Here is a 57,671-nt window from a genome sequence, read left to right on the forward strand (position 1 = left end):
CGATCAGCAGCAGCAGGGTGCAGCTGCTGATCAGCAGGTAGTACGACGACAGGGGTCTGGCCAGCAGCCCGTGCACCGCGGGCAGCAGCTGCCGGCTCAGTGACGGGCGGGCCGCTTTCTGGGTACGGTCGTCCGCCATACCCCCATCTTCGTCCGATGTCCACATTCCGCCGCGTCACGTCGATGGCGTGTCGCGGGGGAGATCTATCCCATGACCGCCAGGTGGTCGCTGTAGAACAGGCCCAGACCGATGGCGGCGCAGATGCCCGCGATGATCCAGAACCGGACCACGATGTTGACCTCGCTCCAGCCGGCCAGCTCGAAGTGGTGCTGCAACGGCGACATCCGGAAGACCCGCTTGCCGGTGGTCTTGAACGAGATGATCTGGATGACCACGGACATCGTGATGATCACGAACAGACCGCCGATGATGACCGACAGCAGGGTGGTCCGGGTGGCCACCGCGAGGCCGCCGATCAGGCCGCCCAGCGCCAGCGCGCCGGTGTCACCCATGAAGATCCGGGCCGGGTTGGTGTTCCACCAGAGGAAGCCGACACAGGCCGCCGCGGCCGCCGCGGCGATCATCGCGATCTCGAGTGGGTCCCGGACCTGATAACAGTGCTGCGCGGTGAGCGAGCCCGCCTGACCGACGTAGTCGTTGTCACCGCACCAGTGCCGGTACTGCCAGAACCCGATCAGCGAGTACGCGCCGAGCACCAGGATCGAGGCGCCGGTGGCCAGGCCGTCGAGGCCGTCGGTGAGGTTCACGCCGTTCGACATCGCCATGATGACGAAGACGAACACCATGACCGAGCCGACCTTGCCGACGTCCAGCCAGCTCACGTCGCGGATGAAGGAGATCCGCTCGCTGGCCACGGTCTGCCCGTTGGTGCTCGGGAAGTACAGGGCCGCGATGCCGAAGCCGGTGCCGATCAGCAGCTGGCCGAGCAGCTTGCCCTTGGCGCTGAGACCGTCCGAGTTGCGCTTGCGGACCTTGAGGAAGTCGTCCATGAAGCCGACCGCGCCACAGAAGACGAAGACGCCGAGCAGGACCAGCGCGGTCATGGTCGGCTTCTCCTGGGCGATCTGCCGCTCCGGGAGTGTGGTCAGGGCCACGTGCCCGGCGACGTACGCCAGGACGGTGGCGAGGATGAACGCCACGCCGCCCATCGTCGGGGTGCCCCGCTTGCCCAGGTGGGTCTGCGGGCCGATGGTGCGGATCGGCTGACCGGCCTTGAGCGCCGAGAAGACCCGGATCGCGATCGGGGTGCCGAAGAGCGAGATGAGAAAGGCGACCGCGGCCGCGACGATGACTGCCCTCACGTGGGCTGAACCTCCTCGGGGCGCCGCAGCCAGTCGGCGACGTCCCATGTGCGGTACCGGGAACCCTTGACCAGCACGACGTCGTCGGCGTGCAGGTCCTGGCGCAGAATCTCGATCGCGGCGGCCTGGTCGGCGGCGAAGAGCCCCGTGCCCCGCCACCCGGCCACGCCGGCCGTGCCGTCCAGAATCGGACGGGCCTCGCCGGCTACCGCGATCAACCGGTCCACGCCCAGTTCGGCGGCGAGCCGCCCGACCTCGGCGTGCCCGGACACCTCGAACTCGCCGAGCTCGGCCATGTAGCCGAGCACGGCGGTGGTGCGCTTACCGGAACCCATCGACGCCAGCGCCCGCAGCGCGGCCGCGGTCGACGAGGGGTTCGCGTTGTAGGAGTCGTCGATGACGACGATCCCGTCCGGCCGGGTGAAGACGTCCATCCGGCGGCCGGAGACGATCCCGACCTCGCCGAGCGCCGCCACCAGGTCACCGAACTCCATTCCGGCGGCCAGCGCCACGGCGCCCGCCGCGAGCGTGTTGGCCACCTGGTGCTCTCCCGCCACGGAAAGCCGGACATCGCCGATTCGAGAGCCATCGGAGAGCTGGTAGGTGGCGCGGCCGGCGGAGTCGAGCGAAATATCCGAAGCTGTCAAGCCGCCCCGGGACCCGACCAGCACCACGGTGGCCGAGGTACGCGACGCCATCCCCGCCACCAGCGGATCGTCCGCGTTCAGGATCGCGGTGCCGGACGACGGCAGCGCCTCGACCAGCTCGCCCTTGGCCCGGGCGGTGCCCTCCACGGAGCCGAACTCGCCGATGTGCGCGGCGCCCACGTTCAGCACCACACCGATCGACGGCTGGGCGATCTCGGTCAGGTAGCGGATGTGCCCGATCCCCCGGGCGCCCATCTCCAGCACCAGGAACCGGGTCTCCTCGGTCGCCTGCAACACCGTGTACGGAAAACCCAGCTCGTTGTTGAGCGACCCGGCCGGCGCCACGGTCGGCCCCAGCCGGGACAGCAGCTGGCCGATGTAGTCCTTGGTGGTGGTCTTGCCGGACGACCCGGTCAGGCCCACCACGGTCAGCTTGTCCAGCCGGGCGACCACCACCCGGGCCAGGGCGGCCAGGGCGGCCAGCGGGTCCTCGACCACGACGCCGGGCACTCCGGTGTCCCGGGAGCCCAGGACCGCGGCGGCGCCCCGCTCGATCGCGACGCCCGCGAAGTCGTGGCCGTCCACCTTCTCCCCCGCGAACGCCACGAACAGGCCGCCCGGGCCGATCTTGCGGGAGTCGTACTCGACCGGGCCGGTCACGACCACCGACGGGTCGCCGCCGGTCACCCGGCCACCGGTGATCTCGGCGATCTCGCCGAGCGGGAGCGCGATCATGCGTGAGCCTCCAGCGCCTGGGCGAGCTCGATCCGGTCGTCGAACGGCAGCACCTGACCGTTCACCTCCTGGCCCTGTTCGTTGCCCTTGCCGAGCACCGCGATCACGTCACCGGCGACGGCCTGCCGGACCGCCTCCTCGATCGCGGCCCGCCGTCCGGCGACCTCGATGACCTTCGCGGCCGTCGGCGCCTCCTCCGCGCCCGCGCGCACCGCGTGGCGTACGGATGCCGGGTCTTCGGTCCTGGGGTTGTCATCGGTGATGATCACCAGGTCGGCGCCCTGCGCCGCGGCCGCGCCCATCAACGGCCGCTTGCCCTTGTCCCGGTCGCCGCCGGCGCCGATCACGCAGACCAGCCGCCCACCGCGCGCCGTGGCCAGCTCGCGCAGCGCGGCCAGCGCCGCCACGATGGCGTTCGGCTTGTGCGCGTAGTCGACCACGCCGAGGACCTCACCGGGCGCCTCGACCTGCTCCAGACGGCCGGGCACGCCCCGGCAGGCCGCGATGCCCTCGCCCGCGACCGCCGGGTCGATGCCGACGGCGACCAGCAGGGCCAGCGCGAGCAGCGCGTTCGCCACGTTGTGCAGGCCGGGCAGCGCCACCCCGGTCGCGACGGTCAGGCCGTCCGGGCCGTGTGCCGTGAACCGCTGACCGAATTCGGACGGCCGCACGTCGGAGGCCCACCAGGTGGCCGCCGTGTCCCCGGCCGCCGAGTAGGTGATGGTCCCGTCGCGGAACAGGCCCATCACGGCCGGGTCGTCGTGGTTGAGCACCGCCACCGCGGACCGGCCGTCGAAGAGCCGTGCCTTGGCCGCGAAATACTCCTCCGAGGTCGGGTGGAAGTCCAGGTGGTCCTGGCCGAAGTTGGTGTACCCGGCGGCGGCGAACCGGATCCCGTCGGCCCGGCCCATCACCAGCGCGTGGCTGGAGACCTCCATGACCACGGCCTGGACGCCGCGCTCCAGGGAGGCGGCGAGGACCGCCTGCAGGTCGGTGGCCTCCGGGGTGGTGCGGACGCTCTTGACCACCAGGTCGCCGAGACGGGTCTCCACCGTGCCGACCAGGCCGGTCACCAGACCGGCGGCCCGCAGGCCCGACTCGACCAGGTACGACGTGGAGGTCTTCCCGGCCGTGCCGGTCACGCCGATCATGGTGAGCCCGCGGGACGGCTCCCCGTAGATCGCCGCCGACGCGGCGCCGAGCACCGCCCGCGGGTCGGCGGCGACGAGCGCGGGGAGCCCCTCGGCGAGCGCGGCGGGCAACCCGGCCGGGTCGGTCAGGACGGCCACCGCGCCGGACCGGGCGGCGTCCGCGATGAACTCCGCGCCGTGCCGGTTGGCGCCGGGCAGGGCCGCGTAGAGATCGCCCGGACGAACCGCGCCGCTACTGTGGGTGATACCGGTGACCGGGACGTCACCGCCGGTCAACTCTGCCGGTATCAGCTCCGCCAGCCGCGTCATCAGGCACGGCGTGACGGTCTCGGGACGTGGAATGCCGGACACGGCGTCAGACCCTACCCCGTACCCGGGGACTTGCTGTCAACGCCATGCGACCCGCTTCACTCCTTGATCTTGAACTTCGGCACCTTGCTACCGGACGGTGGCACATGGTTATGAAGAAGGGTGTAGTTCATCATCTCGCTGAACGCCGGGGCCGCCACGTCACCGCCGCCACCCTCCCGTACGTCCATCGATACGCCGATCACGTACCGCGGATTGTCGGCCGGCGCCATGCCGATGAAGGAGCTGGCGTTGTGGCTGGTGTACTGGCCGTCGATGAGCATCTTGCCGGTGCCGGTCTTGCCCGCCACCCGGTAGCCCTGGACCGCGGCAGCGCCACCGGTGCCGCCGTCGACGTCCACGACCGCCTCCATGATCAGGCGCAGCTGACGGGCCACGTCGGTGTCCAGCACCCGGTGCGTCTCCGGCGCGGCGGCGGGGGTCACCTCGCCGTCCTCGCCGGAGATGGTCGCCTTGATCAGGTGCGGCTGGATGTAGACACCGTCGTTCGCGATGGCCGCGAACCCGGCCGCCATCTGGATCAGGGTCGCCGAGACGCTGTGGCCGATCGGCACCGAGCCGTACGAGGAGCCGCTCCAGTCCTCCGGCTTGAGCAGATCGCCCTCGGCCTCGCCGGGCATCCCCTCGCCGGTGGCCTTCCCCAGCCCGAACTTCTGCTGGTACTCGTAGACCTTCTCCTTGCCGAGCCGGTCGGCGATCAGGATGGTGCCGACGTTCGACGAGTAGGCCATCAGCCCCGGCAGGGTCATCCGGGTGCCGGTGTCCTGCGGATGGGTGTCCTCGAACCTGGTGTCGCCCTTCTTGATCGCCGGACCGATCTCGATGAGCTCGTCCGGCTTGATCAGGCCCTCCTGGAGGGCCGCGCCGAAGATGAACGCCTTGTGACTCGACCCCGGGTCGGTCACGATGCTGCTGGCCGCGTCGATCCGCTCGTCGGAGTCGTACTTCTCCGCGTCCGCGGCGTTGTAGGGCGGGTAACTGGCCTGGGCCAGCACCTCGCCGGTCTTGATGTCCAGCACCACCGCGCTGCCCACCGTCGCGTTCTGCTTGCGGCCGGCCGTGTTGAGCACCCGCTGCACCTGGTACTGGAGGTCCTGGTCGATGGTGAGCTGGAGCGAGCTGCCCGGCTGGGCCGGGGTCTCCTGCTGGAATCCGCTCGGGATCGGCAGGTTCAGCTTCTTGCCGGTGCCGACCTCGAAGACCCGCTTGCCGTCGGTGCCGTGCAGCAGGTCGTCGTAGCGAGCCTCCAGCCCTTCGAGACCGTGATGGTCGTCGCCGGTGAAGCCGATCAGGTTCGCCGCGAGGTCCCGGCCGGGCACGTCACGCCGCTCGTCGGAGTGCGTGTAGATGCCGGGCAGGCCCAGCTCCTCGATCTCGTCGGCCACCGCGACCGGCACACCACGGGCCAGGTAGCGGAACTTCAGCCACTTGCCGAGCACCTGCTTGCGCCGCATGTCCTCGAGCAGCTCGGACTGCCGGATGCCGAGCAGCGGGGCCAGTTTGGCCGCCGTGCCGGCCACGTCCCTGCGCAGCTCCTCGTTCTCCGGATCGACGTAGACGTAGCGCGCCTCCACGCTGTGCGCGAGCACGTGGCGGTCCCGGTCCAGGATGCTGCCACGCGGCGCCGGCAGCGCCACCGTGCTGAGCCGGTTCTCCCGCAGCTTGAGCAGGCTCTCCGCCTCCTCCGGGGAGGTAGCCACCTGGAGCACCACGAGACGGACCCCGATGGTGACGAACAACGACAGCGCGAGCACGGTGCCGAGCCGCAGCCGGCGGGTGCTGTTGGCGAGCTTCGGCGGCTCCGCCGGGACCGGCTTCGGCCGGCTGGTCACGGTCTGTCGTGGTCCGGCTCCCGCTTTTCCGGTACGGGCATTCCTGGTACGTGTTGACGACTCGCGTTCACGCCGCTCCGGTTGCCGTTCCCGGGGTTTGTCCGCGGCCCGGGGTTTGTCGGCCCTGCTCCCCCGGGGCTTGTCGGGCTTGCTCTCCCGGGGCTTGTCGGCCTTGCTCTCCCGGGGAGCGGGCGGCTGCTCGGCCGGGCGGCCGCGACCACGGGTCCGCTGGCCGCTCTCGCCCCCGTCGAGCACCTGCAGCGCCGGCCGGAACGGGTCGGCGTTGCGGCCCCCGGTACGTGGCAGACGCCCCCGCTCGGCCACGGTCCGGCCGCGCGGGGTGTACGCCCGCGCCTCCCCGATGCTGGAGAACCCGCGCCGGCCCTCCCGGGGGTCGTCGGGCTGCTCGTCGCCCGGCAGGTCACGTGACGAACCGCGCCGGGGCTGTTTGCCCCGGCGCGGTGCCTCGTCCTCGTCTCGCGGCGTCATGCCGGCCTACTCCCCGGCGCCCGCGGACGGCGTGCCCGCCCGGCTCAGGTCATCCGGCGCGGTCAGGGGCCGGTCGCCCTTGCCCGGCACCGGCGTCCGGACGATGGTGCCCTCCGGCAGCCAGATCACCGCGGGCGAGTCGGCCGGCACCAGACCGAGCCGGCGGGCCGCCGCGGCCAGGCTGCCCGGACCGGACTTCTCGACCAACTGCCGGTCCAGCTCCTGCTGCTGCTTGTCGAGCGCCACCTTCTCCTTGCGGAGCGCGTCGAGCCGGAAGGACCGTTCCACGGTCTTGGTGTTGATCAGCAGGATGCCGACCACACCGACCAGGACCACGGCGATCACAGCGGCCGCGAAGGTGGCCCGTGGCGCGCGGATCGGCAGCGGCGGCGCGACCCACAGCCGGGCACGGCCCGTGACCGGCGGCGCGTCGCCGGTCACCTCGATGTTCAGCGCGGTGGCTCCGTCGACCGACGCGGTCGGCCTGCCCGCGCTCCGGCCCCGGATCCCTGACCGGCGCGTGTCGGAACTCCCGGACGACCGGCGTGCCCCCCGCACACCATTACGCCCGGTCTCGGCATCGCGGCTCACCCCGGCGTTGTCGCGCGGTTGCGCCGATCGGCCCCCCGGCCGCGGCGCTTCGGATCGCTCGCTCATGCTCGTCCCTCCCCCTCTTCCTCGTTCGCCCCCGGGCGTAACCGCCCTCGTCCCCCGCGAGTTGTAGACATCCGGGGCCGTTCGCGGACCGCCCCGACTGCCTGGTTGTGCTTCCGGCTCTGCTCCTGCTCGTCGATCCGTTCCACGGCGCGCAGCTTCACCGAGGCCGCCCTCGGGTTCTCCGCCACCTCCGCCTCGCTGGGCGGCTCGGACCCACGGGTCAGCAGCCGCAGACTGGGACCGGTCCCGGGCAGCTCGACCGGAAGGTCGACCGGCCCGGTACTGCGCGACCTCGCGGTGAGTGCGCGCTTGACGATCCTGTCCTCCAACGATTGATAACTCATCACCACAAGACGCCCCTTGGGCGCCAACACGTCCAAGGCAGCAGGAACCGCTCGCTCGAGCACTTCCAGCTCGCCGTTCACCTCAATGCGTAGTGCCTGAAAAGTTCTTTTTGCCGGATTTCCACCCGTTCGCCGCGCGGCGGCCGGGATGGCGTCCTTGACCAGCTCGGCCAGACGGGCGGTCGACGTGATCCGGCCCTTCGCCCGCTCGCGCACGATCGACGAGACGACCCGCGGCGCGAACTTCTCCTCGCCGTACTGCCGCAGGATGCGCACCAGCTCACCCGGCGCGTACTCGTTGACGATCTCCTCGGCGGTCACCCCGCGGGACTGGTCCATCCGCATGTCCAGTGGGGCGTCCTGCGCGTACGCGAACCCGCGGTCCGCCTCGTCCAGCTGCAACGAGGACACCCCGAGGTCGAACAGTCCGCTGTGGATCGCCGGGATCTCCAGCTCCGCGAGAACCCGGGGCAGTTCGTCGTAGACGGCGTGCACCAGACGAGTCCGGTCGCCGAACCGGATGAGGCGGTGCCGTGCGTGCGCCAGCGCCTCGGTGTCCCGGTCGAGTCCGACCAGGACCACGTCCGGAAACCGCTCCAGGACCGCTTCGGCGTGCCCGCCCAGACCCAGCGTGAAATCGACGTGGACGGCGCCCGGCAACTCCAGAGCGGGAGCGAGCAGTTCAATGCAGCGCTCGAGCAGCACCGGCACGTGTGTGCCCCGCGGCTCCCCCATGTCGCCCCCCAAGTTGCCTTACCCGTCCGCGTCTCACCCGGTTGTTCAGTTACTGCCGTTCCGGCCCGGCCCACCTTCCGTACCGCCAGATCCCCATCCGCTCTGTCCTACGCCGGCGAACCGGCTCCGGACACACGCCTGGCGCCGGGGAAGAGGCGCCAGGAGCGGAGCGGCTGGAGATCTCGCAGTACGGCGGCAGTGGCGATCCGGGCCGAACCAGCGGCCCACCGAGTGCCACGCCCTACAGTCCGCCGGGCAGCACCCCCTCCTCGATGCCGGCGAACTCTTCCTCGCTCGCCGAGAGGTAGTCATCCCAGGACTGCTTGTCCCAGATCTCGACCCGGGTGCTCGCGCCGATCACCACCAGATCGCGACCAAGACTGGCATACTCCCGCAAATGGGCAGGAATGGTCACTCTGCCTTGCCTGTCGGGCACCTCGTCATGCGCGCTGGCGAAGAACACCCGGCTGTATGCCCGGGCCGCCTTGTTCGTCACCGGCGCCTCACGGAGCTGGCCGGCGATGCGCTGGAACTCCGGCATCGGGAACACGTAAAGACAGCGTTCCTGCCCCTTCGTGATCACGACACCTCCCGCCAGCTCATCACGGAACTTCGCCGGGAGGATCAGCCGGCCCTTCTCGTCGAGGCGCGGAGTGTGCGTGCCGAGAAACATCGGCCCCCACCCCTTTGCCGTGGCGCCCGCTCCTTCGCGGAGGGAGTGGACCGCCTGTCAACTCGGGCCGGCAGGTCCGGCTGCGCTCCTCCGCCCCTGCCACTGCGCCCCACTCTACTCCACTTCCCTCCACCTGCAACCCGAAAGCGATCGCTCGCGAGGCCTTTTCGCGGACGAAACCCCTGTTCACAGGTGGTGGAGCGGAGTGGAGGGCCAAGCGCATGATCAACCCCGTCCGGTTTCCGACATCGGGCGCTCCGGGTACGAAAACACCCGCCCCGGGAGCCCTGGGGGCGGGTGTGTGGAGGAATGTGGAGACGTCTGTGGGGTGTGCCCCGAACCGGGCCACACCCCACAGCGCTGTTCCTTACTACTATGGGCCCTACGCGACGAGGCGCCGTACCACGTAGTTCTTGTTCCAGATCTTGTGCTTGCCGACCCGGGCCCCACTGTGCGGCGAGTCGTAGACGTAGCCGTTCCCGGCGTAGATCCCGGCGTGGTAGCCGTACGACCCGTTGCGGAAGATGATCAGGTCGCCGACCCGCTTGTTGCTCTTCGAGACGGACTTGCCGTACTTCTGCTGTGAGTTCGCCTTGTGCGGCAGGCTCTTGCCGGCCGCCTTCTTGTAGACGTACTTGGTGAAGCCCGAGCAGTCGAAGCGCTTCGGGCCGGCCGCACCGAACAGGTACAGCGCGCCCTTGTGCTTCTTGGCCTCGGCCAGGACCTTGGCGCCACTGGCGCGGACCGTGACCTTCATCTTGTTGGTGGCCCGCTGGTTGTACCCCGTCCCGGAGAACAGGGTCCGGACCCACACCGTCTTCGTCGGCTTCGCGGTCAGCGTGACCGCGCCACCCTTGACGGTGTCGGTGTCCCAGGTCCGCCAGGCGCCGTTGCTCCAGCCCTGGAGACGGACCGTGCCCTTGGCGACCTGGCCGGTGGCCGGGTCGATCACCTTGGCGGTGATCTTGAGGGTGGAGCCCCAGGCCAGGCTACGGGTGCTGGCCTTCGTGGCGATCTGGGGCGTGATCTTCGCGGCTGCCGCACTCGCGGTGACCGGGGTGACGGTGGCGGTCGCGGCCGCCGCCGGTGATGCGGCGACCAACTGGCCGGCGCAGAGGCAGAGCCCCAGGGACAGTGCGACGGTACCGGTGCCGACGGACGTGCGACGACGCCGGCGCGAACTGTGTTCGTGCACGGTAGAGAGATCCTTCCGGCACGCCTGCGAGGTTAGCTGTCGGGTTCGGGCGGGAAGGCATGCCCGGCCGCGGATGGATGCGGCTTCACCCCGAGGTCGCTCCCGGATCCGTCACCCGTGGAAGCCGGGTGGCGCGGGAGAGACCAGAAATGGGTCCCCCGTCCCTGCCCCCGATTGCCTTGTCGTGGTCTGGCCAACTGCGGTGTCGCACCGTCCGGTCCGGGGCAGGGCTCGGCGTGAACCGGTCCGGTGCGGCCGGCGGGCGGTGTGCCGCCGGCGAATCTTTGCTACCTGATTTCGGCAATGATCGTCAGCGCCATATTGATCACTCTCCGTGTTTGGCATATTTGTCGCTGTCCAATTTGTTACCTCCGCGAGACAAATGCCGTCACGCGAGGTGTTCAAGCAGTGACGATCGGTCGAGAGTTACGGGTGAATCAGGACACAGAAAAAGTCCGTCACCCTGTTGGGAGTACGTCCGAATCGTCCGGACCTCGGAAAAGCCGAAGTGGTCGGTGATCTTGACCGTCTGGCAACGCGACGTAACCTTCGCGTCCGGTACCCTCGCTGGCGTGACGGACGGAATGCCTCTCATCGCCAAGGTCGCGACCTCCGTGTCGAAGACCGCGGCCGCGCTCTCCAGGGCCGCCGGTCGCGGCGACGGCTCGGTGATCGGTGGCTGGATCGGCCTGAAGATCGACCCCGATCTCCTCGCCCACCTCGCGTCGGGCCGCGCCGTCGCGCTGGTCTCCGGCACCAACGGCAAGACCACCACGACCCGGCTCACCGCGGCCGCCGTCGGTGTGCTCGGCCGGGTCGCCACCAACTCGTTCGGCGCCAACATGCCGACCGGCCACACCTCGGCGCTGGCGAAGGAGGGGCACACCCCGTTCGCCGTGCTGGAGGTGGACGAGCACTATCTGGCCCAGGTCATCGACCAGACCCGGCCCAAGGTGGTGGCCCTGCTCAACCTCTCCCGCGACCAGCTCGACCGGGCGAAGGAGGTGGCCATGATGGCGCAGCTGTGGAAGACCACGCTGGCCGGCCACCCCGACATCCGGGTGGTCGCCAACGCCGACGACCCGATGGTGGTGTGGGCGGCCGGCAGCAGCCCGCAGACCACCTGGTTCAGCGCCGGCCAGCGCTGGCACGACGACTCGTTCGTCTGCCCGGAGAGCGGCCACCCGATCGAGCGGTCCGGCGGCGACTGGTGGTGCACCGGCTGCCCGCTGCGCCGCCCGCGCCCGCAGTGGGTGGTCGAGGACGAGGGCGTGATCGACCCCCGCGGCGACTGGCATCTGGTGAAGCTCCAGCTCCCCGGCCGGGTGAACATCGGTAACGCCGCCACCGCGCTGGCCGTGGCCGCCGAGTTCGGGGTCCGCCCGATAGAGGCGCTCCCCCGGCTCTCCCGGGTGGCGTCGATCGCCGGACGGTATGCCCAGGTCGACCGTGACGGTCGCAACATCCGCTTGTTGCTGGCGAAGAACCCGGCAAGCTGGCTGGAGGCCTTCGACATGGCCGACCAGGCGCCGACACTGCTCTCCATCAACGCCCGCGACCCCGACGGCCTGGACACGTCGTGGCTCTACGACGTCGATTTCTCGCCGCTGCGCGACCGGCCGGTGCTGATCACCGGTGACCGGGCGTTCGACCTGGCGGTCCGCCTCCAGGTGAACCAGGTGCCCTTCCGGCACGTAAACAGTTTCGACGAGGCGCTGCGGTCCGTTCCGCCCGGCCGCCTCGAGGTGATCGCCAACTACACGGCGTTCCAGGACATTCGAGCGGAGTTGGACCGTGTCAACTGAGTCCCTGCGGATCGTGTGGATCTACCCGGATCTGCTGTCGACGTACGGCGACCGGGGCAACATGCTCATCCTGGCCCGCCGGGCCGCCGACCGCGGCATCCCGGTGGAGACCTACGAGGTCCGGTCCGACCAGCGGATGCCGAACAGCGCCGACATCTACCTGATCGGCGGCGGCGAGGACGGCCCCCAGGCCCTGGCGGCTCAGCGCCTGCTCGCCGACGGTGGCCTGCACCAGGCGGTCAACCAGGGCGCCGCGATCCTCTCCATCTGCGCGGGTTACCAGCTTCTCGGTCACTCGTTCTATGCCAAGGGGGCCAAGTGCGCCGGGCTGGGACTGCTCGACATCACCTCCGACCGGGGCGAGACCCGGGCGGTCGGCGAGTTGCGCGGTGACATCGACCCACGGCTCGGCCTGCCTCCACTGACCGGATTCGAGAACCACGGCGGGCGTACCCATCTGGGCGCGCACGCCGCACCACTCGCCCGGGTGACCGGCGGCATCGGCAACGACGGCCAGACCGAGGGCGCCTGGGCGGGCAAGATCCTGGGGACGTATTCGCACGGCCCGGCGCTGGCCCGCAACCCGGCGATAGCCGATCTGCTCCTTCGCTGGTCCACCGGCGCGGATAGGCTCACGCCCCTCGACGACACCTGGAGCGAGCGCCTCCGGAACGAGCGGCTCGCCGCGGCGAGCCCGGCGGTATAGACCGGCACCACCGAGTCCTGAAACGACGACAGTTGGGGCGGTAGGCCTGCATGACCGACAACCTGATCGACCCGCGGGGCACTGAAATCTCCGCGGACCCTCAGGCCATTGACCACGCTGCCGCCCCCACCGCTCCCACCCCGATGGGGTGGAGACGCCGTCTGATCCGGTTCTCCCTGCTCGGCGCCGGGGTCGGCGCTCTCGCCGGCCTCGCCGCCGTGCTGCCGCTGCGGGACATCGCCGACACCCTGTCCGCCATGGGCCCGAGCGCCGTGTTCGCGGTGGCGTTCCTCGGCGGCATGCTGCTGTCGGTGCTCGTACCGCGGACCCTGATCACGATGACCTGCGGCGCCCTGCTCGGTGCCGTCACCGGATCCGCGGCCGCCCTGGCCGCCGCGGTGATCGCCGCGGTCGCCACCTACTACGCGGGCCGCTGGGCCGGCCGCGGCGCCCTCCAGGCCCGCGCCGGGAGCCGTCTGGCCCGCCTCGACGGCTGGCTGAACCGTCGCGGCCTCGCCGCGGTCCTGCTGGTCCGCTTCCTGCCGCTGGCCCCGTTCGGCCTGGTCGGCTACGCCTACGGCACCACCAGCGTGTGCCGCAAGCGCTACCTGCTCGGCACCACCATCGCCGCCATCCCGTCCACGGTCACCTACGCCGTGATCGGCGCCGCGGTCGTCGCCCCCGGCGAGATGAACTTCCTCACCCTGGCCCCGGCCGTGTTCAGCTTCGTCCTCTCCACGGCGATCATCCTGCGCTGGCGCCACACCGCCCGGCGCGCTCCCGTGCCCGCCTGATCAGCGCCGTGGTCACCCCAGGGTGGCGAGGTCGGTGAAGTAGCCGGGGTAGGTCTTGGCGACGCAGCCCGGGTCGGTGATCTCGATGCCGGGCGCGCGCAGGCCGATCAGCGAGAGGCTCATCGCCATCCGGTGGTCGTCGTAGGTCGCGAACCGGGTCGGCCGCGGCGCTCCCGGGTGGATGGTGAAGCCGTCGGGGTCCTCGACCGCGTCGATCCCGGCCCGGCGCAACTCGGTGACGACGGCGCCGACCCGGTCGGTCTCCTTGCCGCGGATGAAGCCGATCCCCCGGACCCGGGTCGGCCCGTCGGCGAAGACGGCGACCGCGGCCAGGGTCTGCGCGGTGTCCGAGATGTCGGCCATGTCGACGTCGATGCCGCGCAGACGGTCCCCACCGCGGACGGTCACCGCGTCGGCGGTACGGGTCACCGAGGCGCCCATCCGCTCCAGGACGTCGGCGAACCGCACATCACCCTGGAGGCTCCCGGTGCCCAGGCCGGAGACGGTGACGCGCCCACCGGTGATCGCCGCCGCCCCCAGGAAGTAGGAGGCCGCGCTGGCGTCGGGTTCGATCGCGTAGTCGGCGGCCCGGTAGGCGCCCGCCGGAACGGTGAGCCCGGTGACGGTCACCCCGAAGGCCGCCATCACCGCCTTGGTCATCTCCACGTAGGGCACCGAGACCAGCGGCGAGGCGAGCGTGACGTCGATCCCGCGGTCCATCAGCGGCCCGGCCATCAGCAGGCCGGACAGGAACTGGCTGGAGATGTGGCCGCTGACCTCGACCGGGCCACCGTGGGCGGGCCCGGTGACGGCGGCCGGGAGGAAGCCGGGCCGGTCCAGCTCCTCGACGCGTGCGCCGATCTGCCGGAGCGCGCCGAGAACGGGGCCGAACGGGCGGGCCCGCAACTGCTCGCTCCCGTCCACGACGGTCCGGCCGCCGAGGAGGGCCGCCGCGGGGAGGAGGAACCGTGACGTGGTGCCGGACTGGCGGGCGTCGATCGTTGCGGCGCGGGAGGCCGTACCGGGGTCGATGCCGCGCACGACGACCGTACGATCGCGCTCGGAAAGGGTGACCGTCGCGCCGAGCGCGCCGACCGCGCCCATCATGGCCCGGGTGTCGTCGGCGAAGAGCACCCCGGAGAGGGTGGACGTGCCGTCGGCGAGCGCCGCGCAGAGCAGCGCCCGGTTGGTGATGCTCTTGGAGCCGGGCGGCCGGACGGTCGCGTCGACGGGCCTGGTGAGCGGGGCGACGGCGAGGACGTCAGACATACCGCCCATCCAAACAGGCGACGGCCCGCCGCGGCGTACCGCGACGGGCCGTGTCCACCCAGTGGTCAGACGACGACGCTGACCAGGCGTCCCTTGACCACGATGACCTTCTTCGGCTCCTTGCCGCCCAGCGCCTCGGCGACCGCGGCCAGCGCGGCGGCGCGGACCTCGGCCTCGCCGGTCTCCGGGGAGACCTCGACGCGGCCGCGGACCTTGCCGTTGACCTGCACCGGGTAGGTGATCGCGTCGGCGACCAGCTGGGCCGGGTCGGCGACCGGGAAGTCGGCGTACGCCAGCGAGCCGTCGTGCCCCAGCTTGCTCCACAGTTCCTCGGCCATGTGCGGGGCGAACGGGGACAGCATCAGCACCAGCGGCTCGACCGCCTCGCGGGAGGCGACCGGCAGCGGGGTCAGCGCGTTCGTCAGCTCGATCAGCTTGGCGATCGCGGTGTTGAACCGCAGCTCCTCCATGTCCTCGCGGACGCCGGCGATGACCTTGTGCAGGACCTTGCGGGTCTTCGGGTCCAGCGGCTCGCCGGTCACCCGGACGGCGCCGGTCTCCTCGTCGACCACCAGACGCCAGGCACGCTGCAGGAAGCGCTGCGAGCCGACGACGGCGCGGGTCTCCCACGGGCGGGACACGTCCAGCGGGCCCATCGCCATCTCGTACACCCGGAACGTGTCGGCGCCGTACTGCTCGCACATCTCGTCGGGGGTGACGACGTTCTTCAGCGACTTGCCCATCTTGCCGTACTCGCGGTTGACCTGCTGGTCGCCGTGGTACCACTTCCCGTCACGCTCGACGACTTCCTCGGCCGGCACGATGACGCCACGGTCGTCACGGAACGCGTACGCCTGGATGTAGCCCTGGTTGAACAGCTTCTTGAACGGCTCGAACGACGAGACGTGCCCCAGGTCGAACAGCACCTTGTGCCAGAAGCGGGCGTACAGCAGGTGCAGGACGGCGTGCTCGACACCGCCGACGTACAGGTCGACGCCGCCGCAGTCGCCCTCCTTGCGGGGGCCCATCCAGTACGCCTCGTTGGCCGGGTCGACCAGCTTCCCGGTGTTGTGCGGGTCCAGGTAGCGCAGTTCGTACCAGCAGGAGCCGGCCCACTGCGGCATGGTGTTGGTCTCGCGGGTGTAGGTCTTCGGGCCGTCGCCCAGGTCCAGCTCGACCTGCACCCAGTCCTTCTTGCGGGACAGCGGGGTCTCCGGCTCGGTGTCCGCGTCGTCCGCGTCGAAGGTGCGCGGCGAGAAGTCGTCCACGTCGGGCAGCTCGACCGGCAGCATCGACTCGGGCAGCGCGATCGGCAGGCCGGTCTCGTCGTAGACGATCGGGAACGGCTCGCCCCAGTAGCGCTGCCGGCTGAACAGCCAGTCCCGCAGCCGATAGGTGGTGGCGCCACGGCCCTTGCCGTTCGCCTCCAGCCACTCGATCATGGCGGCCTTGGCCTCGGCGACCTCCTTGCCGTCCAGCCAGTCGCTGTTGATCGCCGGTCCGTCGCCGGTGAAAGCCCCTTCAAAACCTTCAGGAGCCTTCACCGTACGGATGATGGGCAGCTCGAAGACCTCGGCGAAGGCCCAGTCCCGCTCGTCCTGGCCGGGCACCGCCATGATCGCGCCGGTGCCGTAGCCGGCCAGCACGTAGTCGGCGATGAAGACCGGGACCTGGGCGCCGTTGACCGGGTTGGTCGCGTAGGCGCCGGTGAAGACACCGGTCTTGACCTTGCCGTCGGCGGTCCGCTCCTCGTCGGTCTTCGCGGCGGCGGCCTCCCGGTAGGCGGCGATCGCCTTCGCGGGGCTCTCGTGGCCGCCGGTCCAGACCGCGTGCGTCCCCTCCGGCCAGGCCGCGGGCGTGATCCGCTCGACCAGCTCGTGCTCCGGGGCCAGCACCATGTAGGTGGCGCCGAACAGGGTGTCCGGGCGGGTGGTGAAGACCTTGATGACGCCACCCTCGACCGGGAAGTCGACGTGGGCACCGCGCGACCGGCCGATCCAGTTGCGCTGCATCAGCTTGACCGGCTCCGGCCAGTCCAGCGTGTCCAGGTCATCGACCAGGCGGTCACCGTAGGCGGTGATCCGCATCATCCACTGCTTCAGACTGCGCTGGAACACCGGGAAGTTGCCGCGCTCGGAGCGGCCCTCCGGGGTGACCTCCTCGTTGGCCAGCACCGTGCCCAGGCCGGGGCACCAGTTGACCGGGGCCTCGGAGACGTACGCCAGACGGTGACCGTCGATGACCTTGCGCTTCTCCGCGGCGGACAGACCGGCCCACTCCGGGCCGCGCTCGCCGGCCTCGTAGGAGGCGATCAGCTCGCTGATCGGGCGGGCCTTCCGCACCGACGGGTCGAACCAGGAGTTGAAGACCTGCAGGAAGATCCACTGGGTCCAGCGGTAGTACTCCGGGTCGGTGGTCGAGAAGGACCGGCGGTCGTCGTACGCCAGGCCCAGCCGGCGCAGCTGCTGCCGGTACCGCTCGACGTTGGCCGCCGTGGTGACCGCCGGGTGGGTGCCGGTCTGCACCGCGTACTGCTCGGCGGGCAGGCCGAACGCGTCGAAGCCCATCGGGTGCAGCACGTTGAAGCCGGCCATCCGCTGGTAGCGGGTGTAGCAGTCGGTGCCGATGTAGCCCAGCGGGTGACCGACGTGCAGGCCGGCGCCGGACGGGTACGGGAACATGTCCTGGACGTGCAGCTTGGGCGCACCCGCTCGGGGGTGCGTGGGATCAGCCAGCTCACCGACCGGGTTGGGCGCGTGGAAGGTGCCCTTCTCGGCCCAGTGGTCCTGCCAGCGCAGCTCGATCTCGCCGGCCATCGCGGCGGTATAGCGGAACGGTGGGGTCTCGGTCTCGCTCATCTTCACCATCTCGTCTACGTCTCGTCTTTTTCGGAAAGAGGGCATAAAAAAGCCCCTCGCGCAGGAGGGGTAGCCGTGCCTGGTCCGACTAACGGATCAGCACGGCCGGCTAAGGAGCAGGAAAGACCGAGCCATGCGTGCATGGTACCCCTCCCCCGTCACGGACGGCGACCGGTATGGCGGGCGCGTGAAATACTCCCGGCTGTCCACAGGCGACCAGCCTTTGGATGGTGGATGGCACGCGTTCGTCCGGTATCCCCCGAAAACCGATATCAACAGGGTCACGATCAGGCCTTTCGGCGATGCGGATGTACGGGGATAACCTGTGGGGACGGGTGGCGAGCGCCGAGGCCCACGGCCGCTGGGCGCCCGCGACCCTACGGTGCCCCTTGACGGTGGGTGATCTCCACCTGACGGGGGTAGACACGTATTTGGAGGAGGCCCGTGACAACGCCGACCTGGGGCGAGCCGTCAGGCCCGCTGACGAGCGCCGAGTTCCGCACCGCTGCTCAAGCCATCATGGCCAACATCGAACAGGTCATCGAGGGCAAGAGCGCGACGGTGCGACTGGCGCTCGCGGTGCTGATCGCCGAGGGCCACCTGCTGATCGAGGACGTGCCGGGCGTCGGCAAGACCAAGCTCGCCAAGGCACTGGCCCGCTCGATCGACTGTTCGGTGCGGCGCATCCAGTTCACGCCCGACCTGCTGCCCAGCGATGTGACCGGGGTCAGCGTCTACAACCAGGAGACGCGGGACTTCGAGTTCAAGCCGGGTGCGGTCTTCGCCAACCTGGTGGTCGGCGACGAGATCAACCGGGCCTCGCCGAAGACCCAGTCCGCCCTCCTGGAGTGCATGGAGGAGCGGCAGGTCACCGTCGACGGCACCACCTACGAGCTCCAGGCGCCGTTCATGGTGGTCGCGACGCAGAACCCGATCGAGATGGAGGGCACCTACCCCCTCCCCGAGGCGCAGCGGGACCGGTTCACCGCGCGGATCGCGATGGGCTACCCCGACCCGCGGGCCGAACTGGCGATGCTCAGCGGCCACGGCGACCACGACCCGCTCAACGACCTGCGGGCCGTGGCCGACGCCGCACTGGTCCGCCGGCTGATCGAGACGGCCCGCGCGGTGCACGCCGCCGACGCCGTCCAGCAGTACGCGATCGCCCTGGTCACCGCCACCCGGGAGGCTCCGGAGATCCGGCTCGGCGCGTCGCCCCGGTCCACGCTCCAGCTGCTGCGCACCGCCAAGGCGGTGGCCGCTCTGGAGGGCCGTGACTACGTGCTCCCCGACGATCTCCAGGCGCTGGCCGTGCCGGTCCTCGCGCACCGGATCATCCCGACCGCGGACGCCCAGCTCAACCGGCGGACCACGGACGCCATCGTCTCCGAGATCGTGCACCGGCTGCCACTGCCACACGCCCGCAATCCCTACGACACCCGTGACGGGCGCGCGTCGTACGAGTCACGGGGGCGTTGAGGATGCGGGAGGCGCTGCGGGGGCTCACCACGCGCGGCCGCTCGTTCCTGGCCGCGGCGATCGCCGCCGCGGTCTCGGCGCTCATCCTCGGTGAGCGTGACCTGCTGCGGGTGGCGGTGCTGCTGGCCGCCCTCCCGCTGCTCGCCGCGTGGTATGTCGGTCGCAGCCGCTACAAGCTGGCCTGCACCCGGTCGCTGGAGCCGGGGCGGGCCCCGGTCGGGTCGAGCGCGCGGGTCATCCTGCGCCTGCAGAACCTGTCCCGCCTGCCCACCGGCACCATGCTCCTGGAGGACCGCCTGCCGTACGCGCTGGGCAGCCGCCCCCGCGTCGTGCTGGAGAAGCTCGGGGCGCACCAGGCCAGCTCGGTGGCGTACACGGTGCGCGCCGACATCCGTGGCCGCTACCCGATCGGCCCCCTGATCGTCAGGCTCACCGACCCGTTCGGGCTGTGCGAGCTGACCCGCTCGTTCCCCAGCGTGGACCGGCTCACCGTGATCCCGCAGGTGGTGGCGCTGCCCCGGGTCCGCCTGGCCGGGGAGTACGCGGGCACCGGCGACAGCCGCGCCCGTTCGGTGGCGGTGCACGGCGAGGACGACGCGGCCACCCGTGAGTACCGTCGCGGCGACGACCTGCGCCGGGTGCACTGGCGGTCCACCGCCCGGACGGGTGAGCTGATGGTCCGCCGCGAGGAGCAGCCCTGGGAGAGCCGGGCCACGATCGTGCTGGACACCCGGGTCTACGCGCACCGCGGCGAGGGCCCGACGGCCAGCTTCGAGTGGGCGGTGTCGGCGGTCGCCAGCATCGCGGTGCACCTGCGCGAGGCCGGCTACAAACTGCGCCTGGTCACCGGCACGGGCATCGACGTCGACGCCTCCGAGGCCGGCGGCGAGAGCCTGATCCTGGACACCCTGGCCGACGTGAAGGCGGAACAGAACGGTGACATCTCGATCCTGGTCGAGCACGTCCGGCGGCGCAGTGACGGCGGCCTGGTGATCGGCCTGTTCGGTGCGCTCACCACCGCCGAGGCGGGCCTGCTGAGCCAGCTCCGCGGCAACGGCGCCACCTGCATCGGGTTCACGCTGGACAGCTCCACCTGGGTGCCGCTGGCCGACGGGGAACGGCAGGAGGCCGACCGGGAGCAGGCGGCCGCGGCGCTCGCCCTGGTCCGCGGCGGCTGGCGGTCGGTCCCGGTGACGCACGGCGACACCCTGGCGGCGCTCTGGCCGACGGTGGGGCGGGGCTCGCAGGGCTTCGCGTACCGGGCGGCGATGGCCGAGACGGTCAGCGGGGTGGTCCGATGACCGGCCGGCGTCGCCTCGGGCTCGTCGCGGCGGCGGCCACGCTGCTCGCCGCGGCGCCGCTGTCGTCGATCTTCAAGGACTGGACCTGGTTGATGCAGTGCCTGCTCACGGTGCTGCTGATCCAGGGCGCCGCGGTGGCCACCCGGACCTTCCGGTTCCCCACCTGGGCACAGACCGCGAGCATGGTGGCCGCCTTCGTCCTGTCGCTGACCTGGCTCTTCCCCAGCGGCGGGGAGTTCTTCATCCCGCAGCCGGACACCTTCGGCCACTGGATGGATCTGATCCACCAGGCCGGGGAGGACACCCGGTCGTACGGCGTGCCCGTCCCCGACCGCGACGGTCTGCTGTTCGTCACGGTGCTCGGCGTCGGCGTCGTGGCCATCGCGGTCGACCTGCTGACCGCGGTGTTCCGCCGGCCCGCCCTGGCCGGCCTGCCGATGCTGGCCATCTACTCCATCCCGGTCGCGATCTACCTGGAGAGCGTGCCCCCGGTGCCGTTCATGATCGGCGCCGTGGGGTACATGTGGCTGCTCGTCGCCGACAACGTGGACCGGGTGCGCCGCTTCGGCCGGCGGTTCACCGGCGACGGACGGGACGTGGACGTCTGGGAGCCCTCCCCGCTGGCCGCCGCCGGGCGCCGGATCGGCGTGGTCGGCGTACTCGCGGCCGTGGTGCTTCCCCTGGCCGTGCCCACCGTGAGCGGCGGCCTGCTCTCCCAGATCACGCAGAGCGGGCCGGGCATCGGCACCGGGCCGGGCAACGGCAACGGCGGCCGGATCAACCTGTTCGCATCGCTGAGCGGGCAGCTCAACCACTCCGAGACGGTCAAGCTGCTCCAGGTGAAGACCGACGAGCCGGAGCCGTTCTACCTGCGGTTCGGCGTCGCCGAGGTGCTGACCGAGAACGGTTTCGCCCACGACACCCCGAAGGGCGACTCGCTGAGCAAGGGCCTGCCCGATCCACGGCAGGTGGCGGCCACCAGCGCGGCGCGGTACACGCAGCACCAAGCCCAGGTGCAGGTCACCGACCGGCTCCAGCAGAACATGGCGCCCCTCTACGGCTACGCGTTGCGAGTGGGCGAGCTGAACGGCAACTGGGCGTACGACCCGAGCCAGCAGGTGCTGTTCTCCGGGCGGGCCACCACCAAGGAGCAGCGGTACGACATCACGTACCTGCGGCCCACGTTCAACGCCGCCGCGCTGCGCCAGTCGGACTCGCTCGATCCCGGTGACCCGCTGATGGCGTTCACCGCCCGGCCACCGGACGCGACGGTCGAGGAGAAGGTGGCGGCGCTGATCGCCGGCAAGGACAACGACTACGACAAGGTCCGGGCGATCTACGACTCCTTCTCCCAGGAGAACGGTTTCAAGTACAGCCTGTCCGTGCCGTCGACCGGGAAGGCCTCGGAGGTCGCCGACTTCCTGAACAACAAGGCCGGCTACTGCCAGCAGTACGCGGCCGCGATGGCGTGGATGGTCCGCGCCGCCGGCATCCCGGCCCGGGTGGTGTTCGGTTTCACCCGCGGCAAGGCGATCGGCGACAACACCTACGAGATCACCAACCGGAACGCGCACGCCTGGACCGAGGTCTACTTCCAGGGCTTCGGCTGGGTGCCGTTCGACGCCACGCCGTCCGCCTCGGTCACCGGGTCGGCCCGCTCGGCGTGGGCGCCCGACGTGGACCGGCCCGCCCCGGCGGCCTCCACCTCGACCGGCCCCGGCGCGACCGGCGCGAACTCGTCGGCGGGCCCCGGTGCGGCCGAGCGTCCCAACCGGGCGGAGAACGAGGGCAACCAGACCGGCGCGGCCGGCCCGATCGCCGACGAGACCTCCTGGACCGGTCTGTGGATCGCCGGTGGCGTCGCGCTGATCATCGCGTTGCTGCTGGTCCCGGCCCTGCGCCGGATCCTGGTCCGCCGCCGGCGGCACGCCGCCACGGTGCCGGCGACGGCACCGGCGGTCCTGTCCGTCGAAGGCGGTGAAGGGATCACCGACATCACGGTGACCGGCGACACCGGCCGGGCCCGCGAGGACGCCCACGCCGCCTGGGACGAACTCATCGACTCGATGATCGACTACCAGGTGCCGGTGGACCCGACCGAGACGCCCCGGATCACCGTCCAGCGGCTGATCCGCGAGTCGTCCCTCACCGGCGACCCCGCCGAGGCGGCGACCCTGCTGGGCACCGCCGAGGAACGCGCCCGCTATGCCCGGCTCCCCCTCCAGGGCGCCGAACTCGCGGTCGCCCTCACCCGGGTCCGTTCCGGCATGGCCGAGGGCGCCCCCACCGGGACCCGCGTGCGTGCCCTCCTCCTGCCCCCGTCGGTGCTGCTCAGCTGGCGTCTGGGCATGGCGGAGCGGTCCACCCGGGCGGCCGAACGGATGAGCAGCCTCGGCGAGACCCTGTCCCGCTTCAACCCGCGCCGCCTCCTGAACCGGGCACGCTGAGATCCACAACAGCCGCGAGGCGCCACTCACTCCGAGTGGCGCCTCGCGCTCTCTCCAGATCTTTTCGTAGTCGCGGTCCGCACATCCGATCTGCCCATTCACGACCGTAGCGCCGGTCACGGCAGGCGCGGCTCGGTCCACAAACCGGCAGGCGCTGCGCGGGCGTCGGGGTATGACGACGGCGGCCGGATGGTCCGGCCGCCGGTCATCGGAGCCGGCCTGCCAGCCGGCTCGGTGCGTCAGCGATGCCCCTCCGGGCGTTGGCGCCACCGGTCCTCGAGCCGCTCCATGAAGCCGCCGCTCTTGCGGCTCGAGCGGGTGCGGCGGGTCGCCGTGCCCCCGACCGATTTCAGGTCGGGTGCCTGGCTGCGGCGCCTCGACTGCATCGCGAAGGCAGCGGCACCGAGCATGACGACGAAGCCTGCCACGCCGAGCGGCGTGTTCTGGTCCACCGTCCCGTAGACGACCAGAGCCAGACCAAGGACGATCACGAACGCGGCGATGAGGAGCCGGCGCCGTGCGTGGAAACGCGGGTCGCTGGCCCGCACAGCCGAGGCGAACTTGGGGTCCTCGGCAAGCGACCGCTCGATCTGATCGAACAGCCGCTGCTCGTGCTCCGAGAGCGGCACGGCATTCCTCCCCGGGCGCATGTCCGGCCCCGCGGCGGGGTCGGGGTGGTGCAGGTGTGATGCTGCGGGGCAGCCGTCGGCTGCCTTATCACGCAAGTCTACGAGCGGGTCGGCGGGTCGGAAAGCGGGACGACGACCGAGTGCGGGTGATTTTCGGGGTACCGAAGATCGGTTCGTCCCAAAAGACCGATCACCGCGCCGCACAACCCGTCCGTCACGGCAGCGTGTGTCCCTGATCACCGGCCGTGAGCTGCTTGGACACATGATCCCACGAAGACGTTGGCGAGCACTCCCGAAATCCAGACAAATCGATTGAAGCAAATAGATCTTATCGGGCGATCAAGAACGGAATCGTCATCTCGGCCGCGGTACCGGAGCCGTGGTAGGCGATCAACTCGCCCACTCTCGCCGGTTCCCAGCCGGAGGCGAGCACGACGGCCCGGCGCCGGCACATCACCACCACGTCCCCGAGCCGATCGGCGTGCCTCGGCGGGACCGGGCCGTACCAGCCCTCGGCGATCGCCTCGTCGCGGGACAGCACCCGGGCATCGTCACCCAGGACCGCCCGCCAGCTCGCCATGACGTCGTCCCGGGCGCCGTCCGCGACATACAGGTAGCGAACCCGGGGCTCGCCGGTCACGCCGATCACCCCGGCTCCGAGGACCGGGTCGGCGCCCAGGTCGTACCGGGCGGAGTCGGGCACGTTGAGCTGACCGTGGTCGGCGATCACCAGGAGCGCGGCGCCGGCCGGGAGCCCGTGTACCAGCCGGTCCAGCATCCGGTCGACCCCGCGGACCGCCGCGCGCCAACTGTCCGAGCAGACCCCGTCCTGGTGTCCGGCCCGGTCCAGGTCCGGGTGGTAGCCGTAGACCAGGCCGGGTCCGGACCGCAGCGCCGCCAGCATCCCGTCGGTCACCGCGGCGCCGTCACCCGCGCCCAGGTACCGGCCGCCCCGGTTGGCGGCCAGGCTGAGCCCGGTCCCCTCGAACTCGGGTGCGCTCACCACGGTGACCGGCACCCCGGCACCCACGGCGGTCTCCATCCGGGTCGGCACCGGCTGCCAGTCCCGCGGATCCGGGTCGTCAGCCCATTGGATGTGGTTGAGCACCCGCCCGTCCGGACGGCGCAGGGTGAACCCGAGCACGCCATGGGCGCCCGGCGTCACCCCCGTACCGAGCGTCACCAGACTGACCGGCGTGGTCGACGGGAACCCGGCGGTCAGCGCCCCGGGAACGCCGATCCCGGGCGGGCCGCTCCGGACCAGGTCCGCGAGGACGGGGGCGAACGGGACGGCTTGGGGCAACTGGTACGTCCCCAGCCCATCCACGAGCAGCACCCCGACCCGGTCCACCCCGTCGAGCCGCTCCCCTAGGCCGAGGACGTCGACCGCGCCCGGCACCCCGAGCACCGCGCACACGCTGGGCAGCAGGTCGGCGAGACTGCCCGCCCCATACGCGGGCGCCACGGTCCGGAAGGCCTCCTCCGGCAACCCGTCCTCGGGCACCGCCCCGACCGGCCGCGGCCGCTCCGCGAAAAGCTCACTCCCAAAAACCGTCATCGCCGCCCCCAACAAGTCACGAATTCCCCCCGGCCGGCCGTGGGCGATGTCTCAACACCCCGAGACAGCTCTGGGAGCCAGCCGGAGCCACTGATCAGCCAGCGGACGGGGCCACCCGGGTCATGGCCGGCGGGCGAAGAGGTGCAACTGGGAGGCGACGTCGCGGAACGGGGGCCGGGCGCTCAGTTCCAGTTCGAGCTCCAGTACGGCCTGAGGGTCCTCCTCGAGGACGGTCGCGGGCAGAAGGTCGGCGATCACGCGTACCCCATGGGTCTCCTCGACCTGGAGCCCCGCGGCGGTGAGCAGATCGCCCGCTCCCGCCGCGTCGTAGCGGCGCAGCAGTGTGTCGCGCGGCCCGGCCCGGCCCGCCGGGTCGGTGACCAGCGCGGCCGCCGCCTTCAGATGGCCGTTGACGGCGCGGCCGAGGATCGCCGCGGCCCGGCTCGCCACCAGCACGCTGGCCGCACCGCCGGGGCGCAGCGCGGCGGCGATGGCGGCGACCACCCCGGCCGGCTCGTCGACCACCTCGAGGACGGAGTGGCAGAGGATCAGGTCGGCGCTGCCCGGCTCGACGAGGGAGGCGAGCGCGTCGCCGTCGCCCTGCACGGCACGGACCCGGCCGGCGACGCCGGCTTCGGCGGCCCGGCGGGTGAGGGAGGCGAGCGCGTCGGGGCTGGAATCGATGACGGTGACGGTGTGGCCGGCCTCGGCGAGCGGAACGGCGAATCCGCCGGTGCCCCCGCCGACGTCGAGGACGGTCAGCTCGCGACCCTGCCGCTCCAGCTCCCGGCGGAGCACCGCCCAGACCGCGGCGGTGCGAGCCGTGACGTGCGGACGGCCGGTACGCGTAGAAGTTTCCACGAGGGCAGCGTAACCGCGACGTCCATTCAGAATTGGAACAGCACGCCTGTGGCGCGGGCCATCTCGCAACTGTTGCCGTAGGTCTGCTGCCACCGGACGCTCCGGCCCTCCCAGGTGCCCTGCACCCGGGCGGTGACCGGCGCGTAGAGCAGCATGCAGAACGCGTCGCCCGGCTTGAGCCGGGCCGGGTTCCCGTCGATGTCACGCAGCGTGGCACAGGCCTGGACGGGCCGGGGATGGTCGCCGCCGGCCGGGCGGCAGGTGAGATGGACGACTTTGGCCTGGTAGGTGAGGGTGAGCTTGGAGTGGGCGGCCCCTCGTGGGCCGGAACCTCCGGTGACGGCCGCGGCCGGGCCGGCGGCACCCGCCACGGCGGCGAGCGTCGCGGCAAGACCGATCATCGTACGGATCATGAGGCACCCCCGGATGTTTTCCCGAAGCACCATATACCGCAAAAGGAACGAATCACCGGAAATCGCGGGATGCGGGTGTCACCGGTGGGCTGATCGCGTCGAGCCGGTCCGCCACCAGGTTGAGCACCCCCTCCGCCTTCTCCAGCCGGCCGCGCACCAGCAGCGCCGAGCTCATCCGGGCCACCTTCCGGTAGCGCTGCCACAGACCCGGCGAGCAGGTCACGTTCAGCATCCCGGTCTCGTCCTCCAGGTTCACGAAGGTCACCCCGCCCGCGGTGGCCGGCCGCTGCCGGTGGGTGACGATCCCGCCGACCCGGATCCGGGTGCCCGCCTCCACCGCGGCCAGCCGTTCGATCGGCAGCGCTCCGGCCCGGTCCAGTTCCTCGCGCAGGAAACGGGCCGGATGCGTCTCCGGTGACAGACCGGTCGCCCACACGTCAGCGACCAGGATGTCCACGTCGCTCATGCCGGGCAGCACGGGCGCCTCGGTGCCGGTCACCGTGCCCGGAAGACGGTCCGGCTTGTCCTGCGAGGCCGCTCCCGCGGCCCACAGCGCCTCCCGGCGCGAGAGCCCGAAACCCGCGAACGCGTCGGCCGTGGCGAGCGCCTCCAGGTGAGCGGTGGAGCATCCGGTACGCCGGGCGAGATCCGTCATTGACCGATAAGGACCATGGGTACGGCGTTCCTGCTCGATCCGCTCGGCGAGGTCGGCACCGATCGTACGAATGCTGGAGAGGCCCTGACGGACGGCCGGGCCGCCGATCCCCCAGGCGTGCGGTGGCTCCCCGGCCGCGGATCTCCACCGGCTCTCCGGCGTGGTCTCCAGCGTCGCCGTGGCATCGCTGCGGTTGATGTCCGGCCGGCGCACCTCGACCCCGTGCCGGCGCGCGTCGTCGACCAGCGTCTGTGGTGAGTAGAAGCCCATCGGCTGCGCGTTGAGCAGGGCCGCGCAGAACGCCGCCGGGTGGTACCGCTTCAGCCAGGCGCTCGCGTAGACCAGGTAGGCGAAGCTCATGGCGTGGCTCTCCGGGAAGCCGTAACTGGCGAACGCGGAGAGCTTCACGAACAGGTCGTCGGCCAGCTGTCCGGTGATCTCGTTGGCGGCCATCCCGTCGTACAGTCGCTTTTTGATCCTCTCCATCTTCTCCACCGACCGTTTCGAGCCCATCGCCCGCCGCAGCTGATCGGCCTCCGACGGATCGAAGCCTGCGACGTCGATCGCCAACTGCATCAACTGCTCCTGGAAGAGCGGCACGCCGAGGGTCTTGGCCAGCGCGTTCTCCATCAGGGGGTGCGGCACGCGGGGCGCCTCCAGGCCGTTCTTCCGGCGGATGTACGGGTGGACGGAACCGCCCTGGATGGGCCCCGGGCGGATCAGCGCCACCTCGATGACCAGGTCGTAGAACTCCCGTGGCTTGAGACGGGGCAGCGTGGCCATCTGGGCGCGGCTCTCCACCTGGAACACCCCCACCGAGTCGGCCCGGCAGAGCATCTCGTAGACCTCGGGGTCGTCCAGCGGCATCGTCCCGATGTCCAGCTCGTCCTCGATCATGTCGTACGCGTAGTGCAGCGCCGACAGCATGCCGAGCCCGAGCAGGTCGAACTTGACCAGATCGACGGCCGCGCAGTCGTCCTTGTCCCATTGCAGGACGGTGCGGCCCGGCATACGGCCCCACTCGACCGGGCAGACCTCGATGATCGGCCGGTCGCAGATCACCATGCCGCCCGAATGGATGCCCAGGTGGCGGGGGAAGGTCTGCACCTCGTTGGCGAAGTCGCGCACCGTCTCCGGCATGTCGGTGTCGGTGGCGGCCACGTCGCCCCACCGGTCGATCTGCTTGCTCCAGGCGTCCTGCTGGCCCGGGGAGAAGCCGAACGCACGGGCCATGTCCCGGACCGCCGACCGGGGGCGGTAGGAGATCACGTTCGCCACCTGGGCGGTGTGCTCCCGGCCGTACTTCCCGTAGACGTGCTGGATCACCTCCTCGCGCCGGTCCGACTCGATGTCGACGTCGATGTCCGGTGGGCCGTCCCGCTCCGGGGCGAGGAACCGCTCGAAGAGCAGGTTGTACTTCACCGCGTCGACATTCGTGATCCAGAGCGCGTAGCAGACCGCCGAGTTGGCCGCCGAGCCCCGGCCCTGGCAGTAGATCCGGTTCTCCCGGCAGAACCGGACGATGTCGTAGACCACCAGGAAGTAGCCGGGGAAGCCGAGCTCCTCGATCATGCGGAGCTCGTACTCGATCTGGTGATAGGCCTTCGGATTCGCCGCCGGTGGGCCGTAACGCTGGGCCGCGCCCTCCATCGTCAGCTTCCGCAGCCAGCTCATCTCGGTGTGCCCGTCGCCCACCGGGTGGTCCGGCAGCCGGGGCGCCACCAGGTCCAGGTCGAACGCCAGGTCACCGCCGTAGATCGCGGCGTTCTCCACCGCGCCCGGATAGCCGGCGAACCGGCGGGCCATCTCGGCGCCGCTGCGCAGGTGGGCGGTGCCGGCCGCGGGCAGCCAGCCGTCCATCTCGTCCAGGCTGCGCCGGGCCCGGACCGCGGCCAGGGCGGTCGCCAGCCGGCGGCGGGACGGGGTCGCGTAGTGCGCGTTGTTCGTCGCCACCACCTCCAGGCGACGACTGCGGGCCAACTCGAACAGGGCGTCGTTGCGGTCGCCGTCGATCGGGTCGCCGTGGTCGGTCAGCTCCACGGCCACGTTCGGCGCGCCGAACAGGGCCACCAGACGGTCCAGCTCGTACGCCGCCCGCTCCATGCCCCCGGTGGCCAGCGCCAGTGGCACCGTCCCCTTCCGGCAGCCGGTCAGCACCAGCACGTGATCCCGCAGGGTCTCGGCGACCCGCTCCAGGTCGCCGTAGTCGGGGCGGCCCTTCTCCCCGCCGCGCAGCTGCGCCTCGGAGATCACCCGGGCCAGCCGGGCATACCCCTCGTGGCCGTGCGCGAGAGCCAGCAGGTGTGTGCCCTCCGGGTCCGCCTCGCCGTTCTGCGGCCGGGCCAGGCCCAGCGACAACTCGGCTCCGAAGATCGTGGGCAGGGACAGTTCGCGGGCCGCCTGCGAGAAGCGGACCACACCGTAGAAGCCGTCGTGATCGGTGACCGCCAGCCCGGTCAGGCCGAGCCGTGCCGCCTCCTCGGCCAGTTCCTCCGGGTGGCTGGCGCCGTCCAGGAAACTGAAGTTGGTGTGACAGTGCAGTTCCGCGTACGGAGTCGTGCTCTCGGCGCGGACCAGACCCGGCGCGGGCCGGTACGGTTCCCGCTTCCGGCTCCAGGCCGGCGAGTCACCACCGTCCCCGTCCACGATCAGCGGATCCACCACCTGCTGCGCGGGGATCGCCCACAGCTCCCGCCGCCCGCCCGGCTCCGCGTCCCCGGACAGCGCCTTCTCCAGCCGCCGCCAGGGCACGTCCGGGTTGTGGAAGCTGCTCATGGAAACTCCTGCTCAGTCATAGACGGCCTCGACCATCCAGTGGCCACCGGCGAGGGTCAGCAGCAGCGCGCGCCCGTCCGCGAGCGCCATCTGGAACCGGGCCCGCCGCCGCGACTCCCCCGCCGCCCACCAGCGCTCGTCCACCGGCCACGGCCCGGCCCAGCCGGTGACCGCCACCGGCTCCCGCCGGCCCACCGTCAACGTCGCGGGAGTCCCGGTCAGCTCGAGCCGCGCGCTGACCCCGACCGCCCGGCCCTCCGCGTCGGCGACCACGGCCGGCAGCGGATGCTCCAGCACCACGGCCGGCGAAGGCCGTGGCAGCCGCCCGGGCCACGGCGGCAGGGCGGCCGGTTTCCGCCCGGCACGCCGGGGCCGCCCGGCCCTCACCTCGACCATGGCGAACCCGTCCGCACCGGAGGTCTCGACCCCGTTGGAGGGCTCCGCCCGGAGCCCGCCCACCAGTCTCAGATGGGAGGCCCGCGGGGCGTCCAGCCGCAACGGCGGAGCCACCGCCCTCTCCAGAACCGGAACCGTCTCGATGCCGGGGATCGGCTCGGCCTGGACGGCGACCGGCCGTTCCGGTTCCCGTTCGTCGCCCCAGGGCACCAACCGCACCCGGTCGTCCGCCGACCGGCCGCCGCTCAGCACCGGCGTGACCACCGCTTCCGGGCCGAGCAGACCCTGGACCCGGCTGAACGCCCGGTGCGCACGGTCCCGTTCCGCTCCGGTCTCACCCCAGAGCCCCGGTTGCAGGCCGACGTGAGCCAGCACCCCGTCGGGCACCAGCCGCAACCGCACCAGTCCCGCGGTGGGCGGTGCCGTCCTCCCGCGCCGGGCGCCGGTGAGCCAGCCGTCCAGCTGCCACCGCACCCGCTCGGCGATGGCGGCGGCCCCGAGCAGACCGTCGTGCCGCCACACCCGGAACAGCTCCTGACCGTCCGCGGTGACCGCCTCCACCCCGAGCCGGGTGCACGCCAGCCCGTGCGCTGCCAGCCTGTCATGCAGGCGTTCGGCCAGCGCCCGCCCCGCGAAGGCCGCCACGTCCACCCGGGCGAGCGGCTCGTCGTAGGTCTCCTCCACGGTCAGATCGGCCGGTGGCCGCCGCACCGCGAGCGGCCGATGATCGCCCCCGGAGGCGAGCCGGTGCGCCAGGGCCCCGGAGAATCCGAACCGGGTCAGCACATCCCCCGCCGGCAGCGCAGCGAAATCACCGAGCGTCTTGACCCCGAGCCGCTTCAGCAGGTCGGTCAGCTCCGGCTCTTCAAGAGCCTCGATCGGTACGCCGGACAGAAACTCCCGGCTGCCTCCCGCCTCGACGATCCGTCCCGCCCGTGCCGCGATCCCGGCCGCGAACACGCCGTCGGCGAGCCCGATCTGGCATTCCACCGCGCACTCCAGGGCAACCTGCTCGACGATCCGCTCGGCGGCCGCCTCCTCCCCGCCGAAGTAGCGGGCCGGCCCTCGGGCGGCGACCGCACAGGCCCCCGGCCGGATCACCTCGACCCCGGCCACCACTCCTTCGATCGCGACCACCACCGGCTCGAACGCCCGCGCGTCCCGCCCCGGATCGTGCTCCACGACCACCAGTTGCGGGCAGCGTCCCTGCGCCTCCCGCCGCCGGAGCCCTCGCCGCACACCTTCCCGCCGGGCCGCCTCGGAACAGGCCAGCACCCGGTTCCCGAACATCACCGCGACCGGCTCGGCCCCCGGCACCCCCGCCACGATCTCCGCGGCCACCACCGGCCAGTCCGGGCACCAGACCAGCAGGGTACGAACAGCCGCCTCCACTAGCTCCTCCCCAGCGCACACGTCAGAGCAGGCCCATCCGCCCCCGGCAGGGCCGATCCCGGCGCGGGCGACGAGCCCTCGCAGGCCGAGGAGGAGACCGTCCGGCACAGCAGAAGCGGCACAGACCCCAAAAGCGGCCGAGAGGCCGGAGACGCCTCACCCGAGGACGACGGCGAAGACCCCGAGAAGGGCTGAACCGCCGAAACCGAAGACAGCGCACGAGACGAAGACGGCGCGGCGAGGGCGGGTGGTGGGGGTGCCGAAGATGGCGTGACCCGCTCGGGCGGAGTGCCCGGGGGCCGCTCGGGGAGCGTGGACGGCGGGGGCGGCGGGATGGTGTCCCGGACCGTGACACCCGGCATCCACATGGTGATCTCCCGGGGCCGGGTGGCCGCACCCCGGCCCCGGGACACGACGGTGACCTCCCTGCGGCGCAGCCGGCCCCGGCCGGATCCGAGACCCTCCCACCGGCCCTTGCCGACTTCGAGGGTCACGTCGGCGCCGGCCCAGTCACCGAACGGCACCAGCACGCTTCCCCGCTGCCGGGCCCGCGCGGCCAGCCGGCTGGTGACGGACGCCGACACCGGCCCGGGAACCGCCGCGACCACCACGTCCACGCCGTCGATCAGCGCGGCCACCACGGTGGGCCAGTCCGGCCCCGGGTCGGGCACCAGTGCGAGCCGCTCCAGCACGATGCCGCTCTCCGCGGCGGCGAGCGCGCCCAGCGCGGGCACTCCGACCACCGCGCACCAGGAGCCGTTCCGCGAGGCGGCCGCGAGCAACGCCAGCATCAGCGAGGTCCGGCCACCGGCGGACACGCTCTGCCCGGCGGCGACGGCCACCGTGCTGCCCCGCCGTAGCCCGCGCCCCGGTAACAGCCCGCTCAGCTCGGGCGCCACCGGCAGCAGCCGGTGCGCCCCCGGCTCGCCGGCCCCGGTCGCCGTCCGGACCAGCTCCGCGAGGGCGGCCGCACCATTGATCATGCGCCCTGCCACGTCATGCCCCGCTCTATCCCACAATCCCCGTCACATCACTGCCACCGGCCACCGCCGGCGTTCAACCGCCGAACCGCCCACCGAGCCCGCCCAAAAGACCGGCCCACCGAGATCTGACCTGCCGAGGCAGGTCCCACCCGCCGAGTCGTCGCCCGTAGAAGTCCGGCTCATCGCGGCCTACCAAGATCCGGTCCACACGGCCCGGCCGGTAAAGCCCGGCCCCACCGAAGTCCCCGAGACCCGAGCTACCGAGACCCGAGCTGCCGGGACTAGGGCCACGGAAACCGGGCGGCCAAGATCGCGCCTGCCAAAGCTCGTGCCGCCGAAGCCCGAGGCCGCGGAGAGCCAGGCCGTCGAAGCCCAGAGCGCCGGGACGCCGGGACCTGGTTGCCGGGGCTTGAGCCGGTGCGAAGCCGCCATCGGCGCCCCTCGTGGAACCCGCCCGGTGAGGCGAGCCGCACTGGCCAGGGCTGCCGCTGAGCCGGGCTACCCGGGTCGGGCGGCCGGCGCGCGGCCGAGGGGACGGCCGGCCCACGACAGCGAGCGGGCGGTCACGCGGCCGGAGAGACCCCCGGCCCACGACAGCGAGCGGGCGGTCACGCGGCCGGAGAGCCCCCCGGCCCACGACGGCGAGCGGGCGGTCACGCGGCCAAGGGTGGCTGGTATGTCAGCCCGAGCGCGGACTCCGCCACGGTGACGAACTGCTCGGCGGCGCGCAACAGGTCGTCGGCCTCGCGGGCGCTCACGACATGGGGGATGCCGGCCTCGGCCGCCGCGCGCTTGCCGGCGCCGAGCGCGAAATAGCCGGCCCAGTCGCTGAACTCGGGCGCCACCAGAACCAGCAGGGACCAGACACTGGTCGCACGGCTGCGGCGGCCGGGGGCGGCTGGCCGGGCCCGGGCGGCGAGCAGTGCGGCGGCCGCGCGCAGGGCGGCCAGATGCGCCGCCGCGTAGCGCAGCCCGTCAGGGGTGGTGTGCGCCGCCTCGATCAAGCCCGCCCGGGCGAGCGCCAGCAGCTGGGACGGTGTGCGGTGCGGCAGCATGTGAGCCGGGACCGTGGGCGAATCCGCCCGGGGGGCCGCGCCGGCGCTCGCCGGACCGGGAGCCGCCGTGAGGCCGGGGGCCGTGGTGCTCGCCATCGTCGTATCTCCTCGCCTGTTTCGCATCCGACGTGGTGGGTCGAACCGATCGCTGCGGAGGAAGACGCAGCATGCCGTGCCGGGAACCGGGGCTCCGAAATGGGCAGCCGGAGCCCCGGCGGGCGGCCCGTGCGAGCCGCCCGGCGGCAAGCCGGCCGGGTGTGAAGCTTCCCCACACCACACCCGGCCGGCACCGCCGGCGGGTCCGTCGCCCACCACCGGGGGTCGGGGGTGGCGAGCGACGGCCTGCCTTGAGGCCCGGACCCGCGAATGCCCGGACCAGGGTGTGCGGCGCTTCGCGGGCCACCGCACCCGGGACACGTGCCGCGAAACACGATCCCGGAGCCGAACGAACACCCTTTCGAACATCCGTTCTAACTACCGCAGAGACTAACACCCCCCTCCGACAAAAAGGCAACCTTCACGGCGTCACGCCACCGGCATTTTCGAACGGATGATCGACGGCTTCGTGACTACCATGGCGGCATGGCGACGATCGTGGTGACCGGGGCGAGTTCCGGGGTGGGCCTGGCCGCGGCGGAGCGGTTCGCCGCCCGCGGCGACGAGGTGGTGCTGGTCGGCCGCGATCCCGGTCGGCTGGCCACCGCCGTCGAAAGGGTGACGGCGGCGGGAGGACGGGAGCCGGCCGCCTTCCGGGCCGACTTCGAGAGTCTCGCCGAGGTGCGCGCCCTGGCCGATCAGCTGCGCGCGGCCTATCCACGGATCGACGTGCTGGCGAACAACGCCGGCGGCATGGTCGGGGAGTTCCGCCGCACCGGCGACGGCCTCGAGGCCACCATCCAGGGCAATCATCTGGCGCCGTTCCTGCTCACCGGCCTGTTGCGGGAGCAGTTGCGCGACGGCCGGGTGGTGAACACCGCGTCCCGGGCGCACAGGCATGGCAGTCCCGATCCGGAGCTGCTCGCCGGCGATCCGGAGAGATACAGCTCGTGGCAGGCCTACGGGGCGAGCAAGGCGGCCAACATCCTGTTCACCGCCGAGGCGGCCCGCCGCTGGCCGGAGGTGTTCAGCGTGTCCTTCCACCCGGGTGTGGTGCGCACCAACTTCGGCACCGGCCGGGTCACCCGGCTCTTCTACCGGTACGCACCCTTCCTGGTCACCCCGGAGAAGGCCGGTGAGCTGCTGGTCTGGCTGGCCACCACGCCTGAGGCCGAGCTGGTGGACGGCGGCTACTACGTGGGCCGCACCGTCACCCGGCCGGCCCCCCACGCCGGCGACAGCGCACTGGCCGCGCGATTGTGGGAGGCCAGCGCCAAGGCTGTCGGTAATTGACCGAAGCGGACAGTCGGGCAGGATGAGGCGATGCACAATCATCCCAACGTCATCGCGGTCCGGGAGGCGCTGAGGGAAGCCGGCGCCGACGTGGCCGACATCGTCATCCTCGACGAGGCGGTGCACACCGCGGCAGCGGCCGCCGCCGCGCTGGACGTGACGGTCGGCCAGATCGCCAACTCGCTGATCTTCGACGCTGACGGCGAGCCGCTGCTGGTCCTGACCTCGGGCGCACACCGGGTGGACACCGCCAAGGTGGCCGCCTCGATCGGCGTGACGAAACTGCGCCGCGCGACGCCCGAGTTCGTCCGGGAGCACACCGGCCAGGCGATCGGCGGGGTCGCCCCGCTCGGCCATCCGAAGCCGGTGCGCACCCTGGTCGACGTCGACCTGGAGAGCTGTCCGGTGATCTGGGCGGCCGGCGGCGTACCCCGGTCGGTCTTTCCGATCACCTATCCGGAGCTGGTCCGCGTGACGGCCGGAAGCCCGGCGGAGGTCGCGTAGCCGGAAGCCCCGCGGAGGCCGCGGTACCGTGGCGCGATGACCGATGATCTGGTCAGCCTGCACGTCTGGCGGGTCCCGCGGCAGGCCGTCGGCTCCGCCATGCTGCGCATGGCCTTCGCCCGCCGCCATCTCGCAGGGGTCCGGTTCGGCAGATTCCTGGGTACGGGCACCGGCGCCACCTTCGGCCCCGGCGACACCGACCTGACCCGCTGGGCGGCAATCACCGTGAGTGACCGCCCGGTGCGGTTCCCCACGTGGGACCGGATCGCCGTGAAGCAGGCGCGGGTAGACCTGGAACCGTTGGTCAGCCGCGGTGAGTGGAGTGGCCGGAGCCCGTTCCACGCGACCGGTCGCCGCCCCGACGGGATGGTGCTGGCGCTGACCCGGGCCAGGTTGCGGCCGTCCCGGGCGCTGCGGTTCTGGCGGGCGGTGCCGGCGGTGGCCCGGGAGGTGGCGGCCGCTCCGGGGCTGCTGGCCCGCTTCGGGGTGGGTGAGGCGCCGATCGGCTGGCAGGGCACGGTCAGCGTGTGGCGCGGCGCGGCGGATCTCACCGCGTTCGCGTACCGTCAGCCAGAACACCGCGCGGTGATCGCCCGCACCCCCGCCGACCGCTGGTACGCGGAGGAGCTGTTCGCCCGTTTCGCGGTGCTGGACATCAGCGGCGACCGGACCGTGCTGGGATGGACCGCTGACGAGAAGGAGCGGACGACGCGATGAGGCTCGTTGCTTGGCAGCCGGATGACCTGCTGCGCCGGCTCGACGACGTGGTGGCGGTCTACGGCGAGGCGATGGGCTACCGCAAGGAGCTGCTGCAGACCCGCCGCGGCTACATCGGCTCGCACGCGCGGCGGCCCGGGTTCCGGGCGGTGGCAACGCTGACCGCGGAGGGCCGGGTCGCCGGGTTCGGGTACGGCTACACGTCCGCTCCCGGCCAGTGGTGGCACGACCAGGTCCGGTCCGCGCTCGACGAGCCGGCCCGGCATCGGTGGCTGGCCGACTGTTTCGAGGTGGTCGAGTTGCACGTCCGCCCGGCGGCACAGGGGCACGGGATCGGCGCCCGGCAGTTGCGTGCCCTGTTGGCGATGGCCGAGGGCAGGACGGTGCTGCTGTCCACTCCGGAGGCCGACGAGCAGACGTCCCGGGCCTGGCGGCTGTACCGGCGGTTCGGGTTCAGCGACGTGCTGCGCCATTTCCTGTTCCCGGGGGACGAGCGGGCGTTCGCGATCCTCGGGCGGGAGATCCCGATCGTCGAGCGGCAGGCCGGCGGTTGAGCGGTGTGGTTCCTGCTCGGCGGGCTGGTGCTGGCCCAGGTCTGGTATCCGCTCACCACCGGTGACACCCGTGCCGGGCTGACCGTGGCCACCGTGTTGATCGGCGTGCTGCTGTCGGTGACGCACGCGCTGCTCAGCCGTGGGGTGCGGGCCGCGGCCGCGCTGATCGGCACGGCGATGCTGGGTGGTTTCGCGGTCGAGGCGATCGGGGTGGCGACCGGTTTCCCGTTCGGTTCCTACGACTATTCCGGTCAGCTCGGGCCGAAGCTGCTGGGCGTACCCCTGATCATCCCGCTGGCCTGGACCTGGATGGCCTGGCCGGCGTGGCTGGCGGCGCTGCGCGTGGCCGGGGGCCGCACGGCCCGGATCGTGGTCGCGGCCGTCGGTCTGGCGGCCTGGGATCTGTTCCTCGATCCGCAGATGGTCGCCGAGGGTTACTGGCGCTGGCACGATCCGGTTCCGGCACTGCCCGGTGTGCCCGGCGTCCCGATCGGCAACTACCTGGGCTGGCTCGGGTTCGCGCTGCTGCTGATGACGGCTCTATCGTTCGCGGCCGGGCCCACCGTGGCCACGCCCGGTGACGGCCCGATGCTGGCGCTCTGGTTGTGGACCTACTTCTCGTCGGTTCTCGCGCACGCCGTCTTCCTGGGCCTGCCCGCGTCAGCGATGTGGGGTGGCGTGCTGATGGGCGCCGCCGTCCTACCGCTGCTGCCCCGGCTGCGCGCATGATCGTCTGGCTCGCGTTGGCGCCGTTGCTGCTGCTCACCGCGCACACCGCGGTCAACGCGCTGCTGCTGCGCCGCCCGCACCGGGACGCGATCACCGGCGAGCGGGTCGCCGTCCTGCTGCCGCTGCGTGACGAGGCCGGGCGGGTCGCCCCCTGTCTGGAGTCGCTGCTGGCCCAGCGCGGCGTCCCGGACCTGACCGTCCACATCCTCGACGACGCCTCCACCGACGGCACCGCCGACGTGGTCCGGACGATCGCCGCCGGGGACGAGCGGGTGCGCCTGCTCACCGGGACCGCCCCGCCCGCGGGCTGGCTCGGCAAGCCGAACGCCTGCCGGCAGCTGGCGGACGACGCCGCGGACGCGGACGTGCTGGTCTTCGTCGACGCGGACGTGGTCCTGGAACCGGATGCGATCGCCGGGGCGGCCGGGCTTCTGCGGCGTGCCGGGGTGACGCTGCTCTCGCCGTACCCTCGGATCGTCGGCGCCGGGCGGCTGGTGCAACCGCTGTTGCAATGGTCCTGGCTGACGTTTCTGCCGCTGCGCGGCATGGAGCGCTCGCCGCGGCCGTCGCTGGCCGCCGCGGGCGGGCAGTGGCTGGTCCTGGATCGCGCCGGCTATCAGCGGGCCGGTGGCCACGCCGCGGTCCGCGACGACGTGCTCGAGGACATCGGCCTGGCCCGCGCGGTGAAACGCTCCGGCGGCCGGATCGCGCTCGCCGACGGCTCCCGCCTGGCCACCTGTCACATGTACGGCTCCTGGCGGGAACTCACCGACGGTTACGGCAAATCGCTGTGGGCGTCGTTCGGCTCCGCGTTCGGCGCGGCCGCCGTCGTGATTCTTCTCCTTCTGCTGTACGCCGTACCGGTGCTGTTCCTGGTGAGCCCCTGGTGGGACGTCGCTCTGGCCGCCTGCCTGCTCGGGGTGACCGGCCGGGTGATCAGCGCGGTGGCGACCGGCGGCCGCGCCGTCCCGGACGCGTTCGCGCACCCGCTGTCGATCGTGCTGTTCGGCTGGCTGGTCGCGCGCTCGTTCCACCGGCGGCGCCGCAACCTGCTCACCTGGCGCGGCCGGGCTCTGTGACCGTACGGGAGGCGATGCGGTGAGTGAGATCGTGGTGATCGGCGCCGGGGTCGGCGGGCTGGCCGTGGCGTTGCGGCTGGCCGCCGCCGGGCATCGGGTGACCGTGCACGAGCGGGCGGCGCGGCCGGGCGGGAAGCTGGGCGTCCACGAGCGGGACGGCTACCGTTTCGACACCGGCCCGAGCCTGCTCACGCTGCCGGACGTGTTCGCCGACCTGGGCCTGGACCTGCGGCCGCAGCCGCTGGATCCGGTGGTGCGGCACGTCTTCCCGGACGGTGTGACGCTCGACTCGTCCTCCGATCACGGTGTCTTCCTGGAGCGGATCAGCGCGGCGCTGGGTCCGGAGGCGGCCGCGGACTGGGACCGGTTCTGGCGGCGGGCCGCGCGGATCTGGCACGCCTCGTGGGAGTCGGTGTTGCAGCGGCCGGTGAGTGCCGCGTCGCTGGCGCGGCTCTCCTGGCGGGTGGGTGATCTCGCGGCGATCGCGCCGTGGTCGTCGCTGCGGGCGCTGGGCCGGCGCTACCTGCGCGATCCGCGGTTGCGCATGCTGCTGGACCGGTATGCCACCTATACCGGGACGGATCCACGCCGCGCGCCCGCGGCGCTCGCCGCGATCCCCTACGCCGAACTCACGCACGGTGGGTGGTATCTGCCGGGCGGTCTGGTCACGCTCGGTGACTCGCTGCACGCCCGGTGCGCCGATCATGGGGTACGGGTGAGGCTGCGCTCCGAGGTGACGGCGATCGAGGCGGACCACCGGGTGCGCGGGGTGCACCTGGCGTCGGGCGAGTTCCAGCGCGCCGACGTGGTGGTCTCCAACGTGGACGCGGTCACCCTGTACCGGGATCTGCTGCCCGCGCCGAAGCCGTTGCGCGGGCTGGCCGACCGGAGCCTGGCCGGGTTCGTGCTGCTGCTCGGCGTGCGCGGGGAGACTCCGGAGCTGGCGCATCACACGGTGTTCTTCCCGGCTGACTACGACGCGGAGTTCGACGCCGTCTTCGGGGCGCCGGGGCGGCGGGCGCGGCCGGTGGACGATCCGGCGGTGTTCGTCACCCGGGCCGACGATCCGCTGGTTCGCCCGGACGGCCGGGAGGCGTGGTTCGTGCTGGTCAACGCGGCACGGCAGGGCACCGGATGGTCCGCTGTGGACTGGCGGCGGCCGGGGCTGGCCGGGGCGTACGCGGATCACGTGCTGGCGGTGCTCGCCCGGCGCGGGCTGGACGTGCGGGGGCGGCTGGAGTTCGCCGAGACGCGTACGCCGGCCGACCTGGCCGAGGCGACCGGGGCGCCGGGCGGGGCCATCTACGGAACCGCGGGTGGGCTGCTGCGGCCCGGCAACCGGGGACCGGTGGACGGGTTGTTCCTGGTCGGCGGGTCGGTGCATCCGGGCGGCGGGCTGCCGATGGTCACCCTGTCCGCCCGGATCGTCGCCGATCAGATCGGCCCGGCTCGTTAGTTGGCGGCTCGTGCCGCCAGGAAGGCCTTGGCCATGGCGGAGGCGAGGTCGGCCGGGTTCTTGGCGGCGATCGCCTGGCCACCGGTGGCCTTGGCCATGCTCTGCAACGCGGGCATGTTCGCGTCCGGGCCGTAACCGACCGCGATCACCGGGACCGGCCGGGCCGGGTCCCGGCCGGCCGCGAGCCGCTTCTGGAACTCCTGCTGGGACATGGCGAACCTGGTCCCGCCGTCGGCGCCGTCGGTGAGCACCACCACGACCGAGGGCCTGCCGGACTTCACCTCTTCACGCATCGCGGCGACACCGTCGAGAACGGTCTGGTAGAGCGGCGTGCCGGCGTTCGACTGCGGCCGGTACGTCTTGATCTTCTCGGTCAGGGCGTCCCGCCGCTTCTTCCCGCCGGCGTCCCCGTTGATCGGCCCGAACGACACCTCCTCGGTGTGCGCCGGACTGTTCGCGGCGCCGGCCCCGAAATACCACATACCGATCGTGGTGTCCCGGTTGAACAACTGGGCCGCGCTCGCACCGGACTCGCGGAGCAGGGACGCCTTGGTGGCCGGACCGCCGCCGATCTTCTCGTTCATCGAACCGGAGGCGTCGATCAGGAGCAGCACCTGGAAGGCGAGGCTCTGGAAGCCGGCCCACTGCCGGGCCGGGTCGAGCAGGGCCTTGCCGGTGCCGGGCAGGCGGGCGCCGCCGGCCGTCGGCTCGGCACGGAAACCGGCCTCGGTGAGCGCCTGCTTGGTGATCGCGGCGCGCAGCCGGTCGGCCAGGCCGGTCTTGGCGCCCTTGCGGATCGCGTACGGGTAGTCGGCCTCGACCATGCCGTCGGAGGGCGCCGCACCGGTGAGCGCCACCCGGTGCCCACCCTTCTGGTAGGCGAGGAGTTGCTGCTCGATCGCCGGGAAGACGCCGATGTCGTAGACCGCGGAGGTGGTGTCGGACTGCGCGGCCATCCGGCCGAGCAGGCTGCCCGGGTCGGCGGCGGCGTCGGTCAGGCGGCTGCGCAGGGTGAGCGCCCGGAGCTGGGCGATGCCGGGGTCCCTGGCGGCCAGGGCGGTGGCCGCGTGCACGCCGTGCACGCTGAGCAGGCCGGTGGTGGTCGTCAGCGGATCGGACATGGTGGCCACCGGGATCCGCTCGCTGGCAACCCCCTCGATCAGCTCGTTCCAGGTGGTCTTGCCGTCCTTGATGTACAGACTGCCGATCGCCTCGGGCGCGGTCAGCATGATCGGCGAGTACGCCAGGGTGGCTCCGGAGGTACGGAAGGCGAGCTTGTTCTCCTCGGCGATGCGCAGCCAGGCGCTGCTGGACGGCACCCAGACGTCCGGCTGGTCCACCGCGGCGAGGGTGACGCCGGGCTCCTCGGCCCGGACCAGGATCGGCGCGCAGCGCTGACCGGGCGGGTTGAGGGTGACGGCGGCGGCCCGGATCACCGGCTCGATCTCGGGCGCCGCGGCCACGGTCAGCTCCGGGTCGGGGCAGGGCGTGACGCTGGGCTGGGTCGACGACGGCAGCGGGGCGGCGCTGGCCTGAGTGGCCGGCTGGGCGGAGCCGTTGCGCATGAGCTGCCAGGCGACCCCGCCGGCGGCCAGCAGGACCACGATCACCAGGCCGGCGGAGAGCAACATGCGGCTGCGAGCCTGCGGGGGTTCGTCGCCCCAGTCACCGTGGTGCGGCGGGGGCAACTCCCTTGGCCACTCGTTGTCGGACATGTCACCCAACCCCGTCGTAATGGTCGGTACCGATGCGTGCCGGATAGTAGTCCGGGATTCATGTCCCGCAATGGTTCAACGGGTAAAGCGGCACATCACGGCAGCATTCGAGGCTCAGCGATCGCGATCACTATCAGTTCACCGTCCCCGCTGAGCCCGGGTGGCTCACGGCCCCACCCGCCGTAGATCTGATCCACCCGGAAGCCGGCGACCCGCAGCGAGTCGCGCAGCTGGATCTCGTCGCGGAAGCGGTGGGCGGCCGAACCGGTCAGCTCCAGCCCGTCGTCGAACCGGTAGTGATGGACGACCGACACCACGTCCTTATCGGTCGAGGCGACCTCGCTCCACGCCTCCACCACCGAGCCGTCGGCGAGCACGATGTCCCGCCGGGTGTCGTCCGGCGCCCACTCCCGCCACGGCAGGCCGGCCGGGTCACGGCTGTCCAGGACGAGCCGCCCGTCGGTGACCAGGGCGCCGCGCATCCGGTGCAGCGCCACGGACCAGTCCTCGTCGGTGACGATGTGCTCGGCGACGTGACCGGTCATGAAGGCGGCGTCGAACGTCCTGTCCGGAAGGTCCTCGAAGGACCCCTGGAGCCAGCGGACCCCGGCCGCGCCTTCTTTTCGCCGGGCCACGTCCAGCGCGGCCCCGGCCGGGTCGACGGCGGTCACCTCATGGCCGGCGCCGGCCATCGCGATGGCCAGCCGCCCGGTGCCGCAGCCCATGTCGAGGACCCGCGGCGCGGTGCGCTCAGCGAGCACCCGCATGAAGAAGTCGTCCTCCCAGCCCCACAGGTGCTCGATGTCGTAGACCTCGACCAGCCGGGGATGCCGGTACTCGCCATGCCACACACTCGGATGCTAAACGCGGGGTGCTCACTTGACTACCCGAAGTGGACGGTGGATCACAGAGCGCGTACCCCGAACGGGAGTTCACCGGCCGCGATGTGCTCGATGACCGCCTCGCGCAGGGCGGCCGCCGCGTGCGGCAGGATGGCGGCCCGGCGCTGGGCGAGCGCGATGGTCCGCCGCATGCCGGGCGGGGCCAGGGGCGTGGCGCGCAGCAGCGGCCGGTTGGCGAGCACCATGCTCGGCACCAGGGCCACCCCGAGGCCGGCCTCGACGAAGGCCAGAACGGCGTCCATCTCGCCGCCCTCGACCGCGAACTTGGGGGTGAACCCGGCCCGCTCACAGGCCTGCAGGGTCACGTCACGGATGTCGTACCCGTCGCGGAACATCACCATCGGGGTGTGCCGCAACTCGGTGAGGTCCAGCTGCCGGGCCACGGTGGGTGCCGGCCCGGAGGCGACCGAGGCCACCACGAGGCTCTCCCGGAGCACCTCGACGGTCTCCAGGGCCGGGTCGGCGCCCTGCTCGGGCAGCACGATGAGAGCCAGGTCGAGGGTGTGGGCGAGCAGGTCGGCGATGAGGTCCTGGGAACTGCCCTCGGTCACGTGCAGCCGGATGCCGGGATGCTCGGCGCGGTAGCCGCGCAGCACGACCGGGAGCAGGGAGGAGCAGAGACTGGGAGTAGCGCCGAGCCGGACCTCGCCACGGCGCAGGCCCACGATGTCGGCGACCGCGTCCCGGGCCGCGTCGGCATCCGCGATCATGCGCTGAGCCAGCGGGAGCAGCGTCTTCCCGGCCACGGTGAGAGTGACGCCGCCGCGGATCCGCTCGAACAAGGGGGCTCCGAGTGACATTTCCAGGGTGTGAATCTGCTTACTCAAAGTAGGTTGGGAGACGCCGAGTTCGTCCGCCGCTTGGGTGAAATGTCTAAACTCTGCCACCGCTACGAAGTACCTGAGTTGTTGCAGCTGCACCGTAATAGCCTATATCTATGGAAGGCCGACCCGGCATGCATTAGACGAATCGTTCAGGACTTCTTACCTTCCAACTCGTGGCGGTAGACACTCCTATTCCGAAGACGACCAACGCAGCGGGTGCGACGGCACGCCCCGCGCCGCGGAAGTCGGTCCGGCCCTCGTCGGTCATCCTCAAAATGGTCATGGCAGTCAGCGGCGCGCTGCTGGTGCTGTTCCTGTTCGCGCACGCGGCGGGCAACCTCAAGATCTTCGTGGGCGAGACGGACTTCGACCACTACGCGGAGTGGCTGCGGGAGCTCGGCACGCCCCTGCTGCCGCACGGCTGGTTCCTCTGGCTCCAGCGGATCGGCCTGCTGGCCGGCATCGGCCTGCACATCTGGGCGGCCACGGCGCTGACCATCCGCGCCAAGAAGGCCCGGCCGGTCAAGTACGCGCACCGGCCCAAGATCCAGGGCAGCTACGCCGCGCGCACCATGCGCTGGGGCGGCGTGATCATCGTGCTGTTCGTGATCTACCACATCCTCGACCTGACGACCGGCACGTTCAACCCGGCCGGCGGCGACACCGACCCGTCCGCCCGGGTGGTCGCGGGCTTCGCCCCGGACCGCTGGTACGTGACCCTCTTCTACACCCTCGCGGTGGTGTCCGTCGGCTTCCACCTGCGGCACGGCATCTGGAGCGCGTTCCGCACGCTGGGCCAGCAGACCACCAAGGGTGAGCGCCGGGCCAAGGCCGTCGCGCTGGTCCTCTCGGTGGTGCTCGTCGCGATGTACCTGTCGGTGCCCTTCGCGGTCCTGACCGGATTGGTGGGTTGATCATGGTGGCTAACGAATTCTGGGCCGAGGGCGAACCGGTCGTCGACAAGGCCGCCCCGGACGGGCCGGTCGAGACCCGCTGGGAGCGCCGCAAGTTCTCCGCCAAGCTGGTCAACCCGGCGAACCGCCGCAAGCTGACGGTCATCGTGGTCGGCACCGGCCTGGCCGGCGGCTCGGCCGCGGCGACCCTGGCCGAGGCCGGCTACCAGGTCAAGTCGTACTGCTACCAGGACAGCCCCCGGCGCGCGCACTCGATCGCCGCGCAGGGTGGCATCAACGCCGCGAAGAACTACCGCAACGACGGCGACTCCGTCTACCGCCTCTTCTACGACACGGTCAAGGGCGGCGACTTCCGGGCGCGCGAGTCGAACGTCTACCGGCTCGCCCAGGTGTCGGTGAACATCATCGACCAGTGCGTGGCCCAGGGCGTCCCGTTCGCCCGCGAGTACGGCGGCCTGCTCGACAACCGCTCCTTCGGTGGCACCCAGGTGTCCCGGACCTTCTACGCCCGGGGCCAGACGGGTCAGCAGCTGCTGCTCGGCGCCTACCAGGCGATGGAGCGGCAGATCGGCCTCGGCAACATCGAGATGAACGCCCGGCACGAGATGCTCGAGCTGATCATCGTCGATGGCAAGGCCCGCGGCATCGTCGTGCGGGACATGGTCACCGGCGAGATCACCACCGAGTTCGCGGACGCCGTGGTGCTCGCCTCCGGTGGCTACGGCAACGTCTTCTTCCTCTCCACCAACGCCAAGGGCTGCAACGTCACGGCGTCGTGGCGGGCCCACCGCAAGGGCGCGCTCTTCGCGAACCCCTGCTACACGCAGATCCACCCGACCTGCATCCCGGAGTCCGGCTCGCACCAGTCGAAGCTGACCCTGATGTCGGAGTCGCTGCGTAACGACGGCCGGGTCTGGGTGCCGAAGCGGGCCGAGGACTGCCAGAAGCCCGCCGGGGAGATCGCCGAGGAGGACCGCGACTACTACCTGGAGCGGATCTACCCGTCGTTCGGCAACCTGGTGCCGCGGGACATCGCGTCGCGTGCCGCCAAGAACGTCTGCGACGAGGGCCGCGGCGTCGGCCCCGGTGGCCTCGGCGTCTACCTGGACTTCGCCGACGCGATCAACCGGCTGGGCCGCAAGGCGGTCGAGGCGAAGTACGGCAACCTCTTCGAGATGTACGAGCGGATCACGGGCGAGGACCCGTACGAGACGCCGATGCGCATCTACCCCGCCGTGCACTACACGATGGGTGGCCTTTGGGTCGACTACGACCTCCAGTCGACCGTCCCCGGCCTGTTCGTGGTGGGCGAGGCGAACTTCTCCGACCACGGCGCCAACCGGCTCGGCGCGTCCGCGCTGATGCAGGGCCTGGCCGACGGCTACTTCGTGCTGCCGAACACGATCAGCAACTACCTCGCCGCCGGGCCCTTCGAGAAGGTGTCGGAAACCGACGCCGCCGTGGTCGAGGCGCGCAAGGAGGTCGAGGACCGGATCGCCAAGTTCCTCTCGATCGACGGCGACCGGACGGTGGACTCGTTCCACCGCGAGCTCGGCCAGATCATGTGGGAGTACTGCGGCATGGAGCGGACCGAGGAGGGCCTGACCAAGGCCATCGGTCTGATCCGGGCGCTCAAGGAGGAGTTCTGGACCCGGGTGAAGGTGCCGGGCAAGGGCGAGGAGCTCAACCAGAACCTGGAGAAGGCCGGCCGGGTGGCCGACTTCCTCGAGCTCGGCGAGCTCATGTGCATCGACGCGCTGCACCGCCGCGAGTCCTGCGGTGGTCACTTCCGGGCCGAGAGCCAGACCTCGGACGGTGAGGCGCTGCGCCACGACGACGAGTTCGGCTACGCCGCGGCGTGGGAGTACTTCGGCGCCGACGGCAAGCCGACCCTGCACAAGGAAGACCTCAACTTCGAGTACGTCCACCCGAGCACGCGGAGCTACAAGTAATGGACATCAAGGTCAGGGTGTGGCGTCAATCCGGTCCCACGGCCGGCGGGAAGATGGTCACCTACGACGTCAAGGGCATCTCCCCCGACGCGTCGTTCCTCGAGATGATCGACGTCCTCAACGAGACGCTGATCCTCAACGGTGACGACCCGATCGCGTTCGACCACGACTGCCGTGAGGGCATCTGCGGCGCGTGCAGCATGGTCATCAACGGTGTGGCGCACGGCCCGGAGAAGGCCACCACCACCTGCCAGCTGCACATGCGGAAGTTCAAGGACGGCGACGTGATCGACGTCGAGCCGTGGCGTGCCGCCGCCTTCCCGGTGATCAAGGACCTGGTCGTCGACCGGACCGCCTTCGACAAGATCATTCAGGCCGGTGGCTACATCACCGCCCCGACCGGCACCGCGCCGGACGCCCACGCCGCCCCGGTGCCGAAGAAGGACGCGGACGCCGCGTTCGAGGCGGCCACCTGCATCGGCTGCGGCGCCTGCGTGGCGGCCTGCCCGAACGGCTCGTCGATGCTCTTCACCGCCGCGAAGATCGCCCACCTCGGTCTGATGCCGCAGGGCCAGCCCGAGCGGGACAGCCGCGTCATCGACATGCTCCAGGCCCAGGACGACGCCGGTTTCGGCGGCTGCACCAACGCCGGCGAGTGCACCACGGTCTGCCCGAAGGGCATCCCGCTGAGCCTCATCGGCCGCCTCAACAGCGACTACCGCAAGGCGATCAGCAAGCGCTGATCCCCGGCTCCAGGTATCGGGCACAACGGCGTGCCCGATACCCGGCTTCTTCGGATGCCCGGCACAGCGTCGTGCCGGGCATCCGTTTCTTCTGCCAGCGTCCTTCACGCGGCCTCCCACGCCCTTCCACGCCGTCCCGCGCGGCCTCCCACGCCCTTTCACGTCCTCCCGCGCCGTCCCGCGCGGGCTTCCGCGGCCGCCCTCGCCCGTCCGGGCCCTTCCGGGGTGCGCCCTAAGATTCCGGCGTGGGTTCGGTATTCGCCGCCGTGGGCGTCTTCGTAGGCACGAACATCGACGACCTCATCGTTCTGACCGTTCTCTTTCTCTCCGCCCGGGCCTCCGGGAAGCCCCGGCCCTGGCAGATCTGGGCGGGCCAATACCTCGGCATCGCCACCCTGGTGGGCGTCTCACTGCTCGCAGCCCTCGGTCTGACCCTCATCCCGGACCGCTGGGTCGGCCTCCTCGGCCTGCTGCCGATCGCCCTCGGCGTCAAAGGCCTCATCGGCGCCCTCCGCGACGGCTCCGGCGGCGAGCCGCCGATCGCCGCCGCCGGCCCGCTGCCCATCGCCGGCATCACGATCGCCAACGGCGCCGACAACATCGCCGTCTACACACCCCTGTTCCGCACGGCCGGCGCGGGCGAGATCGTCGTCTACCTCGTGGTCTTCGCCATCCTCGTGGCGGTGTGGTGCCTGGCCGGATCGCTGCTCGGCTCCCACCGCAAGGTGATCGCCGTGGTCGAGCGCTGGGGTCACTGGCTCGTGCCGCTGGTCTTCATCGCCATCGGGTCACTGATCCTGGTCGAGGCCTACGCCTGACCGAGGGCCTGGGCGATGGCCATGGTGTGCTGGTACTCCCGCCAGTGGGCGAGTTTGCCGCCCCGGGTCCGGAGCACCCCGATGAAGGGCGCCGACGCGGTCACCCCGGTCCCGGTGTGAGTGCCGACCAACTCATACTCCACGACGATCACCTCCGAGTCGGCGGTCTGGTGGATCACCACGTCACGGCAGTCGTCGAAGCGCACCGGGAACGACGCCCGGCCCGCCCGCGTGAACTCCAGCACCCGCTGCTTGCCCTCGGTCCGCACCGGTCGGCCTGGGGCGGCGAACGGCACCTCGACCACCACGTCGTCGGCGAGCAGGTCGGGATCGTAGGTCGGCTGATCGGCGAGCCAGCGGGAACGCATGCTGTCGAAGATCTCGGTCGGTGTCACAACGATCCTCCCGATAAGATGAGTATGCACTCGACTTGGGTACGACAATAATGAGTGGAGACTCATTTTGGAAGAGGTTTCTTCGTGGCAGGCCGAGGGCCCTCCGTTGCGCGCCGACGCCCAGCGCAACCGGATCCGCATCCTGGTCGCCGCCGAGGAGGTGTTCACCGAGACCGGACCGGGCGCCTCGACCGAGGAGGTCGCCCGGCGGGCGGGCGTCGCGATCGGCACGGTGTTCCGGCACTTCCCCACCAAGGGCGACCTGCTCGGCGCGATCATGAAGCGACTGTTGGCCGAGCTGATCGAGTCGGCCGGCCAGCGCGGCGGCGGGGAGGGGCTGTTCGAGTTCTTCACCGAGCTGACCGCCCAGGCGTCCTACAAGCGCACGGTCGTCGGCCTGCTCGAGAGCGGCGGGACAGCCGTCCGCCTGCCCGAGGCCGTCGGCCATCTCACCGAGGCCGTCGGCGGGCTGTTGAGCGAGGCGCAGGCGGCCGGGACGGTGTCACCCGGCGTGGCACTGCCCGAGGTGATGGCGCTGCTGGTCAGCGTCACGCACGGGGCGGTGCACGGGGGCTGGGACGCGGAGTTGCGGGAGCGGACCCTGGCAGTGGTGTTCGCGGGCCTCCGACCACGCTGAGCCGGCGATCGCACGCCGGCATCCAGGCGGGCGCCACCGACAGCGGCGCCGCCCGTCCCCCACGACAGCCGCCTCGCCACCCGGCTGCACCGCCCCGGCCCGCAACAGGCCACGTCACCGCTGTCCCCACGACAGCCGCCTCGCGCCACCCACCTCACAGCCGGAGCACCCGAGCCCTCTTCCAGAGGCGCGCCCGCGTGAAGCCGGTACGGCGGACCGGCTTCAGTGCGGCTACGGGGCGCGCGGAGCGTACCGGGAAGGAAGCCGGGCCGCGGTGATCAGCGTGCGCCACCGCCGAGGCCGGCGTGCAGGAAGGAGGTCAGCGTCTCGATCGCCTCGTCGTCGGAGACCTCGGGAGCGCGGCCGTGGCCGCCGAGGTAGGCGGCGGCGAAACCGGACAACGTCGTGGTGAAGAGCGACGCCGCCACCAGCGGATCACCGGGCAGATCGAGGCCGCGCATGTGGTCGGCGATGTGGCGGAGGTCCGGTTCGAGCAGTTCCTGACTGCGGCGGGCGAAGCCCTCGTCGACGATGGCCGCCTGCTGCAGCGCGACCATGAGCGGGCGGTGGCGGCGATGGAAGTGCCAGTAGGCCGAGACGTGCCAGCGGACCGCCGCACGATCCCGGAAGTCGTCGAGATGCCCCTCCAGCCCGGCACTCTCGTCGCCCTCGGCGAGCAGGTCGGCGAGCAGCGCCTCGAGCAGCGCCTCCTTGCTCGCGAAATGCTTGTAGAAGGAGCCGGTGGCCCGGCCCGCCTCGGTCGTGATGTCGGTGATCTTGGCGTTCAGATAACCGACCCGCTCGAAGACCCGGACCGCGGCCGCCTTGAGCTCCGCCTCGGTCTGCGCCGCCTGCTGCTTGCGCATCCCCACTGCCGCCATCCGAACCTCCTTGACCGGGAGGTTAGCAGTGCCCTATGGTGAATTCATGTTCACTGAATCTCGATTCACCATGATCGTGGGTGCCGGGCCAACCGGGCTCACCCTCGCGCGTCAGCTCTCCCGGCATGGCGTGCCCTACCGGATCGTGGAGCGGTCGGAGCGGCCCTTCGACGGGTCTCGTGGCAAGGGATTGCAGCCACGCACGCTGGAGGTTCTCGACGATCTCGGGCTGATCGACCGGTTCCTGGCCGCAGGCGGCGACTATCCGTCGCTGCGCGCCCACGTGCCCGGCGGTCATCACGATTTCCGGCTCGACGAGTTGCACGAGCCGACCCCCTCCGTGCCCTGGCCCAACCTGTGGATGGTCCCGCAGTGGCGCACGTCCGAGCTGCTCGCCGAGGGGATCCCGGTCGAGTTCGGGGTGGGTGTCACCGAGCTGGAGCAGGAGGAGGGCGGGGTCCGGGTCACGCTCAGCACCGGCGAGGTGGTGCGGGCCCGTTATGTGGTCGGCGCCGACGGCGGGCGGAGCACGGTGCGGCGGGCGCTCGCCGTCGAGTTCGAGGGCGAGACCCACGAGGAGGAGCGGCTGATGATCGCCGACGTCCGGTTGACCGGCCTCGACCGCGATCACTGGCATGTCTGGCCGGGCTCCGAGCGCGGGTCGTTCCGGCTCGGGTTGTGCCCGCTGCCGGGCGGCGACTGGTTCCAGCTCACGGCTCCGCCCACCGACCTCTCCCCCGGGCAGTTGGTCGCCTCCGTCGACCCGTCGATCACGGTCACCGAGGTGGGCTGGCGGTCCGAGTTCCGGGCCAACATCCGGATGGCCTCCCGGTTCCGGGTGGGTGACGTGTTCCTGGCCGGCGATGCCGCGCACGTGCATTCACCGGCCGGCGGGCAGGGGCTGAACACCGGGATTCAGGATGCGTACAACCTGGGCTGGAAGATCGCGACGGGTGACGAGCGGGTGCTCGACACCTACGAGGAGGAGCGTCTGCCGGTCGCGGCCGATGTCCTCGGCATCAGCACCCGGCTGCACCGCGGCCACGTCGAGGGATCGGCGGATGCGATGCGCCGTGACGATCCGGTGCTGCGGCAGCTCTCGCTCAACTACCGGGGCGGCACGCTGGCGGCCGAGCACCGGTCCGAGCCGGGCGCGGTGCGAGCCGGCGACCGCGCACCGGATTCTCCTCTCGCCGAGGGCCGCGTCTTCGATCTGCTGCGCGGCCCCCATGCCACGCTCCTGGCCTTCGGTTGGGCCGGGCCGCTGCCGGAGTTCACGGTCCCGGTCCATCACCTTCAAGACCCCGCGGGGTCCGCGGCACGCGCTTACGACATCGACGGGCCGGCACTGGTGGTGGTCCGGCCGGACAACTACATCGGCTGCGTAACCCGGGACCCAGCCGACGTGGCTGCCTACCTCAAGCTGAGCGCAATCCCCTGAAACTGGGACCCCAGCCGACGTCGCCGCCCACCACAAGCTGAGCGCAATCCCCTGAAACTGGGACCCCAGCCGACGTCGCCGCCCACCACAAGCTGAGCGCAATCCCCTGAAACTGGGACCCCAGCGGAGGTGGCCGCCCACCTCAGGCTGATCGCGGCCCTCTGATCGCGGCCGCTCGCAGATGGTCGACCGCCGCGCGCAGTGGGGCGGGGAATTCGGGGACGCTGGGATCCGCCAGATCCTTCAGGACGGCGGCTACCAGGTCGTAAAGGGCGCCGGGAGGCGCATCGGGGGCGGCGACCAGGGTTTCGCGGACCAGCGCGGCACGCGGGAAACGGGCGTCCCAGCGGCGGTCGGCGCCGATTCTCCGGTGCAGTTCGATGGCACGTCTGCGCAGCTCGGGGGCGGTGTGACCGTACCCCTGGTCCAGCTCGGCACGCTGCGGGCGGGAGGCACGCTCCGCGGCCTGCGCCAAGCGGTGCCGGCGTTGCTCCGCAGCTTGACGGCTGGTCAGGCCGAGCGCCTCGGCGATCTCCGGCCAGGTGGCGCCGTCACGCCGGGCACGGTCGATCAGCTCCAACTCGTCCGCGTCGAGATTCGCGCGCCGGGCCGGGATCTGGCGCAACCGTTCCAGATTCGCCATTCCGCCATCAGTTCTTTGCTGAGACGAGGAGTTCAATGCCGTCGAAGAGACGAGACAGACCGGTCTCGAAGGTGACGTCCTCGACTTCCGGAGCGAACAGGCCATCGGCGATCGCGGCGGCCAGTGCCGGAAACCGGTCAGCGGTCACCAGGCTGCCGATCAGAGCGCCGTAGGCGTCGTCGGTCATATCCGCCTCACCGGCGAGGAGGACCGCAAAGATCTGCGCCTCGCCGCGCACGTAGTAGAGCGTCGCCATGACCGCCTGAAAGCGCTCACGGCTGGTGAGCGGTGTGCCGTCGAAGGCCGACAGACCACGGTCCAGCCAGGCGATCTGGCCGGGCTCAAGAGGTGGACGACCGGCCGAGGCCTGGAGGATCCACGGATGGCGGTGGAAGACCGCCTTCAACTCCCGGGCCCACGCCCCGAGACCGGCGCGCCATCCGGGCGGCAGCATCGGCGGCTCGCCCGGTGCGGCGTCCTGCATGAAGACGAGGAGTTCGTCCTTGCTGGCCACGTGCCGGTAGAGGGACATCGGCGCGCTGCCGAGACGCTCGGCGAGACGGGCCATGGAGAGGGCCGCGAGGCCGTCGCGGTCAGCGATCTCGATCGCGGTGGCGACGATCCGGTCCAGGGTCAGCGCCGGCTGCGGGCCGCGGTTGCGGCGCTCTTCCAGACCCCAGAGGACCTTGAGCGTACGGGGAATCTCCATCGGCACGGGCTCATCCTAGGCACTTCCCGGTTCATTGCGTATGACATACGCTCAATGCGTATCTCATACGCAGTTAGGAGCGTGACGTGACTCGATGGTGGCAGCGCCCGTGGATCGTTCCGTTCGCCGCGATCGTGGTGATCTTCGTGGCCTTCTCGATCCCGCCGTATCTCAGCTTCGACCCGGCACGATCCCGCGTTCCGCAGCCACCGGAGCTCGGTGTCGCGCACTTCTGGCTGCTCGTTCCGCATGTGCTGTTCGGCAGTGTGGCTCTGGTCAGTTCGATCTTCCAGATCTGGCCATGGTTCCGCCGCCGGCATCCGGTCGCGCACCGGCGACTCGGCCGGGTCTACGTGTTCGGCGGCGTCCTGCCCGCCGGCATCGCGGCCCTCACCATCGGTTCGCTCAGCCCGTTCGGGCCTGCCACCCGGGCCAGTGACGTGCTGCTCGCGGTGGTCTGGCTCTACGTGACCGTGAAAGGCTGGCGGGCTGCCCGCCAGCGCCGGTTCGGCGAGCACCGCCGGTGGATGATCCGCAGCTTCGCACTCACCGCCTCGATCATCACCAACCGCATCTGGGGCGCGATCTTCGTGATCACCCTGATGCCGCAACTCGAGACGACCTTCCACGGCGACGAAGGACTCCTGGCATGGGTGGCCTCGGCCGCGACGGCCTGGCTCGGGTGGACCATCCCGCTGCTCATCGCCGAGTGGTGGCTGGAGCGCGATCGTTCCCGCCGCGGGTCGGGGACCCGCCGGAGCGCCGAGCCCCGGGATCCGGTCACCGCCTCATAGAGGATTTCACCTGGGAGAACGCCACTCGGGTGCGATGTCGGCACAGCACCGCTCCGAAGGCACAACCCACCGCGCAGGAGAGTCCATCGCGCGTGCGGGCGGGGCATGAGGGGGACGGAGGCATTGATGAGGGGACGGGGGCTGTCGACGCGCCGTGGGGGACGGCTCGACGCACGGATGGCACGTGCTCGCGCGTGGACGGAGGTGCGGGAAGGGTGGGCGGCCGGCGGGTCCCCGTGTAAACCCGCCGGCCGCCGCTTGAGGGGAAGGTCTGGCGCTACCGGGCGGTGGGTAGCGTCGCGATCAGTTGAGGGTTACCGCCCAGATCGGGGCGAACGGGGTCACCCGGAGTGGCATGCGGGCCTCGGCGGGAGTGCGGTCGCGCTTGCGGTTGTTGCAGCGACCGCAGGCCGCGACGGTGTTCAGCCATTCGTTGCGGCCGCCTCGCGAGCGGGGCAGAACATGGTCGATGGTCGAGGCGGAGTCGCCGCAGTAGGCGCACTTTCGCCCGTCCCGCAGCAGCACACCGGCCCGCGACCAGCCCGGGCCGCGCCCGCGCCGCCACCGCGTCACCACGTAGGAGACCAGGCGCACCACGGTCGGCACCGGGTAGACCCCGATCCGGGTGTCCGGCTGGGCCTCGTGCACCACGGCGACCTGGCGGAACAGCATCCGGATCGCGTGCCGGAGGCTGACCCGGTGCAGCGGCCCGCAGTCGGCATTGAGAACCAGAACCGCACCCATTTCGTCACCTCCGGAAAATCGTTTGCATAATAGGAATCCACAGGTCAAGGGCGTTCCAGCCCGGCGGATTCGCTGAGGAGAAAATAGGCTGCGGCATCGACCACCGACAACCGAATAAAGACCGCTTCCCGTTCCGTTCATCGGTGCGGCGTTCGAAGCGGTGAACCCGCCAAGCCGTAGGACTGCCCGCGAGGACGGCGCGGAGGTCCTCAGGACGGAGCGAAGGCTCCGACCGTTCCAGTGGAGCGGTCAGAGCCTCGGTGGTGGGGGTGTGCGGTTGGACGAGCGAGGTGTGCCGGACCGTTCGGACCTCGACGACGCGGGTGGACGGTCAGACGGAACGGCGGGTGGACGCCTCGGCCAAGGCGTGCAGGACGGTTCGGGCCTCGTCCTCGATGGGGGCCTCGGCCAGTGCGGTCAGGGCCTCGGTGGTCAGGGTTTCGATCCGGGATTCGGTGGCGGCCAGGGCGCCCGCTTCCCGGATGATCGTTCGGAGGCGTTCCACGCCGGTGTCGTCCAGGGCCGGGTCGCCGAGGGCGGACTCCAGGTGCTGCCGGGTGGCCTCGTCCACCGCCTGGTAGGCCGCGGCCACCAGGTAGGTTCGCTTGCCCTCGCGGAGGTCGTCGCCGGCCGGTTTGCCGGTCTGGGCCGGGTCGCCGTAGACGCCCAGGACGTCGTCCCGCATCTGGAAGGCCTCGCCGAGCGGCAGGCCGAACGCCGCGTACGACGCGAACACCTCGGGGCCACCGCCGGCCAGGGCAGCGCCCAGCAGGAGCGGGCGTTCGACCGTGTACTTCGCCGATTTGAAGCGGGCCACCTTGCCGGCGCGTTCCAGGGACGTGTCGCCGGTCGCCTGGGTGAGCACGTCCAGGTACTGGCCGACGGTCACCTCGGTCCGCATCTGGTCGAAGACCGGCCGCGCCCGGGCCAGGTCGGCCAGCGCCATCCCGGACGAGTGCAGCAGCTCGTCGGACCAGACCATGGCCAGGTCGCCGAGCAGCAGCGCCGCCGAGTCACCGAACCCGGCCGCCGCGCCCCGCCAGCCCTCGGCCGTGTGCAGCAGCTCGAACCGGCGGTGCACCGACGGCTCCCCGCGCCGGGTGTCGGACCGGTCCATCAGGTCGTCGTGGATCAGCGCGCTCGCCTGCACCAGCTCCAGCGCCGAGACGGCCGCCACGACCTCGTCCGAGTCGGCGCCGCCCGCGCCGCGGAAACCCCAGTACGCGAACGCCGGCCGCAGCCGCTTGCCGCCACCGAGTACGAACGCCGACACCGCGTCGGCCACCTCGGCCAGCGCCGTGTCGATCTCCAGCAGGTGGGCGCGCTGGGTGGCGAGAAAACCGGAGAGCGCCTTGTCGACACGCGGCCGCAGGCCGGCCGACTCGAGCGGAGAGTTCGTCACGGAGTCGACGCTATCTGGTCGTCCGTCCCCCTGTTCGGCCGTATCACCGCGATCCACCGGACGACCCCACGCGGCGACGGACCGTCACGTGCCGGAGCGCGCGTCACGGCCGCGACGGCTCACCCGGACCGCATGGTACGGCGAAACGGCGTGCCCGGTTTCTGCTGATACTTCATCGCGTACCGGAAAAATGCGACCGCGCAGAGTGACCGGCCCGGACGTTCGGGCGGATCATCGAGGGCGGCGTGACCGGTAGAGTGCTCACCGTGTCTCTCGGACTTCCCTCCCGGCTTCCCGGCGCGCCGTCGGTCGGTGAGCTGATCCGCGGCCCGGCGCCCACCTTCTCGTTCGAGTTCTTCCCACCGAAGACGCCAGCCGGTGAGCAGTTGCTCTGGCAGGCGATCCGGGAGCTGGAGTCGCTGCGGCCCAGCTTCGTCTCGATCACCTACGGGGCGGGCGGCACCACCCGGGACACCACCGTCGCCGTCACCGAACGCGTCGCCACCGAGACGACGCTGCTGCCGATGGCGCACCTCACGGCGGTGAACCACTCCGTCGCCGAGTTGCGCAACGTCATCGGCCGGCTGGCCGGCGCCGGCATCAGCAACATCCTGGCGGTTCGCGGCGATCCTCCCGGCGACCCGATGGGCGAGTGGGTGCGGCATCCCGACGGGATCCTGTACGCGGAGGATCTGGTCCGCCTGATCCGTGCGGCCGGCGATTTCAGCGTCGGCGTGGCGGCGTTCCCCTACAAGCATCCGCGCTCGGCCGACGTGGAGACCGACACCCGGCACTTCGTTCGTAAATGCCGGGCCGGGGCGGATTTCGCGATCACTCAGATGTTCTTCGACGCCGAGGACTATCTGCGTCTACGCGATCGGGTCGCGGCCTCGGGCAGTGACACCCCGATCGTGCCCGGCGTCATGCCGGTGACCCGGATGGCCACCATCGAACGGTCCGCCCAGCTCTCCGGCGCGCCCTTCCCGCCGGCTCTGCTCGATCGGTTCGAGCGGGTCGCCGGGGACGAGGAGGCGGTGCGGGCCCTGGGCATCGAGACGTGCGTGGAGATGTGCGCCCGGCTCCTGGACGAGGGTGTTCCCGGGATCCACTTCATCACCCTGAACCGGTCTACCGCGACCCGGGAGGTCTGGCAGCAACTGGCCCCTACCGAGGTCGCGACCGCGGCCTGATCGGTGCGCACGGTTTCCCGGCGCACCCCGCCGAGCGTGCCCGGCCGGCCGTGGGGGCTGTTTCCGGGGCCGGGAGAGAGCACTGAGAGCCGGCCGGGGTTCGGGGGAGCTTCGTGACCTGGGATCAGTACGCGGAGGCGTGGGCGGGGCTGCACGGCGGCTTCGATCCGCGACGGGCGTCGGTGCTGGTCCGGGGGTGGGTGCGGCTGGCCTACCGGATCGGGTCCTGGCTCGGGGCCCGGCGGGTCACGCCGTTCACGGTGACCCTCGCCGGGGTGCTGCTCTGCCTGGCCGTGCCGCTCGTCGCGCCGGCCGGGGCGCCCGGCCTCGCGTTCGGCGCCGCGCTGGTGCTGCTCGCGGCGGCCGCGGACGGGCTGGACGGGGCGGTCGCCGTGATCACCGGGCGGGTCAGCCGGGCCGGATACGTGTACGACTCGGTCGCCGACCGGATCGGTGAGGCCGCCTGGCTGGCCGCCTTCTGGCTGGCGGGCGCCCCGGCCTGGCTCACGGTCGGCACCGGGGCGGCGAGTTGGCTGCATGAGTACGTTCGCGCGCGGGCCTCGGCCGCCGGCATGCCGGACATCGGCGTCGTCACGGTCGGGGAACGGCCCACCCGCGTCGCCGTCGCCGTCACGGGCCTTATCGTCGCGTCACTGGCCGCCGTGGTCGCGCCCGGCCTGGTTCCCGCGGTTCTCACCGTCGCCGTCGCGGCCTGGCTGATCCTCCAGCTCATAGGGCTGGGGCAGCTCACCGCCGCGGTCCGCGCCGCTCTCCGCTGATCCGGCCGGAGCGGGCCGGGCACGCTCGGAGTGACCGGACACAGGGTTGAAGCGCGCCGGGCGCGCTCGGGGTTACCGGCCACGGGGTGGGGAGGGTGACCACTCACGCACGTCGCGCGGGGCGGGGAGCGTTCTGGACGCGCCAGCGGCCAGCGAGCCGGCCCGGGCCCTCGGCGGGAGCAGCGGTCGGTACCCACCACCGAGATGCGACATCCTGATTTTGATCTTCAGGAG

At 71.5% G+C, this 57,671-nt stretch carries 50 protein-coding genes, 1 pseudogene and 1 riboswitch (2 of these 52 running past the window's edge); of the genes and pseudogenes, 22 read left to right on the forward strand and 29 right to left on the reverse strand.

The annotated features are described in order from the left end of the window. The 9 genes from KZ829_RS10180 to KZ829_RS10220 form a co-directional block, all read right to left on the reverse strand. Positions 1–139, reverse strand: the beginning of a protein-coding gene (locus KZ829_RS10180; protein ID WP_220143578.1) for an FtsW/RodA/SpoVE family cell cycle protein. 1,295 nt of this gene lie to the left of the window's left edge; 139 of the gene's 1,434 nt are visible here — the first part of the coding sequence; the start codon lies at positions 137–139; its stop codon lies off the left edge, out of view. 65 nt (positions 140–204) lie between these two features. Further along, positions 205–1,323: a phospho-N-acetylmuramoyl-pentapeptide-transferase gene (mraY, locus tag KZ829_RS10185; protein ID WP_220143579.1), complete on the reverse strand. Its 1,119-nt coding sequence runs from the start codon at positions 1,321–1,323 to the stop codon at positions 205–207. Further along, on the reverse strand, positions 1,320–2,705 hold the full coding sequence (locus KZ829_RS10190; RefSeq protein WP_220143580.1) for a UDP-N-acetylmuramoyl-tripeptide--D-alanyl-D-alanine ligase: 1,386 nt from the start codon (positions 2,703–2,705) through the stop codon (positions 1,320–1,322). Before KZ829_RS10190 ends, mraY begins: the two co-directional genes overlap by 4 nt. Next, positions 2,702–4,207 (reverse strand): UDP-N-acetylmuramoyl-L-alanyl-D-glutamate--2,6-diaminopimelate ligase, encoded by a 1,506-nt coding sequence (locus tag KZ829_RS10195; RefSeq protein ID WP_372453850.1) that lies wholly within the window; start codon positions 4,205–4,207, stop codon positions 2,702–2,704. Before KZ829_RS10195 ends, KZ829_RS10190 begins: the two co-directional genes overlap by 4 nt. A gap of 56 nt (positions 4,208–4,263) precedes the next feature. Next, positions 4,264–6,546: a peptidoglycan D,D-transpeptidase FtsI family protein gene (locus tag KZ829_RS10200; RefSeq protein ID WP_220143581.1), complete on the reverse strand. Its 2,283-nt coding sequence runs from the start codon at positions 6,544–6,546 to the stop codon at positions 4,264–4,266. A gap of 6 nt (positions 6,547–6,552) precedes the next feature. Continuing rightward, positions 6,553–6,987 (reverse strand): cell division protein FtsL, encoded by a 435-nt coding sequence (gene ftsL, locus KZ829_RS10205; protein ID WP_220143582.1) that lies wholly within the window; start codon positions 6,985–6,987, stop codon positions 6,553–6,555. Between the two features lie 212 nt (positions 6,988–7,199). Further along, on the reverse strand, positions 7,200–8,294 hold the full coding sequence (gene rsmH, locus KZ829_RS10210; protein WP_220143583.1) for a 16S rRNA (cytosine(1402)-N(4))-methyltransferase RsmH: 1,095 nt from the start codon (positions 8,292–8,294) through the stop codon (positions 7,200–7,202). A gap of 229 nt (positions 8,295–8,523) precedes the next feature. Then, the gene (gene mraZ, locus KZ829_RS10215) at positions 8,524–8,955 is read right to left on the reverse strand and encodes a division/cell wall cluster transcriptional repressor MraZ (RefSeq protein WP_183217399.1); all 432 of its coding nucleotides are present in this window, start codon (positions 8,953–8,955) and stop codon (positions 8,524–8,526) included. Between the two features lie 382 nt (positions 8,956–9,337). Further along, on the reverse strand, positions 9,338–10,150 hold the full coding sequence (locus tag KZ829_RS10220; protein WP_308285418.1) for a C40 family peptidase: 813 nt from the start codon (positions 10,148–10,150) through the stop codon (positions 9,338–9,340). A 7-nt stretch (positions 10,151–10,157) separates the two neighbouring features. Next, a riboswitch (cyclic di-AMP (ydaO/yuaA leader) is annotated at positions 10,158–10,294 on the reverse strand. Positions 10,295–10,734: 440 nt separating this feature from the next. Here KZ829_RS10220 and KZ829_RS10225 point away from each other — a divergent pair. Genes KZ829_RS10225 through KZ829_RS10235 form a run of 3 tightly spaced genes read left to right on the forward strand, consistent with a single transcriptional unit; the run spans position 10,735 to position 13,455 of the window. Continuing rightward, positions 10,735–11,955 (forward strand): Mur ligase family protein, encoded by a 1,221-nt coding sequence (locus KZ829_RS10225; protein ID WP_220143671.1) that lies wholly within the window; start codon positions 10,735–10,737, stop codon positions 11,953–11,955. After that, entirely contained in the window at positions 11,945–12,661 is a 717-nt protein-coding gene (locus KZ829_RS10230; protein ID WP_220143584.1) for a type 1 glutamine amidotransferase, read from the forward strand. The genes KZ829_RS10225 and KZ829_RS10230 overlap by 11 nt, the downstream gene beginning before the upstream one ends. A gap of 50 nt (positions 12,662–12,711) precedes the next feature. Further along, positions 12,712–13,455, forward strand: a complete 744-nt coding sequence (locus KZ829_RS10235; RefSeq protein ID WP_220143585.1) for a TVP38/TMEM64 family protein — start codon at positions 12,712–12,714, stop codon at positions 13,453–13,455. Positions 13,456–13,467: 12 nt separating this feature from the next. Here KZ829_RS10235 and aroA read toward each other — a convergent pair whose 3' ends face one another. After that, positions 13,468–14,724, reverse strand: a complete 1,257-nt coding sequence (gene aroA, locus KZ829_RS10240; protein ID WP_220143586.1) for a 3-phosphoshikimate 1-carboxyvinyltransferase — start codon at positions 14,722–14,724, stop codon at positions 13,468–13,470. A gap of 65 nt (positions 14,725–14,789) precedes the next feature. Continuing rightward, positions 14,790–17,591: a leucine--tRNA ligase gene (leuS, locus tag KZ829_RS10245; protein WP_372453851.1), complete on the reverse strand. Its 2,802-nt coding sequence runs from the start codon at positions 17,589–17,591 to the stop codon at positions 14,790–14,792. 435 nt (positions 17,592–18,026) lie between these two features. Here leuS and KZ829_RS10250 point away from each other — a divergent pair, with 435 nt between their 5' ends. The 3 genes from KZ829_RS10250 to KZ829_RS10260 are packed head-to-tail and all read left to right on the forward strand — an operon-like array spanning position 18,027 to position 22,809. Further along, positions 18,027–19,061, forward strand: coding sequence for an AAA family ATPase (locus tag KZ829_RS10250; protein WP_220143588.1), 1,035 nt, complete (start codon positions 18,027–18,029; stop codon positions 19,059–19,061). Positions 19,062–19,063: 2 nt separating this feature from the next. Beyond that, entirely contained in the window at positions 19,064–20,362 is a 1,299-nt protein-coding gene (locus KZ829_RS10255; protein WP_220143589.1) for a DUF58 domain-containing protein, read from the forward strand. After that, positions 20,359–22,809, forward strand: a complete 2,451-nt coding sequence (locus tag KZ829_RS10260; protein WP_220143590.1) for a transglutaminase TgpA family protein — start codon at positions 20,359–20,361, stop codon at positions 22,807–22,809. The genes KZ829_RS10255 and KZ829_RS10260 overlap by 4 nt, the downstream gene beginning before the upstream one ends. A gap of 239 nt (positions 22,810–23,048) precedes the next feature. Here the strand turns inward: KZ829_RS10260 and KZ829_RS10265 are convergent, their stop codons facing one another. From KZ829_RS10265 to KZ829_RS10300, 8 genes and pseudogenes are all read right to left on the reverse strand, one after another. Continuing rightward, positions 23,049–23,438 (reverse strand): SCO2097 family morphological protein, encoded by a 390-nt coding sequence (locus KZ829_RS10265; protein ID WP_220143591.1) that lies wholly within the window; start codon positions 23,436–23,438, stop codon positions 23,049–23,051. Between the two features lie 328 nt (positions 23,439–23,766). Then, positions 23,767–24,996 (reverse strand): alkaline phosphatase family protein, encoded by a 1,230-nt coding sequence (locus KZ829_RS10270; protein WP_220143592.1) that lies wholly within the window; start codon positions 24,994–24,996, stop codon positions 23,767–23,769. A 120-nt stretch (positions 24,997–25,116) separates the two neighbouring features. Continuing rightward, positions 25,117–25,857 (reverse strand): methyltransferase domain-containing protein, encoded by a 741-nt coding sequence (locus tag KZ829_RS10275; protein WP_220143593.1) that lies wholly within the window; start codon positions 25,855–25,857, stop codon positions 25,117–25,119. A gap of 26 nt (positions 25,858–25,883) precedes the next feature. Further along, a complete protein-coding gene (locus KZ829_RS10280; protein WP_220143594.1) occupies positions 25,884–26,258 on the reverse strand; it encodes an SSI family serine proteinase inhibitor in 375 nt (124 codons plus the stop codon). Between the two features lie 64 nt (positions 26,259–26,322). Then, positions 26,323–29,700, reverse strand: coding sequence for an error-prone DNA polymerase (locus KZ829_RS10285; RefSeq protein WP_220143595.1), 3,378 nt, complete (start codon positions 29,698–29,700; stop codon positions 26,323–26,325). Between the two features lie 12 nt (positions 29,701–29,712). After that, a complete protein-coding gene (locus KZ829_RS10290) occupies positions 29,713–31,488 on the reverse strand; it encodes a DNA polymerase Y family protein (RefSeq protein ID WP_220143596.1) in 1,776 nt (591 codons plus the stop codon). Positions 31,489–31,840: 352 nt separating this feature from the next. After that, positions 31,841–32,483: pseudogene (gene imuA', locus KZ829_RS10295) on the reverse strand (DnaE2-dependent mutagenesis accessory factor ImuA'); the annotation flags it as partial. Positions 32,484–33,124: 641 nt separating this feature from the next. After that, entirely contained in the window at positions 33,125–33,622 is a 498-nt protein-coding gene (locus KZ829_RS10300) for an SAV_6107 family HEPN domain-containing protein (RefSeq protein WP_220143597.1), read from the reverse strand. 486 nt (positions 33,623–34,108) lie between these two features. Between KZ829_RS10300 and KZ829_RS10305 the strand changes: the two genes are divergently transcribed. Genes KZ829_RS10305 through KZ829_RS10335 form a run of 7 tightly spaced genes read left to right on the forward strand, consistent with a single transcriptional unit; the run spans position 34,109 to position 39,954 of the window. Beyond that, positions 34,109–34,915 carry an SDR family NAD(P)-dependent oxidoreductase gene (locus tag KZ829_RS10305; RefSeq protein WP_220143598.1) on the forward strand — a complete coding sequence of 269 codons (807 nt, stop codon included), beginning with the start codon at positions 34,109–34,111 and terminating at the stop codon, positions 34,913–34,915. A gap of 30 nt (positions 34,916–34,945) precedes the next feature. Next, a complete protein-coding gene (locus tag KZ829_RS10310; RefSeq protein WP_220143599.1) occupies positions 34,946–35,419 on the forward strand; it encodes a YbaK/EbsC family protein in 474 nt (157 codons plus the stop codon). A 36-nt stretch (positions 35,420–35,455) separates the two neighbouring features. Then, complete coding sequence (locus KZ829_RS10315) at positions 35,456–36,136, forward strand: monooxygenase (protein WP_220143600.1); 681 nt, start codon at positions 35,456–35,458, stop codon at positions 36,134–36,136. Next, positions 36,133–36,690, forward strand: coding sequence for a GNAT family N-acetyltransferase (locus tag KZ829_RS10320; RefSeq protein ID WP_183217363.1), 558 nt, complete (start codon positions 36,133–36,135; stop codon positions 36,688–36,690). The genes KZ829_RS10315 and KZ829_RS10320 overlap by 4 nt, the downstream gene beginning before the upstream one ends. Positions 36,691–36,693: 3 nt before the next feature. Next, the gene (locus KZ829_RS10325; protein WP_220143601.1) at positions 36,694–37,419 is read left to right on the forward strand and encodes a carotenoid biosynthesis protein; all 726 of its coding nucleotides are present in this window, start codon (positions 36,694–36,696) and stop codon (positions 37,417–37,419) included. Continuing rightward, the gene (locus KZ829_RS10330; RefSeq protein WP_220143602.1) at positions 37,416–38,498 is read left to right on the forward strand and encodes a glycosyltransferase family 2 protein; all 1,083 of its coding nucleotides are present in this window, start codon (positions 37,416–37,418) and stop codon (positions 38,496–38,498) included. Before KZ829_RS10325 ends, KZ829_RS10330 begins: the two co-directional genes overlap by 4 nt. Positions 38,499–38,517: 19 nt before the next feature. Next, positions 38,518–39,954 carry a phytoene desaturase family protein gene (locus KZ829_RS10335; RefSeq protein WP_220143603.1) on the forward strand — a complete coding sequence of 479 codons (1,437 nt, stop codon included), beginning with the start codon at positions 38,518–38,520 and terminating at the stop codon, positions 39,952–39,954. Here KZ829_RS10335 and KZ829_RS43925 read toward each other — a convergent pair. The 3 genes from KZ829_RS43925 to KZ829_RS10350 form a co-directional block, all read right to left on the reverse strand. After that, a complete protein-coding gene (locus KZ829_RS43925) occupies positions 39,951–41,669 on the reverse strand; it encodes a substrate-binding domain-containing protein (protein ID WP_220143604.1) in 1,719 nt (572 codons plus the stop codon). The two genes, KZ829_RS10335 and KZ829_RS43925, sit on opposite strands and share 4 nt — an antisense overlap. 95 nt (positions 41,670–41,764) lie before the next feature. Further along, positions 41,765–42,520: a class I SAM-dependent methyltransferase gene (locus KZ829_RS10345; protein WP_220143605.1), complete on the reverse strand. Its 756-nt coding sequence runs from the start codon at positions 42,518–42,520 to the stop codon at positions 41,765–41,767. Positions 42,521–42,573: 53 nt separating this feature from the next. After that, positions 42,574–43,497 carry a LysR family transcriptional regulator gene (locus KZ829_RS10350; RefSeq protein ID WP_220143672.1) on the reverse strand — a complete coding sequence of 308 codons (924 nt, stop codon included), beginning with the start codon at positions 43,495–43,497 and terminating at the stop codon, positions 42,574–42,576. Positions 43,498–43,661: 164 nt separating this feature from the next. Here KZ829_RS10350 and KZ829_RS10355 point away from each other — a divergent pair, with 164 nt between their 5' ends. The 4 genes from KZ829_RS10355 to KZ829_RS10370 all read left to right on the forward strand — a co-directional run bounded on the left by KZ829_RS10355 (position 43,662) and on the right by KZ829_RS10370 (position 47,822). Beyond that, positions 43,662–44,309, forward strand: coding sequence for a succinate dehydrogenase cytochrome b subunit (locus KZ829_RS10355; RefSeq protein ID WP_308285423.1), 648 nt, complete (start codon positions 43,662–43,664; stop codon positions 44,307–44,309). Between the two features lie 2 nt (positions 44,310–44,311). Continuing rightward, a complete protein-coding gene (locus KZ829_RS10360; protein WP_220143607.1) occupies positions 44,312–46,261 on the forward strand; it encodes a fumarate reductase/succinate dehydrogenase flavoprotein subunit in 1,950 nt (649 codons plus the stop codon). After that, entirely contained in the window at positions 46,261–47,004 is a 744-nt protein-coding gene (locus tag KZ829_RS10365; RefSeq protein ID WP_220143608.1) for a succinate dehydrogenase/fumarate reductase iron-sulfur subunit, read from the forward strand. The genes KZ829_RS10360 and KZ829_RS10365 overlap by 1 nt, the downstream gene beginning before the upstream one ends. A gap of 245 nt (positions 47,005–47,249) precedes the next feature. Beyond that, on the forward strand, positions 47,250–47,822 hold the full coding sequence (locus KZ829_RS10370; RefSeq protein ID WP_220143609.1) for a cadmium resistance transporter: 573 nt from the start codon (positions 47,250–47,252) through the stop codon (positions 47,820–47,822). Here KZ829_RS10370 and KZ829_RS10375 read toward each other — a convergent pair. After that, entirely contained in the window at positions 47,813–48,217 is a 405-nt protein-coding gene (locus KZ829_RS10375) for a nuclear transport factor 2 family protein (protein WP_220143610.1), read from the reverse strand. The two genes, KZ829_RS10370 and KZ829_RS10375, sit on opposite strands and share 10 nt — an antisense overlap. Before the next feature lie 67 nt (positions 48,218–48,284). Here KZ829_RS10375 and KZ829_RS10380 point away from each other — a divergent pair, with 67 nt between their 5' ends. After that, entirely contained in the window at positions 48,285–48,854 is a 570-nt protein-coding gene (locus KZ829_RS10380; protein WP_246635334.1) for a TetR/AcrR family transcriptional regulator, read from the forward strand. 278 nt (positions 48,855–49,132) lie between these two features. Here KZ829_RS10380 and KZ829_RS10385 read toward each other — a convergent pair whose 3' ends face one another. After that, positions 49,133–49,735 carry a TetR/AcrR family transcriptional regulator gene (locus tag KZ829_RS10385; protein ID WP_220143611.1) on the reverse strand — a complete coding sequence of 201 codons (603 nt, stop codon included), beginning with the start codon at positions 49,733–49,735 and terminating at the stop codon, positions 49,133–49,135. A gap of 46 nt (positions 49,736–49,781) precedes the next feature. Between KZ829_RS10385 and KZ829_RS10390 the strand changes: the two genes are divergently transcribed. Beyond that, positions 49,782–51,176, forward strand: coding sequence for an FAD-dependent monooxygenase (locus tag KZ829_RS10390; protein ID WP_220143612.1), 1,395 nt, complete (start codon positions 49,782–49,784; stop codon positions 51,174–51,176). Between the two features lie 142 nt (positions 51,177–51,318). On the opposite strand, the gene KZ829_RS10395 is transcribed toward KZ829_RS10390, so the two are convergent. Both KZ829_RS10395 and KZ829_RS10400 read right to left on the reverse strand, forming a co-directional pair. After that, positions 51,319–51,819, reverse strand: coding sequence for a hypothetical protein (locus KZ829_RS10395; protein ID WP_220143613.1), 501 nt, complete (start codon positions 51,817–51,819; stop codon positions 51,319–51,321). 7 nt (positions 51,820–51,826) lie between these two features. After that, a complete protein-coding gene (locus tag KZ829_RS10400) occupies positions 51,827–52,528 on the reverse strand; it encodes a TetR/AcrR family transcriptional regulator (protein ID WP_246635423.1) in 702 nt (233 codons plus the stop codon). An 86-nt stretch (positions 52,529–52,614) separates the two neighbouring features. Between KZ829_RS10400 and KZ829_RS10405 the strand changes: the two genes are divergently transcribed. Further along, complete coding sequence (locus tag KZ829_RS10405) at positions 52,615–53,322, forward strand: DUF2306 domain-containing protein (protein WP_220143615.1); 708 nt, start codon at positions 52,615–52,617, stop codon at positions 53,320–53,322. A gap of 303 nt (positions 53,323–53,625) precedes the next feature. On the opposite strand, the gene KZ829_RS10410 is transcribed toward KZ829_RS10405, so the two are convergent. Both KZ829_RS10410 and KZ829_RS10415 read right to left on the reverse strand, forming a co-directional pair. After that, positions 53,626–54,066, reverse strand: coding sequence for an HNH endonuclease (locus tag KZ829_RS10410; RefSeq protein WP_220143616.1), 441 nt, complete (start codon positions 54,064–54,066; stop codon positions 53,626–53,628). A 331-nt stretch (positions 54,067–54,397) separates the two neighbouring features. Next, a complete protein-coding gene (locus KZ829_RS10415) occupies positions 54,398–55,468 on the reverse strand; it encodes a polyprenyl synthetase family protein (RefSeq protein ID WP_220143617.1) in 1,071 nt (356 codons plus the stop codon). A 266-nt stretch (positions 55,469–55,734) separates the two neighbouring features. Here KZ829_RS10415 and metF point away from each other — a divergent pair, with 266 nt between their 5' ends. After that, on the forward strand, positions 55,735–56,658 hold the full coding sequence (gene metF / locus KZ829_RS10420; RefSeq protein ID WP_220143618.1) for a methylenetetrahydrofolate reductase [NAD(P)H]: 924 nt from the start codon (positions 55,735–55,737) through the stop codon (positions 56,656–56,658). Between the two features lie 113 nt (positions 56,659–56,771). Beyond that, entirely contained in the window at positions 56,772–57,437 is a 666-nt protein-coding gene (locus KZ829_RS10425; protein WP_220143619.1) for a CDP-alcohol phosphatidyltransferase family protein, read from the forward strand. A 227-nt stretch (positions 57,438–57,664) separates the two neighbouring features. On the opposite strand, the gene KZ829_RS10430 is transcribed toward KZ829_RS10425, so the two are convergent. Continuing rightward, on the reverse strand, positions 57,665–57,671 hold the end of the coding sequence (locus KZ829_RS10430) for a lycopene cyclase domain-containing protein (protein ID WP_220143620.1). The gene runs 344 nt beyond the window's last position; 7 of the gene's 351 nt are visible here — the last part of the coding sequence; its start codon lies beyond the right edge, outside the window; it ends in the stop codon at positions 57,665–57,667.

The sequence above is a fragment of the Actinoplanes hulinensis genome (genome assembly GCF_019429605.1).
Lineage (GTDB): Bacteria > Actinomycetota > Actinomycetes > Mycobacteriales > Micromonosporaceae > Actinoplanes > Actinoplanes campanulatus.

Coding starts and splice junctions, on each gene's coding strand:
- KZ829_RS10190 (WP_220143580.1), bottom strand. CDS start 2,705: ATGATCGCGCTCCCGCTCGGCGAGATCGCCGAGATCACCGGTGGCCGG.
- KZ829_RS10200 (WP_220143581.1), bottom strand. CDS start 6,546: ATGACGCCGCGAGACGAGGACGAGGCACCGCGCCGGGGCAAACAGCCC.
- mraZ (WP_183217399.1), bottom strand. CDS start 8,955: ATGTTTCTCGGCACGCACACTCCGCGCCTCGACGAGAAGGGCCGGCTG.
- KZ829_RS10225 (WP_220143671.1), top strand. CDS start 10,735: ATGCCTCTCATCGCCAAGGTCGCGACCTCCGTGTCGAAGACCGCGGCC.
- KZ829_RS10235 (WP_220143585.1), top strand. CDS start 12,712: ATGACCGACAACCTGATCGACCCGCGGGGCACTGAAATCTCCGCGGAC.
- aroA (WP_220143586.1), bottom strand. CDS start 14,724: ATGTCTGACGTCCTCGCCGTCGCCCCGCTCACCAGGCCCGTCGACGCG.
- leuS (WP_372453851.1), bottom strand. CDS start 17,591: ATGGTGAAGATGAGCGAGACCGAGACCCCACCGTTCCGCTATACCGCC.
- KZ829_RS10255 (WP_220143589.1), top strand. CDS start 19,064: ATGCGGGAGGCGCTGCGGGGGCTCACCACGCGCGGCCGCTCGTTCCTG.
- KZ829_RS10260 (WP_220143590.1), top strand. CDS start 20,359: ATGACCGGCCGGCGTCGCCTCGGGCTCGTCGCGGCGGCGGCCACGCTG.
- KZ829_RS10270 (WP_220143592.1), bottom strand. CDS start 24,996: ATGACGGTTTTTGGGAGTGAGCTTTTCGCGGAGCGGCCGCGGCCGGTC.
- KZ829_RS10280 (WP_220143594.1), bottom strand. CDS start 26,258: ATGATCGGTCTTGCCGCGACGCTCGCCGCCGTGGCGGGTGCCGCCGGC.
- KZ829_RS10285 (WP_220143595.1), bottom strand. CDS start 29,700: ATGAGCAGCTTCCACAACCCGGACGTGCCCTGGCGGCGGCTGGAGAAG.
- KZ829_RS10300 (WP_220143597.1), bottom strand. CDS start 33,622: ATGGCGAGCACCACGGCCCCCGGCCTCACGGCGGCTCCCGGTCCGGCG.
- KZ829_RS10305 (WP_220143598.1), top strand. CDS start 34,109: ATGGCGACGATCGTGGTGACCGGGGCGAGTTCCGGGGTGGGCCTGGCC.
- KZ829_RS10310 (WP_220143599.1), top strand. CDS start 34,946: ATGCACAATCATCCCAACGTCATCGCGGTCCGGGAGGCGCTGAGGGAA.
- KZ829_RS10315 (WP_220143600.1), top strand. CDS start 35,456: ATGACCGATGATCTGGTCAGCCTGCACGTCTGGCGGGTCCCGCGGCAG.
- KZ829_RS10320 (WP_183217363.1), top strand. CDS start 36,133: ATGAGGCTCGTTGCTTGGCAGCCGGATGACCTGCTGCGCCGGCTCGAC.
- KZ829_RS10330 (WP_220143602.1), top strand. CDS start 37,416: ATGATCGTCTGGCTCGCGTTGGCGCCGTTGCTGCTGCTCACCGCGCAC.
- KZ829_RS43925 (WP_220143604.1), bottom strand. CDS start 41,669: ATGTCCGACAACGAGTGGCCAAGGGAGTTGCCCCCGCCGCACCACGGT.
- KZ829_RS10360 (WP_220143607.1), top strand. CDS start 44,312: ATGGTGGCTAACGAATTCTGGGCCGAGGGCGAACCGGTCGTCGACAAG.
- KZ829_RS10365 (WP_220143608.1), top strand. CDS start 46,261: ATGGACATCAAGGTCAGGGTGTGGCGTCAATCCGGTCCCACGGCCGGC.
- KZ829_RS10385 (WP_220143611.1), bottom strand. CDS start 49,735: ATGGCGGCAGTGGGGATGCGCAAGCAGCAGGCGGCGCAGACCGAGGCG.
- KZ829_RS10390 (WP_220143612.1), top strand. CDS start 49,782: ATGTTCACTGAATCTCGATTCACCATGATCGTGGGTGCCGGGCCAACC.
- KZ829_RS10395 (WP_220143613.1), bottom strand. CDS start 51,819: ATGGCGAATCTGGAACGGTTGCGCCAGATCCCGGCCCGGCGCGCGAAT.
- KZ829_RS10400 (WP_246635423.1), bottom strand. CDS start 52,528: ATGGAGATTCCCCGTACGCTCAAGGTCCTCTGGGGTCTGGAAGAGCGC.
- KZ829_RS10410 (WP_220143616.1), bottom strand. CDS start 54,066: ATGGGTGCGGTTCTGGTTCTCAATGCCGACTGCGGGCCGCTGCACCGG.